49 protein-coding genes, 3 tRNA genes, 2 pseudogenes and 1 CRISPR repeat array are annotated in these 57,554 nt (G+C 50.5%); of the genes and pseudogenes, 24 read left to right on the forward strand and 30 right to left on the reverse strand.

The window, feature by feature from the left end:
• Window positions 1-214: pseudogene (locus tag IQ268_RS23105) on the reverse strand (photosystem II q(b) protein); the annotation flags it as partial.
• Between the two features lie 361 nt (window positions 215-575).
• On the opposite strand from IQ268_RS23105, the gene IQ268_RS23110 reads away from it, so the two are divergent.
• Window positions 576-1,268 carry a response regulator transcription factor gene (locus tag IQ268_RS23110; RefSeq protein WP_193884158.1) on the forward strand — a complete coding sequence of 231 codons (693 nt, stop codon included), beginning with the start codon at window positions 576-578 and terminating at the stop codon, window positions 1,266-1,268.
• A 519-nt stretch (window positions 1,269-1,787) separates the two neighbouring features.
• Here IQ268_RS23110 and IQ268_RS23115 read toward each other — a convergent pair.
• The 3 genes from IQ268_RS23115 to IQ268_RS23125 all read right to left on the reverse strand — a co-directional run bounded on the left by IQ268_RS23115 (window position 1,788) and on the right by IQ268_RS23125 (window position 3,866).
• Complete coding sequence (locus IQ268_RS23115) at window positions 1,788-2,498, reverse strand: PHP domain-containing protein (RefSeq protein WP_193884159.1); 711 nt, start codon at window positions 2,496-2,498, stop codon at window positions 1,788-1,790.
• A 117-nt stretch (window positions 2,499-2,615) separates the two neighbouring features.
• Window positions 2,616-3,098 (reverse strand): 2-C-methyl-D-erythritol 2,4-cyclodiphosphate synthase, encoded by a 483-nt coding sequence (ispF, locus tag IQ268_RS23120; RefSeq protein WP_193884160.1) that lies wholly within the window; start codon window positions 3,096-3,098, stop codon window positions 2,616-2,618.
• An 87-nt stretch (window positions 3,099-3,185) separates the two neighbouring features.
• Window positions 3,186-3,866 (reverse strand): DUF421 domain-containing protein, encoded by a 681-nt coding sequence (locus IQ268_RS23125; RefSeq protein WP_228035651.1) that lies wholly within the window; start codon window positions 3,864-3,866, stop codon window positions 3,186-3,188.
• A 101-nt stretch (window positions 3,867-3,967) separates the two neighbouring features.
• Here IQ268_RS23125 and IQ268_RS23130 point away from each other — a divergent pair, with 101 nt between their 5' ends.
• Genes IQ268_RS23130 through IQ268_RS23140 form a run of 3 tightly spaced genes read left to right on the forward strand, consistent with a single transcriptional unit; the run spans window position 3,968 to window position 7,358 of the window.
• Window positions 3,968-4,879 (forward strand): putative selenate ABC transporter substrate-binding protein, encoded by a 912-nt coding sequence (locus IQ268_RS23130; RefSeq protein ID WP_193884161.1) that lies wholly within the window; start codon window positions 3,968-3,970, stop codon window positions 4,877-4,879.
• A complete protein-coding gene (locus tag IQ268_RS23135) occupies window positions 4,876-5,637 on the forward strand; it encodes a phosphonate ABC transporter ATP-binding protein (protein WP_193884162.1) in 762 nt (253 codons plus the stop codon). The genes IQ268_RS23130 and IQ268_RS23135 overlap by 4 nt, the downstream gene beginning before the upstream one ends.
• On the forward strand, window positions 5,634-7,358 hold the full coding sequence (locus IQ268_RS23140; RefSeq protein WP_193884163.1) for an ABC transporter permease: 1,725 nt from the start codon (window positions 5,634-5,636) through the stop codon (window positions 7,356-7,358). The genes IQ268_RS23135 and IQ268_RS23140 overlap by 4 nt, the downstream gene beginning before the upstream one ends.
• A 9-nt stretch (window positions 7,359-7,367) precedes the next feature.
• Here the strand turns inward: IQ268_RS23140 and IQ268_RS23145 are convergent, their stop codons facing one another.
• Window positions 7,368-8,564: a sugar MFS transporter gene (locus IQ268_RS23145; RefSeq protein ID WP_193884164.1), complete on the reverse strand. Its 1,197-nt coding sequence runs from the start codon at window positions 8,562-8,564 to the stop codon at window positions 7,368-7,370.
• Between the two features lie 40 nt (window positions 8,565-8,604).
• On the opposite strand from IQ268_RS23145, the gene IQ268_RS33050 reads away from it, so the two are divergent.
• Window positions 8,605-8,730 (forward strand): hypothetical protein, encoded by a 126-nt coding sequence (locus IQ268_RS33050; protein WP_255527253.1) that lies wholly within the window; start codon window positions 8,605-8,607, stop codon window positions 8,728-8,730.
• A gap of 205 nt (window positions 8,731-8,935) precedes the next feature.
• Here the strand turns inward: IQ268_RS33050 and IQ268_RS23150 are convergent, their stop codons facing one another.
• Both IQ268_RS23150 and IQ268_RS23155 read right to left on the reverse strand, forming a co-directional pair.
• Window positions 8,936-9,709, reverse strand: coding sequence for an intradiol ring-cleavage dioxygenase (locus IQ268_RS23150; RefSeq protein ID WP_370584693.1), 774 nt, complete (start codon window positions 9,707-9,709; stop codon window positions 8,936-8,938).
• Between the two features lie 158 nt (window positions 9,710-9,867).
• A complete protein-coding gene (locus IQ268_RS23155; RefSeq protein WP_193884165.1) occupies window positions 9,868-10,227 on the reverse strand; it encodes a hypothetical protein in 360 nt (119 codons plus the stop codon).
• Window positions 10,228-10,605: 378 nt separating this feature from the next.
• On the opposite strand from IQ268_RS23155, the gene IQ268_RS23160 reads away from it, so the two are divergent.
• From IQ268_RS23160 to IQ268_RS23175, 4 genes are all read left to right on the forward strand, one after another.
• Window positions 10,606-11,058, forward strand: coding sequence for a DNA-binding protein (locus tag IQ268_RS23160; RefSeq protein WP_193884166.1), 453 nt, complete (start codon window positions 10,606-10,608; stop codon window positions 11,056-11,058).
• A gap of 143 nt (window positions 11,059-11,201) precedes the next feature.
• The gene (locus IQ268_RS23165; RefSeq protein ID WP_193884168.1) at window positions 11,202-12,065 is read left to right on the forward strand and encodes a radical SAM protein; all 864 of its coding nucleotides are present in this window, start codon (window positions 11,202-11,204) and stop codon (window positions 12,063-12,065) included.
• On the forward strand, window positions 12,025-12,651 hold the full coding sequence (locus IQ268_RS23170; protein ID WP_193884170.1) for a 4Fe-4S single cluster domain-containing protein: 627 nt from the start codon (window positions 12,025-12,027) through the stop codon (window positions 12,649-12,651). The genes IQ268_RS23165 and IQ268_RS23170 overlap by 41 nt, the downstream gene beginning before the upstream one ends.
• Window positions 12,652-12,787: 136 nt before the next feature.
• Window positions 12,788-13,333: an NUDIX hydrolase gene (locus IQ268_RS23175; RefSeq protein ID WP_193884172.1), complete on the forward strand. Its 546-nt coding sequence runs from the start codon at window positions 12,788-12,790 to the stop codon at window positions 13,331-13,333.
• Between the two features lie 98 nt (window positions 13,334-13,431).
• On the opposite strand, the gene psbA is transcribed toward IQ268_RS23175, so the two are convergent.
• Window positions 13,432-14,514: a photosystem II q(b) protein gene (gene psbA / locus IQ268_RS23180; RefSeq protein WP_193884174.1), complete on the reverse strand. Its 1,083-nt coding sequence runs from the start codon at window positions 14,512-14,514 to the stop codon at window positions 13,432-13,434.
• A gap of 613 nt (window positions 14,515-15,127) precedes the next feature.
• Here psbA and IQ268_RS23185 point away from each other — a divergent pair.
• From IQ268_RS23185 to IQ268_RS23195, 3 genes are all read left to right on the forward strand, one after another.
• Complete coding sequence (locus tag IQ268_RS23185) at window positions 15,128-16,426, forward strand: DNA cytosine methyltransferase (RefSeq protein WP_193884176.1); 1,299 nt, start codon at window positions 15,128-15,130, stop codon at window positions 16,424-16,426.
• 1 nt (window position 16,427) lies between these two features.
• Window positions 16,428-17,594 carry an HNH endonuclease gene (locus IQ268_RS23190; RefSeq protein ID WP_193884178.1) on the forward strand — a complete coding sequence of 389 codons (1,167 nt, stop codon included), beginning with the start codon at window positions 16,428-16,430 and terminating at the stop codon, window positions 17,592-17,594.
• 356 nt (window positions 17,595-17,950) lie between these two features.
• A complete protein-coding gene (locus IQ268_RS23195) occupies window positions 17,951-18,136 on the forward strand; it encodes a hypothetical protein (protein ID WP_193884180.1) in 186 nt (61 codons plus the stop codon).
• 286 nt (window positions 18,137-18,422) lie between these two features.
• On the opposite strand, the gene IQ268_RS23200 is transcribed toward IQ268_RS23195, so the two are convergent.
• The 4 genes and pseudogenes from IQ268_RS23200 to IQ268_RS23215 form a co-directional block, all read right to left on the reverse strand.
• Entirely contained in the window at window positions 18,423-19,517 is a 1,095-nt protein-coding gene (locus IQ268_RS23200; RefSeq protein ID WP_193884182.1) for a nitronate monooxygenase family protein, read from the reverse strand.
• Between the two features lie 208 nt (window positions 19,518-19,725).
• Window positions 19,726-20,052 (reverse strand): annotated as a pseudogene (locus IQ268_RS23205) (ArsR/SmtB family transcription factor); the annotation flags it as partial.
• Window positions 20,053-20,163: 111 nt separating this feature from the next.
• A CRISPR array of direct repeats spans window positions 20,164-20,715; the repeat unit is 37 nt; unit sequence GTTTCAGTCCCGTTGCCGGGATTCATTGGGCTGCAAG.
• A gap of 269 nt (window positions 20,716-20,984) precedes the next feature.
• Window positions 20,985-21,137, reverse strand: coding sequence for a hypothetical protein (locus IQ268_RS23210; RefSeq protein WP_193884187.1), 153 nt, complete (start codon window positions 21,135-21,137; stop codon window positions 20,985-20,987).
• Window positions 21,138-21,228: 91 nt separating this feature from the next.
• On the reverse strand, window positions 21,229-21,438 hold the full coding sequence (locus IQ268_RS23215) for a hypothetical protein (protein WP_193884189.1): 210 nt from the start codon (window positions 21,436-21,438) through the stop codon (window positions 21,229-21,231).
• 144 nt (window positions 21,439-21,582) lie between these two features.
• Here IQ268_RS23215 and IQ268_RS23220 point away from each other — a divergent pair, with 144 nt between their 5' ends.
• Window positions 21,583-21,858: a hypothetical protein gene (locus IQ268_RS23220; RefSeq protein WP_193884191.1), complete on the forward strand. Its 276-nt coding sequence runs from the start codon at window positions 21,583-21,585 to the stop codon at window positions 21,856-21,858.
• Between the two features lie 646 nt (window positions 21,859-22,504).
• Here IQ268_RS23220 and IQ268_RS23225 read toward each other — a convergent pair.
• The 4 genes from IQ268_RS23225 to IQ268_RS23240 form a co-directional block, all read right to left on the reverse strand.
• Window positions 22,505-24,109, reverse strand: coding sequence for a TROVE domain-containing protein (locus IQ268_RS23225; RefSeq protein WP_193884193.1), 1,605 nt, complete (start codon window positions 24,107-24,109; stop codon window positions 22,505-22,507).
• Between the two features lie 35 nt (window positions 24,110-24,144).
• Window positions 24,145-24,267, reverse strand: a tRNA-OTHER gene (locus IQ268_RS23230).
• A 5-nt stretch (window positions 24,268-24,272) separates the two neighbouring features.
• Window positions 24,273-24,400, reverse strand: a tRNA-OTHER gene (locus tag IQ268_RS23235).
• A gap of 199 nt (window positions 24,401-24,599) precedes the next feature.
• Window positions 24,600-25,781 (reverse strand): RtcB family protein, encoded by a 1,182-nt coding sequence (locus IQ268_RS23240; protein ID WP_193884195.1) that lies wholly within the window; start codon window positions 25,779-25,781, stop codon window positions 24,600-24,602.
• A gap of 234 nt (window positions 25,782-26,015) precedes the next feature.
• Here IQ268_RS23240 and IQ268_RS23245 point away from each other — a divergent pair, with 234 nt between their 5' ends.
• The 4 genes from IQ268_RS23245 (at window position 26,016) to IQ268_RS33535 (ending at window position 35,988) form a co-directional block, all read left to right on the forward strand.
• The gene (locus tag IQ268_RS23245; RefSeq protein ID WP_193884197.1) at window positions 26,016-28,886 is read left to right on the forward strand and encodes an NACHT domain-containing NTPase; all 2,871 of its coding nucleotides are present in this window, start codon (window positions 26,016-26,018) and stop codon (window positions 28,884-28,886) included.
• 748 nt (window positions 28,887-29,634) lie between these two features.
• Window positions 29,635-35,529, forward strand: coding sequence for an AAA family ATPase (locus tag IQ268_RS23250; RefSeq protein WP_193884199.1), 5,895 nt, complete (start codon window positions 29,635-29,637; stop codon window positions 35,527-35,529).
• A gap of 157 nt (window positions 35,530-35,686) precedes the next feature.
• Entirely contained in the window at window positions 35,687-35,911 is a 225-nt protein-coding gene (locus IQ268_RS23255; protein ID WP_193884201.1) for a DUF4277 domain-containing protein, read from the forward strand.
• Window positions 35,912-35,922: 11 nt separating this feature from the next.
• Complete coding sequence (locus IQ268_RS33535) at window positions 35,923-35,988, forward strand: hypothetical protein (RefSeq protein WP_370584694.1); 66 nt, start codon at window positions 35,923-35,925, stop codon at window positions 35,986-35,988.
• Between the two features lie 149 nt (window positions 35,989-36,137).
• Here the strand turns inward: IQ268_RS33535 and IQ268_RS23265 are convergent, their stop codons facing one another.
• The 8 genes from IQ268_RS23265 to IQ268_RS23300 form a co-directional block, all read right to left on the reverse strand.
• Window positions 36,138-36,278, reverse strand: a complete 141-nt coding sequence (locus tag IQ268_RS23265; RefSeq protein ID WP_193884203.1) for a hypothetical protein — start codon at window positions 36,276-36,278, stop codon at window positions 36,138-36,140.
• Between the two features lie 141 nt (window positions 36,279-36,419).
• A tRNA-Met gene (locus IQ268_RS23270) sits at window positions 36,420-36,492 on the reverse strand.
• A gap of 189 nt (window positions 36,493-36,681) precedes the next feature.
• Entirely contained in the window at window positions 36,682-39,273 is a 2,592-nt protein-coding gene (locus tag IQ268_RS23275) for a LysM peptidoglycan-binding domain-containing protein (RefSeq protein WP_193884205.1), read from the reverse strand.
• Window positions 39,274-40,117: 844 nt separating this feature from the next.
• The gene (locus tag IQ268_RS23280; RefSeq protein WP_193884207.1) at window positions 40,118-40,579 is read right to left on the reverse strand and encodes a tRNA (cytidine(34)-2'-O)-methyltransferase; all 462 of its coding nucleotides are present in this window, start codon (window positions 40,577-40,579) and stop codon (window positions 40,118-40,120) included.
• Window positions 40,580-40,750: 171 nt separating this feature from the next.
• On the reverse strand, window positions 40,751-41,899 hold the full coding sequence (gshA, locus tag IQ268_RS23285) for a glutamate--cysteine ligase (protein WP_339383514.1): 1,149 nt from the start codon (window positions 41,897-41,899) through the stop codon (window positions 40,751-40,753).
• A gap of 84 nt (window positions 41,900-41,983) precedes the next feature.
• Entirely contained in the window at window positions 41,984-42,688 is a 705-nt protein-coding gene (locus IQ268_RS23290; protein WP_193884209.1) for an HAD family phosphatase, read from the reverse strand.
• A 211-nt stretch (window positions 42,689-42,899) separates the two neighbouring features.
• On the reverse strand, window positions 42,900-43,250 hold the full coding sequence (locus tag IQ268_RS23295; protein WP_193884211.1) for a phenylpyruvate tautomerase MIF-related protein: 351 nt from the start codon (window positions 43,248-43,250) through the stop codon (window positions 42,900-42,902).
• A 140-nt stretch (window positions 43,251-43,390) separates the two neighbouring features.
• Complete coding sequence (locus IQ268_RS23300) at window positions 43,391-43,870, reverse strand: flavin reductase family protein (RefSeq protein WP_193884238.1); 480 nt, start codon at window positions 43,868-43,870, stop codon at window positions 43,391-43,393.
• Here IQ268_RS23300 and IQ268_RS23305 point away from each other — a divergent pair.
• From IQ268_RS23305 to IQ268_RS23315, 3 genes are all read left to right on the forward strand, one after another.
• Window positions 43,842-44,036, forward strand: a complete 195-nt coding sequence (locus IQ268_RS23305) for a hypothetical protein (RefSeq protein WP_193884241.1) — start codon at window positions 43,842-43,844, stop codon at window positions 44,034-44,036. The genes IQ268_RS23300 and IQ268_RS23305 overlap by 29 nt on opposite strands.
• A gap of 126 nt (window positions 44,037-44,162) precedes the next feature.
• Window positions 44,163-44,498 (forward strand): hypothetical protein, encoded by a 336-nt coding sequence (locus tag IQ268_RS23310; protein WP_193884239.1) that lies wholly within the window; start codon window positions 44,163-44,165, stop codon window positions 44,496-44,498.
• Window positions 44,499-44,590: 92 nt separating this feature from the next.
• The gene (locus IQ268_RS23315; protein WP_193884213.1) at window positions 44,591-45,130 is read left to right on the forward strand and encodes a GIY-YIG nuclease family protein; all 540 of its coding nucleotides are present in this window, start codon (window positions 44,591-44,593) and stop codon (window positions 45,128-45,130) included.
• Window positions 45,131-45,132: 2 nt separating this feature from the next.
• On the opposite strand, the gene IQ268_RS23320 is transcribed toward IQ268_RS23315, so the two are convergent.
• The 3 genes from IQ268_RS23320 to IQ268_RS23330 all read right to left on the reverse strand — a co-directional run bounded on the left by IQ268_RS23320 (window position 45,133) and on the right by IQ268_RS23330 (window position 48,571).
• Window positions 45,133-45,825 (reverse strand): hypothetical protein, encoded by a 693-nt coding sequence (locus IQ268_RS23320; protein WP_193884215.1) that lies wholly within the window; start codon window positions 45,823-45,825, stop codon window positions 45,133-45,135.
• 282 nt (window positions 45,826-46,107) lie between these two features.
• On the reverse strand, window positions 46,108-47,334 hold the full coding sequence (locus tag IQ268_RS23325) for a DUF790 family protein (protein ID WP_193884217.1): 1,227 nt from the start codon (window positions 47,332-47,334) through the stop codon (window positions 46,108-46,110).
• 46 nt (window positions 47,335-47,380) lie between these two features.
• Window positions 47,381-48,571, reverse strand: a complete 1,191-nt coding sequence (locus tag IQ268_RS23330; protein ID WP_193884219.1) for a glycosyltransferase family 4 protein — start codon at window positions 48,569-48,571, stop codon at window positions 47,381-47,383.
• A 374-nt stretch (window positions 48,572-48,945) separates the two neighbouring features.
• Here IQ268_RS23330 and IQ268_RS23335 point away from each other — a divergent pair, with 374 nt between their 5' ends.
• Window positions 48,946-49,899: a universal stress protein gene (locus IQ268_RS23335; protein ID WP_193884221.1), complete on the forward strand. Its 954-nt coding sequence runs from the start codon at window positions 48,946-48,948 to the stop codon at window positions 49,897-49,899.
• A 59-nt stretch (window positions 49,900-49,958) separates the two neighbouring features.
• Window positions 49,959-51,131, forward strand: coding sequence for a histidine kinase (locus tag IQ268_RS23340; RefSeq protein WP_193884223.1), 1,173 nt, complete (start codon window positions 49,959-49,961; stop codon window positions 51,129-51,131).
• A 14-nt stretch (window positions 51,132-51,145) separates the two neighbouring features.
• On the opposite strand, the gene IQ268_RS23345 is transcribed toward IQ268_RS23340, so the two are convergent.
• Window positions 51,146-51,490 carry a resolvase gene (locus IQ268_RS23345; protein WP_193884225.1) on the reverse strand — a complete coding sequence of 115 codons (345 nt, stop codon included), beginning with the start codon at window positions 51,488-51,490 and terminating at the stop codon, window positions 51,146-51,148.
• A gap of 204 nt (window positions 51,491-51,694) precedes the next feature.
• On the opposite strand from IQ268_RS23345, the gene IQ268_RS23350 reads away from it, so the two are divergent.
• Window positions 51,695-52,468: a pentapeptide repeat-containing protein gene (locus tag IQ268_RS23350; protein ID WP_193884227.1), complete on the forward strand. Its 774-nt coding sequence runs from the start codon at window positions 51,695-51,697 to the stop codon at window positions 52,466-52,468.
• 32 nt (window positions 52,469-52,500) lie between these two features.
• On the opposite strand, the gene IQ268_RS23355 is transcribed toward IQ268_RS23350, so the two are convergent.
• Both IQ268_RS23355 and IQ268_RS23360 read right to left on the reverse strand, forming a co-directional pair.
• Entirely contained in the window at window positions 52,501-53,094 is a 594-nt protein-coding gene (locus tag IQ268_RS23355) for an SRPBCC family protein (protein ID WP_339383516.1), read from the reverse strand.
• Window positions 53,095-53,195: 101 nt separating this feature from the next.
• On the reverse strand, window positions 53,196-55,262 hold the full coding sequence (locus IQ268_RS23360; protein ID WP_193884230.1) for an ATP-binding protein: 2,067 nt from the start codon (window positions 55,260-55,262) through the stop codon (window positions 53,196-53,198).
• Window positions 55,263-55,845: 583 nt separating this feature from the next.
• Between IQ268_RS23360 and IQ268_RS23365 the strand changes: the two genes are divergently transcribed.
• Window positions 55,846-57,543 carry an ATP-binding protein gene (locus IQ268_RS23365; RefSeq protein WP_193884232.1) on the forward strand — a complete coding sequence of 566 codons (1,698 nt, stop codon included), beginning with the start codon at window positions 55,846-55,848 and terminating at the stop codon, window positions 57,541-57,543.
• Window positions 57,544-57,554: the final 11 nt, after the last annotated feature.

Here is a 57,554-nt window from a genome sequence, read left to right on the forward strand (position 1 = left end):
TCAAGGAACCAGCGACTGGTTCACGGATGCCGTCAATGTCCACTGGAGGAGCGGCGATGAAGGCGATGATGAAGCAGGTGGTGGCGGTGAGCAGGGTGGGGATCATCAGAACGCCGAACCAGCCTACATACAGGCGGTTATCGGTGCTGGTGACCCACTCGCAAAACCGATCCCACAGGTTGGCGCTTTCGCGCTGTTGAATCGTTGTTGTCATGATCTTATGAGTGCTTTACGAATGAACGAACGGTCGATTGAGTTATGTATTGACTAGGTATGATTTCCTAGCTCTCCTACATCATATTTACATTTGTTGATTTTCGCAAGGTGTTTTGCAAACTTTTGTAAATCTATTTTTATAGAAGAGAAGGCGATCGCCCGCTTGAACAGCGTACAATCCCTGGCACAGAAGAATTGTAGCGATCGCATCCCTCTCACCAGCAAGATGAGATTTTAGACTTTCTTTAGAAGGCTCAGATCGACAAGTATTGCCTTAAGGCAGATCAGCAAACGCTGTCGATGGCGTACCCTCAAGTTGCTAGATTGAAATGGTTAAAGAAACGAGGAGATGAAAAGGGATGGCAGGACGCTTGTTGCTAGTAGACGATGAACCAGGACTGCGGCAGGCGGTGCAAGCCTACTTAGAAGACAGTGGCTTCGAGGTTGAGGTTGCCAGCAACGCTAAGGAGGGCTGGGACTTGCTACAGCAGCACACGCCAGACCTGGTCATTTCCGATATCATGATGCCCCAGGTCGATGGATATCAGTTTTTAAAGCAACTGCGTGAAGATCCCCGGTTTCAGGTAATGCCAGTCGTGTTTTTGACGGCTCGCGGCATGACGACCGATCGCATCCAGGGGTATCAAGCTGGAGTCGACGCCTATCTCTCGAAACCGTTTGATCCAGACGAATTGGTGGCGATCGTCGAAAACCTGCTGGAGCGCCGCTCAGCGACTCAGGCCAGCAGCAGCGATACTGAAAATCCTGACATTGCAGATATGGCACGTCAAATTGCCGAGATTCGAGCCATTTTGACGCAGCGAGGCTCAATTCCTCAATCCCCGGCTCCGATTCGGCTCGACTTTACGCCCAGGGAACAAAGCGTATTAGAACTGGTTGCCGAAGGATTAATGAACAAAGAAATTGCGAGACGGCTTGAGACCAGCGTTCGCAATGTCGAGAAATACGTCAGCCGCTTGTTTAGCAAGACGGGAACAAACAGCCGTACAGAGTTAGTTCGTTATGCCCTGGAACATGGCCTGACCAAATAATGGTGTGACACGGTCATTTGCATACCGCTCTGCCCAACATCCGTGTGACTTGCTATGGAAGCAGCTACTACTGCGAACATTAAGTTACGTTACGGTCTTTTAAGTTTATTTCACTTTTACGTCCCTCATACGAACTGCTGCTATTCTCAGTAAATACTCGGAAATCTGAGAAAAGCACATTAATTAAAGGGAAAAACTTATGAAAACTTCAAGACATTTAGGCCAATCGGTTTCCTTAGCAGCACTGTTAATGCTGACCTGTGTTGGCGTATTTAGTCTGATGATGATTCAGAGCGGTTCATTATAAGTTGGCATCCGTCAGCATTCGTCAGCCCGACTGACTCGTCCGTGCCGCTACCACAACAAACTATGACAACGCCGTTCTGATTGTTTCTCAGAATGATGTTTATCCAGGAACCATTAAAGCCTCTGTCGTGAGTAGACAGGGGCTATTGTTTGTTAATGATTTGTTTCCACAGTGACCCACAGGCAGCAAGCTTTGGTGCCGCGATGTCGGGTTTATAGTCGTTGCAACAAGCTCAGGCCGTGGGTATCGGTGCCGCAGGTGTTTAACAAACCGTAAGCTTCACTTAATTCCAACACCTCTTCTGTTTGCCGAGGGCTTGGCTGCCACGGGGTAGGGTTGTTGTAGGCGTAATAGGCTTCGACTCCGTCAATGCCCAGTTGTACGATCGCCGGGATCAGTTCCGCAGGCGATCGCTTATAGCGAGCCGGGTGCGCTAAAACCGCTATGCCACCTGCCTGACGAATCGCTGTAATAATTTGGCTGGCCTGGTAGGCTTGCCCGGTGGTTGTTCTTCCCTGTAAGTAGGGCTGAATAGCGTCGTGTTCTGGGTCAAATGCATACGCCAGAATATGCACTTCACCTCCTAAGAGGTTGGCGTTAATCTCTATCCCGGTCCAGAGGAACGGCGCTTTATCAGCATCACCCGGTGCAGACGAGGCCAGCCAGTTCGTTAACCACTGCTGCGCCCGACGATAGCCGCTGACGCTGTGGTGATCGGTAATAGCAAGACCTTGTAGACCGATGCTAACGGCCTGCTCCATTAGCTGCTCAGGTTGTAGCTTGCCATCAGAGTGAACGGTATGCATGTGGAAGTTGAACAAGCGAGGACAACTTTCGGCGTGAATTGCCCCAAACACCTGTCGTAATGCCGATGCATTTTGTGCCGCTACTAATGTGGAAGCCTGAGCCAGATTGACAGTCATAACTCCCCGTTTAAAATGCTTAATGTTTCGTTCCACTCTATTCTGACCCAAAGTATCGGAATCGGGGTGGGGGGTTGACGGTTGCGGCAATCAGGCACAAGCGGGCAGCAATTCAGCTCAACCTCGGTTAATTAATAGGGTGACAGCATAGGCAGCAATGCCTTCTTCTCGACCAACTGGGCCTAGCTTTTCGTTGGTGGTGGCTTTGATGCCAATTTGATCCGGGGCGAGTTTGAGGACGGCGGCAAGGCGATCGCGCATGGCCTGGATATGCGGCTTGAGTTTGGGACGTTCGGCCACGATCACCGTATCCACATTGCTGATGTACCAGCCTTTCGCCTGAATTAACTGATTGACCTGTTCCAGCAGCAGCAGGCTATCGGCTCCAGCCCATTGCGGGTCGCTGGGGGGGAAATAGTGACCAATATCGCCCAAGCTCAACGCGCCGAGCATGGCATCCATAATGGCATGGGTCAACACATCAGCATCGCTGTGCCCCAACAACCCCAGTTCATGATCGATGTGGATGCCGCCGAGAATGAGGGGGCGATCGCTCACCAGACGGTGAATGTCGTAGCCGTTGCCAATGCGGATGTTCATTGTTCCCAGTTCACGTTGTCACTCAACCACTCTACGCCAAAATCGACAGTGCTTTGACTGAGGTAATTGTCGGCTTAGGGGCATGAATTAATCTGGGTTACGGATGGCTGGTTCAGTGTCGATCGCCACTGTCTCTTCATCCTCCAGGTCATCCACAAAGATGCTGATGCGGCCATCTCCTTCGATGTAGGCTTTCTTAACGCCGTTGAGGCTGGGGATACCTTGTTGGCGAATTTGGCTCATCAACTCTCGTTTGCTGATCAGCCCACGCTCCAAATTGTCTTGAATGATTTGACCATCCTTAACGAGCAGCAGCGGTGGTGGGGTAATAAAGCGTTGAAACCGGGGAAACTTGTAGCCTGCCCAATTAAACAAATAGTTCCAACAGACGATCGTGGCCAGCAGAACTAAGCCATCGGTGATCGACGAATAGGTGCCCACCATCGCGTTTTGAACGGCATTAGCAAACAATAGAATCACCAGTACATCCGAAACGCCGACTCCGCCCACTTGCCGTCTGGGAATCAGGCGCAGGATAGCAAGAAGGGCTACATAGACGAGCGAACCGCGCAGCACAAGTTCAAGGATAGAGGTATCTGGAACAAAGAGATGGTGCCAATCAACTTGAAATAGCGTGTTCATGAATGGTTGGGCGCGAAATCTGAAGGTAAACAACTTGATTGGTGATGTGTCAAGGTTAGCGGCGATCGCGTCACCATTGGCAAATCTAATTCGAGGCAGATGGGTGCCCCCATCTACCAGGCGCAAACTGTAGACTAATCAATTAGGCAGAGGTCAGAGAAAGACTGAATGATGTTTTGTTGCTCTGCTGTTGATTGTGGTTTTTCTAGCCGTTGCATTGTTGGATCATGAAAAGAGTCGTTCTGTCTACCCTACTATCGCTATTGCTGCCGCTGGCGGCCTGTACGCCTGATTCCTCATCGTCGTCAAACGAGGATGCAGCCACACAACCGTTGGTCACCAGCGCCATTCCAGACCAAGATCCAGAAAAGCTACAACGGCTCTACAGTAAGCTTGCCGACTATTTGGAAACGGAGTTGGGGGTGCCCGTTGAATATAAGCCAGTCACCGATTATGCCGCTGCGGTAACCGCCTTCCGAGTGGGTGATTTAGACATGGTGTGGTTTGGCGGTTTAACTGGAGTGCAGGCTCGCTTGCAGGTTCCAGGCGCAGAGGCGATCGCCCAACGCGACATTGATGCCGATTTTCACAGCGTGTTTATTGCCAACACAAATAGCGGTCTTACCCCCATTGATGATATCGCTCAACTGGCAACGCTCAAGGGACGTAGCCTCACGTTTGGCAGTGAATCGTCTACATCAGGTCGGTTAATGCCGCAATACTTCCTGGAGCAAGCAGATGTTAACCTGGACGACTTTAAGGGGGAGGTTGGGTTTTCTCAATCGCACGATGCCACGATTCAACTGGTGGAAGCAGGAACGTATGAAGTGGGCGCTTTAAATGAGCAGGTCTGGAACAGTCGGGTGCAGGAAGGTGCCGTTGACCTGGATCAGGTGCAGGTGATTTGGCGCACGCCTGCTTATTATGACTATCACTGGGTTGTGAATCCGGATGTGAAAGAGCGCTATGGGGAAGAGTTTGTGGGGCGCGTGCAGGCGGCGTTAATGGCGCTAGACCCCAGTGTGCCAGAGGAAAAAGAAATTCTGGATTTGTTTGGCGCGAACCAGTTCATTGAAACTGAGAATTCCAATTACTCCCAAATTGAAGACATAGGACGGGCGATCGGCAAAATTCAATGACGTTACCCGCACCGCTGTTTGAACTCCGACAGGTAACTCAGCAGTTCGATCGCAGTCTGGCACTGAGAAACATTACGCTCCAAATTTTTCCGGGAGAGCGAGTTGCCCTGGTTGGGTCAAGCGGTACTGGAAAAAGCACCCTGATCCAGTTGCTGAATGGCACGCTGTTACCGAGCCAGGGAGAGGTGTGGGCGTTAGGACATTCCTTAAGCCAGGGTTCGTCGCGGCAGCGGCGGCAGGTGCAACGGCAGATTGGCACCATTTATCAGCAGTTTCATCTGGTCGATACGTTGCCGGTGATTCACAACGTCAATGCTGGACGGTTAGGGCAATGGTCGTTTTTCAAAGCTGCCGTCTCATTGCTTTATCCGCTAGAGGTTGAAGCAGCGGCCAAAGCCTTGCACCGGGTTGGCATTCCCGAAAAGCTGTATGCCCGTACCGACCAGCTTTCGGGAGGGCAACAGCAGCGCGTGGCGATCGCCCGTGTCTTGCGTCAAGATCCGGTAGCTATTCTGGCGGATGAGCCTGTCTCTAGCCTTGACCCTGAACTGAGCCGCGAGGTCATGGCTCTGTTGCGAGAGTTGGTGCAGGAGATGGGCAAAACGCTGGTGATTAGTCTGCATTCCATTGAGCTGGCGCAGCAGTATTGCGATCGCATCATTGGTTTGCGGGACGGAACGATTCTGTTTGATATACCGTCCTTCGCGCTGTCTGCCGAGAGGATCAGAGATTTGTATCGCTTGCGAGAGCCAGGATGACCCGCCCTGCTGTTGATCGCCCTTCCTGGCTAACTCCCCGATCGCGGTGGGGGCTGATTGTGCTGGCCGCGATCGCCTTTTCGCTCTGGCAGGCCAGGGTATTTGAACCCAATCGGTTCAATGTGGGCGGCATTCCGCAACTGCTGCGGTTTGTGCAAGCGAGTGTTCAGCCTGATCTAAGCCTCGACTTTTTACAGTTAACGCTGGATGCTGCGATCGTTACCTTTGCCTATGCGGTGTGCGGCACTTTCTTTAGCATCGTCTTTGGCTGCGTGGGCGGCATTTTGGCCTCGGAGGTGTGGTGGGTGTCGGTCTTGCCACGCCACGCCACGCGTCCCATCTGGTTGGGAATTCGAGCCACGCTGGCGGTGCCCCGTGCCATCCATGAGCTAATTTGGGGGCTATTTTTCGTTAATTTATTTGGGTTAGATCCGCTGGTGGCAATTGTGGCGATCGCCGTTCCCTACGGGGCGATCGTAGCAAAGGTGTTTTCAGAAATTTTGGATGAAACGCCGCGCCAGCCGCTTATTGCCCTGCTCAACAGCGGCGTGGCTCCGTTTACGGCCTTTCTGTATACCCTGTTGCCGCAAGCGTTTCTAGATTTGCTGTCTTATACGTTTTACCGCTTCGAGTGTTCGGTGCGATCGGCGGCAGTGCTGGGCATCATTGGCGCGGGTGGATTGGGCTATCAAATCTTGTTGAGTCTGCAATCGCTGCGGTACGAGCAGCTTTGGACGCTGTTTTATGCCCTGTTTCTGCTGAATGGGGCGATCGACTTTTTTAGCGCCTGGTTACGGCGACGGTTGGGTTCTCCCAGCCGTTTAGATTTGAATCTGCGGAAACAGGCTCGAAGCCGTGGGTCTGGTGGTTCTTTGCCAGATGCACACCCCGCCCGCCAACCACCCGAGCGCGATCGATGGTTAGTTGCCGTTGGCTTAGGGGGCTTGCTGCTGCTGCCGTTTTCGTTTTGGTATGTGGGGGCAGATTTCAGCAAGCTCTGGTCAGCCCGAACCCTGGAACTGTTGGGCGATGTGGCACAGACGGCATTTCCCCCCAACCTGGATCAATCGCAGTGGCAACTGGGGATGGTGGCCGTGCAAACCGTTGCCATGTCTATTCTGGCGATCGCGATCGCGGGCTGTGGCGGTATTCTGCTGTCGTTTCCGGCGGCTCATACGTTCTTTTTGCCCGGAGGATTGTTCACCCCAGCCCAACCGAGCTGGCGCGATCGAGTTCTGGCCTGGACAGGCGTATTGGGAACCCGAGCCGCATTGCTAATCGCCCGTGCTGTTCCTGCCCCCATTTGGGCACTGGTGGCGCTGTTTGTTTTGTTTCCAGGTATTTTGCCAGGAGCGATCGCCCTTGCCCTGCACAACATGGGCATCCTGGGTCGCCTGATGGCTGAATCAAACGAAAATCTCGATCCGCGTCCGCTGGTGGCGCTCAAGGCTCAAGGTACGCCTGCCGCACTCGTTTTTCTTTACGGCGTTTTGCCCATGACTCTGACGCGATCGATCGCCTATATTCTGTACCGCTGGGAAGTGTGTTTGCGAGAAACGGTAATTGTTGGCCTGGTGGGAGCCGGGGGCTTGGGTCGCTTACTCACTGAGCAGTTAAGCAGCTTCGATTACCGCCGTGTCGTGGTAACGCTGGGTTGGTTTGTTATTCTCACCTTTGGGGTCGATTGGGTCAGTGGTGCGATGCGGCGATCGCTGCGCTAACGCTCCCCTTCATGCTCTGGAATCGAGTGGGGCATGACGTACCAACCAGCGATGCAGAATAACCATCACCCCGGTCAGGGGCAGCAGCACGACTGGAATAATTCCTAAATTGAGCTGATTAGCCAACCAACCAACCACAGTGGGCACCGTTGCAGCTCCCAAACTGGCGGTGCTGGTAAGAAACCCGATCGCGGCTGGCACCAAAGCCGGGGGCACTCGCCTTGGCGTGAGCAAGATAGTAGTGGGAAAAATTGCGCCCAGCGCCACCCCAATTAACGGCAAACTCCACAACTGGTCTGGTAACAGCACCCACGCCGCCAACCCCAGAGCCAATAGCCCCATTGAACCATCCAACGTGCGAATTGCACCCAAACGAGCGATCGCCACCCCCATGCCCAACCGTCCCAGGGTTAACCCCAGCCAGTAAGCGCTGATGCTGTATCCAGCCACCATTTCTGGTGTGTTGCGACTAATCACCTGCACACTGTACGCCCAGTTGCCAACCGATGCCTCTGTGCCCACATAAATCAGCAGCAGTAAGCCCGACATCAGCACAATGGGAGTGTTGAGCGCCAGCCGCAGATTGGCAACGGCATCCATGTCAGAGGTTTCAACGCGCACGGTCAAAGGCTTGTAGTCAAACACGATCGCCCACATCATACCTGCGATCGTTAGCCCCACCACGGACGCAATCACCAGATAAACCGATCGCCAGTTCAACCCCACTGACAGCAGCGTGGTAGCGACTGCCGGCCCCAACAGGGCACCCACCCCATAGAACGCGTGCAGCAACCCCAGCAATTTTGCATTACGTTCATCGTTGGCAAAGTAGGTGTTGATGCCTGCGTCAATTAAACCAATGCCCAATCCCAGCAACACTCCAGTGACCACCATGACTGACCACAGCGGCGTGAGGGCGTAGATCAGCAGGGAAAGGGTCAACATCCCAGAGGCTAGCAACAGCATCCAGGCCAGCCCAATTCGGCTAACCAGCAGGCTACTCGCTAATGCGGCTACTATGTATCCCGCTACCTGGCTCAAAAATAACAGGGTTACGGTTGCAGGGCTTAAGTCAAAGGCATTCAGAATAGACGGGATGAGAACGCCCAATCCGCCTTCGGCAATGCCGATCGCAATGAAAGCATAGAATCCGAGGGCGGCACCTACCCAGGCAACATTGCGAACATTTGAATTTGAGGATGGCATGATCTGTGGTTAGGTCGTCAGAGAACGATGCAAAGGTGTGATGCTCGATCGAGTGAACGGTGCTGGCTATGAGAGTTGGGGAGCGATCGCGCTCCATCCGGTTCATTCAAGCACCATGACAAACAAGCACCATGACAAATCGGTTGAACAGCGTCTTCCAATGTAATCCACAGCATACGTGCTGACGACCTTGCGCGGCTTCAAACATCCGAATGCCACTATCAAGTGCCACTATCAAGTGCCACTATCAAGTGCCACTTCAAACTGCCCCAATCCTATGATGGATTTAGCTAATACAGAGTCAACACAGAACTAACAACGATTTATCCCAGGCCGCCACGCCGAGCGTTGTACCACGGTTCAAGCCATCCTTACCCCATTTGCAGCCCAACATCAAACGTGGCGGCGTACCCCCGGTTCGCTTCGCGGAGGGTGAGCAACAACTGGTTTCCACCTTCTCTAAAAATTCCGTCGCGATCGTTCCTTACAGTGCGCTGTCCTTTGCTGGCGTAGGGTGCCTGAGTATGCACTTGATCGGTAATTGAATCATCAAAGTATAGCTGCGAGGTAAACTCATGACTGGAGCCAGACGCGGCACTGGTGCGAATTTTGAAATGGATGTGAACCGTTCTACCTGGATACCAACCGGGATAAATAGAGGTGAACTGAACGAGTCCATTCCGATCGGTCACCTGATATCCACGCAGGAAGGTTTGGCCAACGGTATTGAACGGTCGGTCGGTCACGTTTGAATACATCCCCACTGCGTCACAGTGCCAAATATCAACGATCGCCCCTGCCAGGGGTGTACAGCCAGTGCCACCCATTTGAGAGACGCGAAACGTTAACTGAAGCGGCACGCCCTCTTTCGTTACTCCGGTCGAGGTGTCGGAGCGAACATCGGAGCGATCGAGCGTTTCATCTACAAAATAGGGGCCTTCGGTTTGCGCTGGACGAACAACACAACCCGGTAACGGTGCCGAATCGACGGTGGATGCAGTTGAAGCCGATGCACTCGGTTTCAACTGCACAGAGTTAGAGTGTCTGGGCATACAGCCAACCAGCATAGCCGCTCCGGTTGCCCTAAATAAAGCCAGTGCTGCTCTTCGACTCACCATTCGACCTAAGAGGCGATCGTGGTTTATCACGTTCTCTGTCTCCAGAATGTCTACTCTTCTAATTCAATTTGGCTCAAATGACATTCTGCTTATCCTCTAAATTACAGTTTTGTCATCTTGATTGGAACCAGAACTAAATTAAAAGTCCCCCAGAACTGAGGGATCTGGAGGATGTTCTGAAATGATTAGCGGTTGAGGGTGCTGTCACGTTCGCTGTCGAACCGCTCTGTTAACCGATTTAGACCCCGATTGAACTCATCCTGGTGGCGATCGGTCAGCCCTACATCAGTCGCAATTTTCTCATCCGCTATCATGCTTTTGTTCAGGTTGTCACGATAGGAATCATTGAAGCGATCGGTCAACCGATACAGCCCTTCATTGAACGAGTCTTGATGACGGTCGCTCAAGCTTACATCCGTGGCTAAACCTTTGTTGAGCGTATTGCGGTATGAATCGTTGAAGCGTTCAGTTAAGGCTGAGGCAGGAGCGCTAGCGATCGCAGACAACGCAACAACAGATAGACCAGTCAGAATTAGACGTTTCATAATTTTGCTTCCTCTGGGTTGCTAGTTGGTGCAAGGTGGTCTTGCTTAATTACTAGAGTGCGCCTCAAGCCTGAATCTCGTTTGAGTCGTAGATGAGTAAGGATTAAGGGTTAGCTGAGAAAACTGAGAAGGGCGATCGCTCAATGATATGCCTTTGGTTTCAGTTGAGGAAAAGGTGAAGACAGAACAGCGTTCAACCATCGCACACAGAAGCATCTCAGAAAGGCTGGGTGCCATGACATCCTCACAAGTTCCTCAACTTTACCAGTTAGTTTTTAAGTAGCTCCATATTCAAAGCCCATAGAGGTTATGTGAGCCTGGTTAGGCATGGTCAGGACAATCAATGACTCGGGCTATATCTTGTTAGGGAGGGTGGTTATGAAAAGAATTACGGCTTTAGTAACAACCATTTCGGTGCTGGGTCTACTGTTTACTGGTTCTGCCACTGCCCAACCGCATATAGAGCATGAAAGCAGTGGATGCGGAAGAATGGGCGCACCAGCATCCCGGATGCATGACCTCAGTACAGTCGAAACCATTACAGGAGAGGTGATTGCTGTAGATACCGTGTCCCGTAGGGGTGGCAGGTCGGATGGTGTGCATTTAAGAGTAGCCGCTCAGAGTGGTGAGGTTTCGGTTCATTTAGGGCCAGCCTGGTATCTTGATCAGCAGGGAATACAAATTGAATCGGGAGATCAAGTTGAGGTAATAGGTTCCCGAATCACCATGACAAACGCCTCTACTATCATCGCCAGACAAATTCGTCAGGGCGATCGGGTTTTAACGCTGCGAGATGAAAACGGGTTTCCAGAATGGCGACGACAGCGATAGTGTATCGGTTGAAGAGAAAGGGTTTCATCCTCAACAGCGCAAGGACTCACACATCCATTCAGCCCTGTCTAATCCTTAACGTTACCTGGACAACCTGAATCAAGGAGATCTGAATCAAGGAGATCATTAAGGAGATCTGAGTGATGCGATCGATCCAACCTCAACCCTTTTCTTCAGTGTATGGGCCTGTACAATCATGGCGCTTCGGGCGATCGCTCGGTATTGACCCGATTGGCCTGGTATCTACCTGCTCGTTTAATTGTGTGTACTGTCAACTGGGTAAAATTGAGTGTCAATGCAGCGATCGCCAGATTTTTGTTTCCACTCAACACATCCAACAAAACTTACAACCCTTTGCACCATGGGATGTGGATGTTATCACCGTCAGCGGCAGTGGTGAGCCAACATTAGCATTAAATTTAGGCACCATTCTCACAATGCTGAAAACGGTGGCCAACAAACCGATAGGCGTATTGACCAATGGTAGTTTGTTGACTGATGCAACGGTGCGATCTGAATTAGCGATCGCCGATCAGGTAGCCGTTAAAGTAGATGCCGTCGTGGATAATCAATTTCGACGGCTCAACCGCTCCCTTACCAACTGCAATCTGACGCAATTTTGGTCAGGTTTACAGCAATTTCGTCAATGCTATCAAGGCAAATTGGCGATTCAGACCATGATGCTGTCTCCCTGGAGCGATCGAGACCAAGCCATTTATATTGCCCTGATGTACGCCTTGCAACCCGATGAAATTCAACTCAACACACCCACACGCCCAAAACCGCTGAATCATCAACTAGAGGCACGGGGCAATCATCATCCTTCTGCATTACCCTATCTGGCACGCTGCCTCAAACCAGTCAGTGTTGATGTGTTGAAGACCTTCGCCGATCGCATTCAAGCAACCACCAGTATTCCAGTTCATTATCCCCACCTGCTTTACAACGAGCTAAAGGACGTACAGCATGACACACACAAAACACAATCCTTATCTAGAACTGATTGAAATTCCGGCTGGCTATCTCAATATCATGGGCTATGTTGATGAGTCAGAGGTCAATGGGCCTGGCTGCCGTGCTGTGGTTTGGGTGCAGGGATGTTCACGGGAATGTTCGGAGTGCTTTAATCCTGCATCCTGGTCGTTTGAGATGAATCAACTCATATCAATCGATACATTAGCTCAGAAAATTTTGAGTAACCCTCGTCATGAAGGCGTTACCTTTTCGGGAGGAGAACCTTTCTGGCAAGCACCAGCTCTGGCAGACCTGGCTATTCAGATAAAAGCGGCTGGATTAAACGTAATGTCGTTTACAGGGTTCACGCTAGAGCAACTGCGATCGCCTTACGCCCCGGCGGGTGCTGAAGATTTATTAGACCAACTCGACCTTTTAATTGATGGGCCTTATGTCGAATCGCTGGCGATTCATCGTCCTGACTCGCTGGTATCTTCTAGCAATCAGCGAGTACATGTCTTGAACCCGGCCTTGCGCGATCGCCTCACATGGGCAAGTGACCAAATCGAAATTCACGTGCTCAAAGATGGTAGCCGTATTGTTACGGGATATCGGGGGCAGTTGAACTTGTCCGAATAACGTTATAGACAGTAAGTTGGCAAACGTCACTTGCGTTTTTGATGCCGTTGGCGATCGCCCTGCCCATTGCTTATGTTGAATATTAAAGTTGAGAAGAGATTGTGGCACCCTTCTCGTTCGTGCGGTGTTGATCATCATGCAAGCTCCATCTGAACACCATTGGCTCGTTCGAGATCGCTTCCTGGAACTGCGCTCTCGTTGGATGACCCTGATCGGCGAACATCTACAACCGCCTCAAGGGCAAGAACTAGACTATTGGCGCATTGAAAAAGCAGACTCCATGGTAGTTCTGCCAATTCAAGACCAGCAGATTCTGCTGCCGTCTCCCAGCTATCGCCCCGGCCTTGGACAGGTTACACTGGATTTTCCAGGTGGGCGGGTTGCAACAGGACAAAGCCCTACTGAAGCGGCGATCGCTACATTACAACGAGAGCTAGAAATAGGGGCAACAAGCATCACCGCACTGCTGCCCTTAAATACCTACGGGTGGGCTATCAACAGTTCCTTTTCCAATCAAAACCTTTATGGGTTTGTCGCTCAGATTCAAAACACACCCTTGTTACCTGAAGGGGTTGCAAGCACCTATCCTGCCAGCGCAGATGGAGTGCAGCAATTGTTGCAGGAAATGAGTTGCTTACAATGCCGTGCGGTGCTGTTGGAGTGGTGGTTACAGCAATATTGACGCAATATCATGTCAGCCTTTTTCTATTCAGCAACGCACTACAAAGAAAGCGCCCTTGAGCGGGCGCTACACGAGACACGAAGCAGAGATAGCAAACCTTAGCTGGAAATGGCGGGAGCTATGAGGGCGATCGGTTGCGCCTCAGCAAAGGCCAGGTCAAGCGGGAAGTTGTGGGCATTGCGCTCATGCATTACCTCAATTCCCAGGTTGGCTCGGTTCAGGACATCGGCCCATGTGGGAACGGTGCGTCCTTGATGATCGAGAATGGAACTGTTGAAATTCAATCCATTCAAGTTAAATGACATTGTGCTGATCCCTAACGCGGCAAACCAAATGCCCACAACAGGCCAAGCACCGAGGAAGAAGTGCAGCGCACGGCTATTGTTGAAAGAGGCATACTGGAAGATCAATCGTCCAAAGTAACCGTGAGCCGCCACAATGTTGTAGGTTTCTTCTTCCTGCCCAAATCTATATCCCTGGTTTTGTGATTCCGTTTCGCTCGTTTCACGTACCAGAGAGGATGTCACCAATGAACCGTGCATCGCGGAGAACAGTGCCCCACCAAACACACCAGCAACGCCTAACATGTGAAAGGGATGCATCAAGATGTTGTGTTCGGGCGAAAACACAATCATGAAGTTGAACGTACCAGAAATGCCCAACATCATCCCATCTGAAAAGCTACCTTGACCAATCGGATAAATTAACAGCACAGCCGTTGCCGCCGCCGCCGGGGCGGAAAACGCAACCGGAATCCAGGGACGCATCCCCAGGCGATAGCTCAATTCCCATTGCCGTCCCATGTAGGCATATACAGCAATCAGGAAATGCAGCACTATCAGTTGATAGGGGCCACCGTTATACAACCATTCATCCATAGAAGCCGCTTCCCAAATGGGATAAAGGTGCAACCCAATGGCGGCTGAAGTGGGGACAACAGTGGCAGAGATGATGTTGTTGCCATAGAGCAGTGAGCCTGAAACTGGTTCTCGGATGCCGTCTACATCCACTGGAGGAGCGGCAACCATAGCCAGAATAAAGACGATCGCGGCAGTTAAAGCGGTGGGAATTAACAGAACGCCAAACCAACCTACATACAGCCGATTCTCGGTACTGGTGATCCAATCACAAAACCGATCCCATAAACCAGCGCTGCTGCGCCGTTGTAGAAGTGTTGTCATAATTTAATGAGTGCTAATTGAGTACAAATGATGGTGTGAGGTATTGATCGACAGGAAAATCCTGCTTTATTAATTTAATAACTCTATAGTTATATACTTGTCAATAGGTGAAAGGTAAAATGCGTCGTTCCTAACCAGGCTAATGAGGGAACGTTGTCAAAAAGTTATCAGGGCAGGCAGCATGGCGATCGCCTTTCCAGGCGAGATTTTGGCTGGCATCAGCGTCGCTCTACAACCTGTCGTCCATTCCTGATCGTTATCTATAGCTAAATCGCCACAACAATTGCAGGGCAGATGTTTTACGTCATTTACAGTTTCTACAACGTGCCACCAAATTTGTTTATATTTATAAAGGCATTTGGCTAGACCTCTGGCATAATACAATTGAACTATTTGCAGTCTCAGCCTGCTTGTTCAATCAAGAAAGCATTTCTAGTCATCCTAAGATGCTTTTAGATAATAGATCTGCCCCTGTGCTGCTCCATGTATAGTGTTAAAGCGTCAAGAAAAGGAGTTTGTAGCACTAAATGCTACACTCCTTGAATAAAGTTGACAAACACCTACTGCCTATTGAGATTTTTCCAAGTCTTAACAAGAGTGCTTTTTAGAAGAAATGATCGCTAAGAAGACAATTAAATCTGAAAAGATTTCAAGTGCTTCCTTCTTTACTGGCATAGGGGGATTTGATCTCGGCTTTGAAAGGGCTGGTATTGAATCTGCTTTCCAATGTGAGATCGATGAGTTTTGTGGAAGCGTCTTAGATTGGCACTGGCCTAATCTTAAAAGGTTTAACGATATCCGAGACGTTGACTCTTCATCCATACCAGAGACTCAGATCTGGAGTGGCGGATTTCCCTGTCAAGATGTTTCTGTGGCAAGAGGCTGGTTGGGCAGAGAGGGCTTAAAGGGCCAAAACTCTGGGCTTTTTTATCCCTTCGCAAATCTAATTAGAGAAAGGCTCCCAAAAGTTGTAGTGATGGAAAATGTCACGGGCCTTCTCAATTCGCATAATGGACAGGATTTTGCCATTCTGCTTCATACCTTAGAAAAACTGGGCTATGGAGTTGCTTGGAGAACACTCAACACGCGTTATTTTGGAGCACCTCAATCACGTCCACGAGTTTTTATATGCGCTTGGGCTAACTCCACCTCATCCGCTTATCACGTCCTTTTCGAAGGAGGTCAAAGCTATCTACCCGAAAAACCTCGACTTGGTTTTTTAAGGGAATCGCGATGTGATGTCACTGGTGCTAGGGTTCCAGAAATTGCATTTTGTTTGGCTGCAACTTCTGGTAGACACACAGGGACGGACTGGAGTCGTTCTTATGTCTCCTACGAGTCTGAAGTCAGGAGGTTGACACCAAGGGAATGCGAAAGAATTCAAGGTTTTCCCACCAACTGGACGTTGCCAAACGAAGATTACCCGCTAGAAGGGGTAGACCTTGACAGTCGTAGATACAAGGCAACAGGAAACGCAGTGTCCGTTCCTGTTGTTCAATGGATTGGCGAGCGGATAGTAAAGGAATTGCGACAATCAAGTCCGGATCTGTTTGAATTTAGTCTGTTTGATGGCATAGACAGGTTTGGTAGCCACACTCCTGAACTCTCAGGAAAGAGAGCTCAAAAAGTAAGCCTTCCTTCAATTTCTGGTCACGACGACGCTCCCAAAATCAAATGGGGCAATGGGGGGGTTGTGGAAAAAGGCGTTTGCCTAATGGGTGCCACCACACAATATCCTCTTAAACCAGTTTCTTCACGCTTGATTGATGTTCTTGATAAGTTTCGGCCAGACGATCGATATTTTCTAACTTCGAATGCCGCTGAGGGAATACTAAGACGGGTGAACAGCCAAGGTAGAGAGCTTTTTGCGCCCCTTGCTACCGCCTTAAGTCGTTTACAAAGTTCAGCCTAATATGAGAATTGCTTTAAGACCCAGCGGTGGCCGAGGAGATTACGAACTTGCTGGTTCCGATAATGGAGTAAACGCTTCCGAGCTACTTGAAAAAGATTTTTATTTTCAAATAACTCCAGGCTTGGAAATTGACGGAAAAGCAAAAGCCCACAGGCTGTCTGGGAAGCCGAGAATTCGTCCAGGGTTAGATGGCAAGCATCCATATGCAGTGATTTACTCAATCTTGCTTCTACCAGAGCCACGGAGAGAGCTAATTAAGACACCTAAGTTTGCCTTAACAAGTCTTTCCCACAAGAATTACATTCTTTATGGGATTGATGTTGACTTGGTTGAAACTGATGCAACAAAAGTTGTTTTTGCCCCGACCAGTGTCTGGGCAAAAAGCCAGGGAGGGGTTCTTAAAGTCGATTTTGCCGAGCGAATGGCAATTATCAACATGCTATGGACAATATCAAGTCAACAGTCGTCCGAATTGAGTAATTTAATCCAAGCACATGAGGCCGCAGTAACCACCTCCGACCATTTGGGCATTAAACAAACTGCGGAAAAAATTCAAAAAAGATTTTTGCTTAACACTGATGTACTACCGCAAATTCTCAATAAATTTAACTTACCAGATTACTCAAGTTCTGATTACACAGGTATTACGGACGAGATAACGGGTTATGAGTCTGAAGATAGCGATATTTCCCCCCTAGATTCGCAGCGTAACCGAGTAAGGAAGTGGCGTAGGCAAGCCGACAGAGGCCCAGACGCACGGAGATTCAGCAAGGATGTTCGTGACGCTTATGGTCATCGGTGTCTTTTTTCAGGGGAACGTTTGCCAAGATTAAAAGGTTTTGACTCTCCTGGCGTCGATGCAGCCCATATTTTACCGTGGTCTACGTATGATCTAAACTCGGTGAGGAATGGAATATGCTTGTGCAAGCAATGCCACTGGGGGTTTGACAACGGGTTGCTTAAATTGGATTTTGACAGTTCGTCGAGCAACTACTTGCTGTCAATTCCTAATAGTATTAAGGATATAGCCATTAAAGAAAACTTTGACTTATCAAGTTTTCAAAAAAATGTCGGAGTGATAGATGAATCCAGGCTTCCCGTTAATCAAAAGCAATGGCCGTCTCCTCAATACATCGAAGCGTACAATTCTGAATCGAAGCTGGGTTAATCTCCATTAACATCAAAGTTGCCATAATGTAGGCTACAGATATGTGGTGATGAGAGCGTGTCACCTTCTGAGTAGAAAAATCAGAATGGAGGAATACTCAATCACTGGATGATGGATCATGACACCTGAAGAAGAACAAGCCGTTGCGTATCATGTCCGCGAACTTGCCAAATTGCTGTACAAGGATGCTGATGCTAGTCAAATGCCCATGACCAACCTGGGAAAAGTTGAAGCAACGGTGCGTGAGCAGGTTCAGAAGCATGTGACACCTGAGATGGACATTTTTTATCGAAACAGTTACGGGCATAACCGAAGGGTACCCGCGACAGCTAAAGAGCATTTTAGGACCATTGCAGTTGACCAGCGAACAAGCCAATCAATTGGGGGTCGGCAAAGGGAGCCAGTTGAGTCCCTATCTGGAGATGTGTTGTCTGAGAATCAGTGCGAATGTGTCCTATGCTCATGCCACAGAAGATGTGGCCCTTTTAACCGGAGTCCGGGTCAGTCCAAAAACTCAGCAACGCCTGGTGCAACTCGCTTGACCTCGGGTTGGCTGGGTTGCTGGAGGTCTCAACGTTTGCCTTGAAGCCTTTGGATGGAAGAAGGCTAGAATTTTTTGATGTTTTCTTCGGTTTCTTCTGCCTAGGTTGCAGTCCTTGAACCAGTTCCCGCAATTTAACCAACTCCTCCCATAACCCCACAATCAGGGTGTCCTTCTCTTCGTTGCTCAATTGCTTGAGATCGGGGAGTTCCTTCATTCCTCTAGCTTACCATCCCACTCGAACTCCGGGTAGTTGAGTAATTACCTGCATCCTTAGAGAAGTGCTATTAAGCAATGACAGCGTCTCGTACTCCCGTTAACTCGGCCATCACCTCAGCGACGGACAAAATTTGCTCTGCTCGTCCGACATTGGCTCCAGAGAAAACCAGCCCATTCTCGACATCGCCACAGGCTGCCTTTGCGAGTGCCTGAAGGATGCAATACGATTGACGATGGTCGCGGCACAGACAGTTTTCCAGACAGTTGGCAATACAGCGACGCTCTAAATCGGGGGAGGCGGCGATCGCTTTTTCTGCAAAGGCATTGCGTAACGCCCGGGCGGGTTTACCAACTGGACTGGGTACCACTACCACGTCGCCTGAACTGGCGTTGAGATGAAACTCTTTGTAGCGGCGATCGGCATCACATTCTTCGGTTGTAATGAACCGGGTGCCAACTTGTACTCCGCTGGCTCCTAGCGCCAACATGCGATCGACATCGGCTCGCTCCCAGATTCCTCCGGCAGCAATTAGCGGAATAGTAACCTGTAGCTGATTTTGAAGATAATTCTGAATGTGGGGAAGCACGTTTTCAATCTGGCTGTTGAACTCTTCACAGGTGGTGCCAATGTGCCCTCCAGCGGCTTTAGAGTTTTCGACAATGAACGCATCGGGTAAGCGATCGTACTGTTGCTGCCAGGTTTGACAAATGGTTTGCACGGCTTCTAACCCGCACACCATTGGCACCAGAGCTACTTCTGGATAGCTGGCGGTGTAAGCGGGGAGGTGTAGGGGCAACCCGGCTGCGGTGATGATTAAATTAGCGCCATTTGCGGCGGCTGTCCGTGCGACAACGGAGTAGTCTTTGGTGGCAACCAGGATGTTCACCCCAATCATGCCATCAGGGCTGAGGGCACGCGCTTTTTGTAGTTCGTCAACTAAGGCCAGTTGGTTGGCAATGAAAAAGGTGCCTTGTCTGAGGCGAGTGCCGAAATAGGGAGAGTTCAGCCCCAGTCCTAGCGATGAGATGACACCCACACCCCCCGCGTTGGCAACGGCTCCCGCTAAACTGGCACCGGAGACGCGAACGGCCATTGCCCCTTGAACAATTGGATAATGAGCGGTGTGCTGACCTATGCGGAGAGGAGGAAGCGATCGCAGCATACAGGTATTTGAGTTAATAACTAAATAGCAATTTAACGATAATACTATCTCAAATACCGAAACTCAACTAATTTCTGATGTGGGAAGTTGGAGCTGGCGCTTTTTCTCTCGTTTTTTGGGACGGTGTTTTTTGGGATGTTGTTTTTTGGGATTGGGTGGTTTTATTGGCGGTACGGTCGTTGGGTGGGAAGGGGGCGGCTTGCAGAAATGTTTTGGCCTGTTGCTGGAGGCGATCGCCAATTTGCCCACAGGCCAGTTCACAAAACTCGAATACCAAGGGATCGGCAATGTTGTAATAGGCGCTGGTTCCTCTGGCTTGCCGGGTGAGAATTCCGGCTTGCGTCATCACCTTTAGATGTTTGGAAAGATTGGCCTGCCCTAATCCGGTTGCTTCACACAGTTCCATCACGTTCATTGAACCTGAGCGCAAAGATTGCAAAATCTGCAATCGGCTCGTCTCTGAAAGAATTTTGAAGTAATCCGCAACGGCTTCGAGAACAGCCACAGGGACGAACGGTTTGGCAGGTTTCGACATCGTTTTGGTGAAATACAATAACGATTAAATAACTATATAGTAGTTTAGTTTATTTGGGGCGATCGCAGCTATCTCATTGCGATGTTGGTGCTTCGCTCTGGCAAGCCATCTGTTTCAGTACCGTTGCCGGGATTCATTGGGCTGCAAGCCCTGGAACGCAATGAGTCCAGAACAGCGAATTACAAGGGTTTCAGTCCCGTTGCCGGGATTCATTGGGCTGCAAGCGGAGTCGTTGTTCGAGCAACGGCACGCACTAAGATCGTTTCAGTCCCGTTGCCGGGATTCATTGGGCTGCAAGCCTCCAGCCTGGATTCATTACTTTCTATGGCTTCAATGTTTCAGTCCCGTTGCCGGGATTCATTGGGCTGCAAGATTAAGCAGCAATTGCTGTTGCAATTCTTCCCTGAAAGCTTCAGTCCCGTTGCCGGGATTCATTGGGCTGCAAGCTGTTTAGAGTTCCGCATGAACACCGCTTTGATAAGTTTCAGTCCCGTTGCCGGGATTCATTGGGCTGCAAGTGGAGCGGAGATGGCTAGCCCTAAGAATCCGACAAGTTTCAGTCCCGTTGCCGGGATTCATTGGGCTGCAAGAACGCCACCCTGGTAGTGTACAAGAGCCAGACGATGGTTTCAGTCCCGTTGCCGGGATTCATTGGGCTGCAAGAGCGCAGCCTGAGATGCCCTCCTGGTAACGCTTCTGGGAAGGATTTTGGCAGACCTCCAAAAAAGCGCCCATTCCAGCCCTTCAGCGTCGCTGATTTTCAATTCCTTTGACGAAATGAAAATCCAAACATATTGATTTTTCAAGGTTCTGGCGATTTTGGCGAAACCCCCAGGGTTTTGACCCCCGCTTCGATCTGCCAAATTTAGCGTACCCCCATCATAAGACGATCGCCTGCTCCTGTCGAGGCCAACATCTCACCCGATGGTGGGTTAGAAGATCGTCTCAAATCGTGAGATTAGATCTTCAGCCGATCGCATCATAACGGAATAAGGCGATCGCCCCACCAGCACCACACACATCACCATCATGATCAATGCCGCTGTTTGAACCGTACCGAATGGTTCCATGTCAGGACATAGCATTCGGCATCTCCCTTGCCAAGGCCGACCCCAACGCTATGCCCCAACAGAGAGCCACAAACCAAACCGCTCAAACCTCCGGATCAGGACGGAGTTACATCATGATCCGGCTGAGAACACACATCACCTTATCAGGACAGTTGGGCACCGGAATCGGCTTACTCCATGCCCCTGCTTCGGCAAGGCCAAGGGTGTGTTGGCGCAAGATATGCGCCTTTACATTATCTTTCGTGCCAATCACCAGCGTAGTGAGGATACGCGGGTCGGGATTAATCGCTTGCATTGGGGCACAATGATCAGTCATAGCAGTTTTCACTCCACTAATGGAACGGGGTTGATGAGATACCCAAAACCAAAGCCACCCTGCTGCTTTTATTGCCATAGCAAAGTCAGGGTGGCTAGTGGAGTGATAAACTGCCCTCTAGCCCTCCGAACTGTTCACGCAGTTTTGAGGGTTAGTCGCCTGGGGCTGTTGGCGCAGCTTCCAGGTGACGCTTCGATTGCGGATATTTTGTTACTGAGAAACAACCGTACTGGAGAATTAGACTTTTTGCAAGTCTGTCTTGATACAGGTTTACACGATGGGCGTGCGGAGATGGCACCAAACCATTGCAGGGAAGCCAATACATCGACCTCCCTTAACGCTACAGGTGAACCGCCCAAAACTATGGCACAACTCGCACACTACTGGCACAGTTCTCCAGAGCTTGAGGCCATTATCTAGAAGGCTTTCAGAGTGTGTACCTCTTTTACCCCAACCGTTCGGCAGGGGTATCTTCACCAGCCTGATCCAGATCGCCCAAGACCAGTTCTGCGGCTCCAACCAATACATTCAGTTACCATGCTCAACCCCTCGATCGACCAGCAAGGTAATCGGAGTGTGAATCAGGTAAGGGGTTTGCAGGAAAATAACACACCCACTGATCGGGCTTCGACTGCGCTCAGCCCTCATCTCCCTTTGGCTCATGGGTACATGATTATTTTGCAGATCCCTAAGACCCGTTTGGCGCACTCAGGCACCCTCCGATACTGCTATTAACCTGGCAGCCATTGTTCCCAGGGCAAACCGTATTTGAACTCCGCTCACCACTCGCTCCCGTATGGAGTGTTTGGACTCCGCTCACCACTCGCTCCCGTGTGGGGTGTTTGGACTCCGCTCACCACTCACTCCCATGTGGAGTGATTACACTCCGCTCACCACTCACTCCCTTTGGACTCCGCTCACCACTCGCTCCCATGTGGGGTGAGCGGAGCCGAACCCCAATTCCTTATGCCAAATCTTTTATTGCCGGGTTAATAAACGGGGAGAGATTTGATCCACACCATAATGAGGAGCATCCTCAAAGATGCCCCCCATTGAGTTCAGCAAACTACAGTTCACCTGCCGCAATCATCTGGATCAACCGGGGTGTTCCCGGATCGAACCCAGCAATATCCCACGACATTGAATCCTGTGGATCAACCAGCGAGATATTGTAGGGAGCCAGGGTGACATAGACCGCTTTTGCCCCAGGATTTACCTTACGGCGATACTCGGCTAACGCCTGACTCGGATGCTTGCGCCCTGCCCAGCTTTCGCAGTCCGTCCAGAAGCAGAACACGTCTGCCTTAAACTTGTGCTTAATTGCCCAGTCATACGCTACCGATGCATCCGTTCCCCCAAAGTTCTGGTTGCTGGCTTTGGCGATCGCCCCCCCAAACGAATCCCGTGCTGTAATCTTCAAATCACGGAAATCCGTAGCAAATCCGCGAATGACATAGTGCGGTTCGGCCTTTGCCGTTGCCAGAGCCATTGTGGTGGCAATCTCACAGCAAGTTAACCCAATCGAACTGACGCTGGAATAGGACATGGAACCGGAGATATCGATCGCGTGCAGAAACACCTTACCCGTTGGTTGCAACACCTCAAAGGAAAGTTCCAGCGCTTGCTCCAGAATATCCACAATGCGGGGAACAGGCTGCCAGGTTTTCTGGCTGCGTCCCAACTGCCCACCCGATTGATAGGTCTTGAGCGCTTTCAAAACATCGATCGGGTGAATGCGTCCTTTCCGCAGATGCTCCGCACTGTTGAGGACTTTCGCAACCCGCTTCAGGTTGTCGCGGTTGTCAGCCGTCAACACACCCAGTTGAGTTAACGATCCCAAATTTCGCAGCAACGCTCCGATCGGCATATCCTTGAACAGCAGTTGCCATGCCTGCTTGTCCATCTTGCCCACGGGTGCTGCCATTTCATGCGTTAACCGACCTTTGGCGATCGCCTCATGGGTCTTTTCAGGATTACGCTTCAGCCACTCGTACCACCAGAGTTGAGCCAGCGCATCCGAAGGGATTTTCTGTGGCAGGTTGTCCCAGCCTTGAATCACCCACTGAAATAGCTGGTTGTGATCTTCCGTCAACGGTTTAACGTGAAACAGCCGCAGCGCATCCCGGTGCGAGAACCCCTGACGCTGCTGATATTTCAGCAGTTGATAGGCCAGCCCTTTCACATCCGGGTTGGATAACCAGGAATGACCCGCTTCACGAATAATCTTGCCAAATCCACGCATGGCTTTGGTGTAGCTCAACCACTCGTAGAAATGGCTTCCGGTTCGTACCACCTGGGGAAAGATCGACTGAAACGCGTGCTTGGCTTCCACCGTCTCACCCATCGACAGCAACACTAACGCCAATAGTGGCGCACTGTTATTGATTGCCCGTCCGTCGCTGGCATACAGGATTTCCGAGGCAACGCGATCGGGGTTGAGGGCGATCGCCCGTTTCAACACTTCGACAAATTCCCCTGTCAACTCTTGCTTGCCCGCGTAGTAAGCCCCTTGAGCCGTTCCAATTAACAGACAGCGACGCAGCACACTCCAGATATCGGCCTTGAACATCCAGCCACCGGAACGCCCCTGAATCATGTCTGCTTCCCGCCCAGGAATCACCTGGTTCTGCGGTGTTTGCGTTTTGTTCTGTACAAAAAACTTGTACGTCATTACAACCTCCAGCCCGTCAGGGCAATGTCTGGAAATTGGCAGGGTGGGAGTTGCACCCACATCACCCGCTTAGAAGGCGATAACCCTCATTCGTCGTCCCTTTCGGGCAAGGTATGAACAAGGATGTTTTAGGCGTTCTACTGTTAAACTACCTGCCAGCGTTTGGTGTAGCGGCGCGGGGGTTGCACCCGCATCTCCGGCGATTAAGGGGGGAGTCGTCCAAAGCGATAACCCTCAATCTGCGTCCCTTTCGGGCAATGGTTGGCGCTCTACTGTTGAGCTAGCCGCCACATGGTTGAAAATTGGGGGGTAGGAGGTGAGAAGCGTTCTCTCGTCTCCCTTCCCTTTGATGAATCCAGAATAGGCGGTTCATCTTCCCCCAGGCGAATTGAGTATGAATTGTTGGAGAGCCTGCAATGACTGGAGTTTGGGAGCTAGGGGAGGTTCAAGACCTGGGGGATGCCCCTGGCTTTGTAACGGCCATCCCTCCCTAACCCTTCACACAAACAAGCTGCTTCAAGGTTGCCACCACCTCCACCAGGTCGGACTGGTTTGCCATCACCTGGTCGATCGGTTTGTAGGCTCCGGGAATTTCATCCAGCACCCCTGTATCCTTACGGCACTCAACTCCCTTTGTTTGCTGGATCAGATCCTCCAGCGTGAAGTTGAGCTTTGCCTTATTGCGAGACATCAACCGTCCCGCCCCGTGAGAGCAAGAGCAGTAGCTTGCCGCATCCCCCTTTCCCTTCACAATGTAGGACTTGGCTCCCATCGAACCGGGAATGATGCCGTAGTCATCTGCCTGTGCCCGGACTGCACCCTTACGAGTCACATACACTTCCTCGCCGAAATGCACTTCTCGCTCGGCATAGTTGTGGTGGCAGTTGACATTCAGGCAGGGGGTGAAGGGCTGACCATTTGCCAGATGCTTTTCCAGCACTCGCTGCGATCGCGCCATCATCACCTCGCGGTTCACACGGGCATAGTTCTGTGCCCACTGCAAATCGCGCCAGTACGCCTCAAACTCTGGAGTTCCCTGCACAAAATGTGCCAGGTCAGGATCAGGCAATTTTTCACCCGCCAGCTTTGCCAACTCCTTCGCCGTTTCGATATGACGCTGTGCCAGCACGTTGCCAATATGACGGGAACCCGAATGCAGCATTATCCACACCTGATGTTGCTCATCCACACAGACTTCAATAAAGTGGTTGCCGCCACCCAACGATCCCATCTGCTTTACAGCCTTGGCTTCTAGATGCTGTGCGCCAGCGTGCAGATGCTTGAAGTCTTGCCAGCCCTGCCAGTTCAGCACTTGTGCGTCCGCTGCATCATTTTCGTTAAAGCCAACCGGAATTAAGGCTTCAATGTCTTGCCGAATTTGTTGCAGTTTGCCGTCCAGTTGGTCAGCCACAAACGGCGTTTTAATCGCGCACATACCGCACCCAATATCAACACCCACCGCCGCCGGGACGATCGCCGCTTTCGTTGCCACCACCGAACCGACCAAAGCCCCTTTCCCTAAATGGACATCGGGCATCAAGGCAACATGTTTGAAGACAAAGGGCAGGGATGCCACATTCTTTGCCATTTTGGTTTCATCCTGACCGAGTTTGTGGTTTGCCCAGGAGAGAACAGGTTTAGGGGTAGAGAGGTTTAACGTTTCGTAAGGCATGGTTTCGTGTCCTTCTTTTCCATTTGTTTGATGTCTCAAGAATAGGAAAGATAAGCTCCCCCAGGCGAATTGGCACAAAAATGGCTAAAAGCGTTACTCCACAACCATCCTGACGTTAGGGGAATGATTGAACCGGGGGAATTCCCCTGGCTTCTGGGGGAAAATGTGAGTTAGAACCGTGAAGCATTCTCAATTTGTCTCGAAATCCCTTGTACAGCATCGATTTCTTTACCGATGGCACGCCCCAGTTACGGCCCTGAAGCGAAAAAGCGATCGCTCCACCTGTTCACCACCCTGCTCGACTACGCGAATGACGAGTTGGACTGTGATGAGGTGGCTCTGGATGGGCTGCGATCGCACATTCAGACTCACTGGCAGACCGAGCAACGGTTGGTGGTGCGAACGAAAGTTCGATTCTTAGAGGCTCTAACCAAACTGGCGGAGTCTGCCCTCAGTGGCGAACAGATCAAGGAGGCATTGCGGCGGTTTGAGGATTTTCTGGAGATCCTGGACGACAATCGCCCCAACAAAGGCGGATCGGAGGTGTGGCACTTTACCCTCAACCTGTGGCACAGGCGGAGCGATCGCCCAGCAAACCTGCACCAATTCAAGCAGGAATGGGAGAAACGCCGCCCCCAGAAATCGAAACAGGTGACAGGCGAGGAATCAGCAGAGCCAAACGATCCGGGAATGGATGGGCAAGACTTCTGGTGGCAACTTTGCCGCGACAGCCTGGAAGTACAGCAACACGAGCGGCTGACGATCAATCCATTGACGGTCAGCGATGGCATGGCGTTCAACCTGCATGAACTCTATTTGCCATTGGGCTTGATCGAACGCAAGCAGCGGCATCGCGAAGCCAGTGGTTTATCGACTCTTGGTCTACAAGTTGAGGAAGGGGAAGAATCAGAAAATACCCTTTTATTAGACGAATTGTTTGATCGTTTGCGATCGCCCCAAAAACAACGAGTGGCGATCGTGGGTGAAGCAGGTGCAGGTAAAACAACCCTGCTCCAAAAGATCGCCTTCTGGCTTTTGGAACAACAGGCACTCCCCATCTGGATTTCGCTGGCCGATTTGCAGGGAGCAACACTGGAGAACTATCTCTTACAGGACTGGCTGAAGCAGGCAACCCAGAAGATTAGTGTGCCATCAGAACTTCAGGAAGCGTTTGCCCAACAGTTCGAGCAGGGGCGGGTTTGGCTATTGCTGGATGCGATCGATGAAATGGCAATGGATGGGGCAACAGCACTCACCAGTCTTGCCCGTCAACTGCGAGGGTGGCTTGCGAATGCCCATGTGGTGCTGACCTGTCGCCCCAATGTTTGGGACAGTGGCAAAAATGCTCTTGATGGGTTTACGGTCTACTGCAACCGCAGCTTCAATGATGGAAGTGGAAGCGATGGAGATCAGGTGGGGCAGTTCATCGATCGCTGGTTTCAGCACACCCCCCCATTAGGCGATCGCTTGCGACAGGAATTGAACAACCCCCAGCGAAAGCGGATCAGGGATGCCATCAAAAATCCGCTGCGGTTAGCTTTGCTTTGCCGCTCCTGGTCACTGGCACAGGGAGCATTACCTCAGACAAAATCCTTACTCTATCGGCAGTTTGTCGAAACCATCTACGAATGGAAGCAGGATCGCTTTCCCACCGCGATCGCCCAACGGCAACAGTTAAACGAAACATTAGGGCAGGTCGCACTGCGGGCACTGTTGCAAGAAAAAATGCGGTTTCGGCTGTCCCACTCCTTTGCTCAGGCAGCGTTCGCCCAATCATTGAACTTAATGACCCTGGCATTGCAGTTGGGTTGGCTCAATCAGGTTGGAATTTCAGCGACCACAGGCGAGAAGATTTACGCCTTTTACCACCCCACGTTCCAGGAATATTTTGCCGCACAAGCCATTTCAGATTGGCAGTTCTTCTTTGATCCGGCTCACGATTTTCCAGTGTTTAATTCCTCCTGGCGAGAGGTGATTCTGCTCTGGTTGGGGAGAACGGGTATTGCTGTTGCCGAGAAGGAGGCATTCATTACAGCACTCATGACGTTTGACGATCGCTGTGGCGGGTTCTACTCGCACCGGGCATACTGCTTGGCGGCGGCAGGGTTGGCGGAGTTTCCTCAATCCACTCACGCCCACACGATCCTGGCTCAACTCCTCCAATGGCGATTTGGGGTATTTCCTGCTTCCCTCTGTGAAGGAGCCAGAGTCGCGTTGCTGCAAACCGATCGCCAGTTGTCGATCGCGGCTCTGGAGGAGTTTGTCCAGACAGCGGAGAATCCCTTTGCTCGCTGGCAGGCCGCTTACACCCTGGGTAAGACGCTTGATCGGGGTAATCCAATGGCGATCGCTACCTTAGTTCAACTCATTGACACACTACAGAGTGAAGCTCTGAAATTGCAGGTCATTGAAAGCTTAGGCAGAATTGATCCTGGTCATCCGATTGTGGTTCGTTCCCTGGAAGAGATTCTGGAGTCAACCCAGGAGGACAATATTCGTCGTAGAGCCGCCTACAGCCTGGGAAAAATCAATCCTGGTCATGGGAGAGCGATCGCCACCCTGGAGCAGATTATTGACTCAACCGAAAATGCTACATTGCGATTGCGAACCGCAGAGAACTTAATCACCCTTGATCCACAAAACGGTGTTGCAAGTGCTGTACTCCAGTCCATGAAAAAAATCGAGAGAACAAGTCAAAAACATCAAACCAAAACAACCAATCAGCAAGATCTCAATCAACTCATCAATACATTAGAACAACGGTTATTCACGGCAAAAGATTGGGCAAATCAACGGCGAATTGCCTATCGACTGGCAACCCTCCAACCTGGACATCCAAAAGCGATCGACTGCTTATTGCACCTTCTTTTGAACGAGAAGATCTCACTTCACCGCAAACGAGTTGTCGAAGATTTGAAAGAAGTCATGTTAGACAACCAATTAAGCCATGTTGTCTATCAATTAAGCCTATTGTTTACAGACGTAGATCTTTCCATGTCCAATCAAGCTACAGTGCAACTGCATGAGTGCCACAAATTATTGTCATACTGCGCTCAACAGATGCCTTATGCCGAATTCTCAAACGCCTGGTGCAAGGGAGTTTGAAAATACAACGACTACTCGACTACAGAGCGAAGAAATAGGGATGAATGTCACCATCGCTTTTTACCTCAAAGCTCTACAGAGCAGAACTTTGAGGTCTTTTAGTCACCAACTTTTAGAGAAAACGCCACCGAAGAATGACTGTCGTTTCGTAAGGCCACCGAAGGAATAAATGACTTGTCGCTCCTGCAATGAGTACAAATCTAACTGAACCGAAGCTCAAGATCCGCTCACCGGAGAAACCGTTATCCCTGATAAAATTGAGCAGGAATGGAGTCAATGGTACGGCGATCGGCAATTACAGCCATTTTCATTTGCATTCACCACATTCCACACCCTACACTCCACACCCTACATTCCACACCCTACATTCCACACCCTACATTCCACACCCTACATTCCACACCCTACATTCCACACCCTACATTCCACACCCTACATTCCACACCCATCTTGGCGAGACTGTGGCTGACTCAATTGAGAACTGCTGTAACAATATGAAGCGGCCAGCATGACTGCGGTAACGTCTAAACGCTTCAGTTCATTTCAGCCTGCTTTTTGCCTTGGTACTTTTACTTCCTCCTCTAGTTGTATGGGGTCTACAAAGAGGGAACAGGCTGCACATAAAGTCTCCTCTACTGGCCTGACAGGTACCTTATCGGGTCAGGACTTGATGGTGAGATCGCTCGAACATAGGGAACTCTGTGATGAGGATTTAACCCCGATTTAGCGACCTCGCTCTCTGTGATCTATGGTCTCTCCAGCAAGCACCTCTTCTAACGCTTTGGTTACGATTTCTGGCTATACCACTGTCGAGCAACTTTATCTGGGATCTCGAACAGCAGTATATCGAGCGCTACAAAACTCAACGCAGCAGCCAGTGGTCATCAAGGTACTGCGGCGAGAATATCCCAGTTTTAGCGAATTGGTTCAGTTTCGCAATCAATACAGCGTTGCCAAACACCTGTCCAGTCCTGGCATTATCCAGCCTCTGGGTTTGGAGCCGATGGGGAAGGGCTTTGCCTTGGTCATGGAAGATTGGGGTGGAATTGATCTGGGGCGCTACATTCAGCAGCATCCTCTAGAACTGGCAGAGGTACTAGCGATCGCCATACAACTGGCGGATATTCTGCACGACTTAGTACAGCATCGGGTTGTACATAAAGATATCAAACCTGCCAATATCGTCATTCATCCAGAGACAAAACAAGTCAAGCTAATCGACTTCAGCATTGCCTCGTTATTGCCAAAGGAAACCCAGGAAATCCAAAGCCCCAACGCATTAGAAGGAACCTTATCCTATTTAGCTCCAGAGCAGACTGGACGCATGAATCGGGGTGTTGACTATCGAACCGATTTTTATGCCCTGGGTGTGACCCTCTACCAGCTCCTGGCCGGAACGTTGCCCTTTACCGCAGACGATGCGCTGGAGTTAGTGCATTGTCATATCGCCAGACTGCCCAAACCCGTAGAGCATGTGAATACTGCCGTGCCTGCAATGGTGGGGGCAATCGTCGCAAAACTGATGGCAAAAAACGCAGAAGATCGGTATCAAAATGCTCTGGGACTAAAGCATGATTTACAGCAGTGTTTGGCTCAATGGCAAGAAACCGGAGCGATCGCTCCCTTTGCGCTGGGTCAACGGGACTTGAGCGATCGCTTCATCATTCCTGAAAAGCTCTATGGGCGGACGGCTGAAGTTCAAACACTCCTGGCAGCCTTCGATCGTGTGACTCAGGGAACATCAGAACTCATTCTGGTCGCAGGGTTTTCTGGCATTGGCAAAACGGCAGTAGTCAATGAAGTCCACAAACCGATTACCCGTCAGCAGGGCTACTTCATCAAAGGCAAATACGACCAGTTCAACCGCAATATTCCGTTTTCTGCCTTCGTTCAGGCATTCCGCGACCTGATGAGACATCTGCTGAGCGAAAGCGACGAGCAGCTAGTCCAGTGGCGACACCGCATTTTATCTGCGGTTGGCGACAATGGGCAAGTACTCGTTGAAGTGATTCCAGAACTGGAGCAAATTATTGGCAAACAGCCGCCTACGGCTGAAATTTCAGGCAGCTCAGCTCAAAACCGCTTCAATTTGTTATTCCAAAAGTTTATTGCTGTATTTGCCACTCAGCAGCATCCCCTGGTGATGTTCCTTGATGACTTACAGTGGGCAGATTCTGCCTCGCTCAACCTGATGCAAGTGCTGCTTGTTGGGCAAAAAACAGGGCATCTGCTGATGATTGGAGCCTATCGAGATAACGAGGTCTTCTCAGCTCATCCCCTCATGCTGACCCTGGATGAGATTGCCAAAGCAGGGGCAACCCTCAACACCTTGACCCTGGCTCCCTTGAGCCAATCAGATATCAGTCATTTAATTGCTGAGACACTCAGTTGTGAACTGGCACAAGCGTTACCGCTCAGCAAGTTAGCCTATCAAAAGACCCAGGGCAACCCCTTCTTCACCACACAATTTCTCAAAACCCTGCATCAGGAAGGGTTCATTACGTTTGATCCAGACGATGGATGCTGGCAATCGGATCTAGCTGGTGTGGAAACCTCAACCATGACCGATGATGTGGTCGAGTTCATGGCACGTCAGCTTCAAAAATTGCCTCCAGAAACTCAGCAGATGTTGAAGCTGGCAGCTTGTGTGGGAGCGCAGTTTGATTTAGAGACCCTGGCAATTGTCTCCCAGCAACCCGCTGCTCAGGTGGCAGTGGAGTTGTGGCAGGCATTGCAAGAAGGGCTAATTTTGCCTAACACTGAAGTGTACAAGTTTTATCATCTCTCCCCAGAGGAGTGGGCATCTGAGGTGGGCTCTCAAAGCCTTGACCTGAAGCAGGCGTTAAACTGCACCTACCGCTTCCTGCACGATCGCGTTCAACAAGCCGCCCATTCTCTTATTCCTGATAATCAGAAACAGGCAACCCACCTTAAGATTGGTCGCTTACTCTTAAATAACGCATCTGAAACAGAAAAAGACGACAAGCTCTTCGATATTGTTAATCATTTAAACGCAGGGCTTGATCTGATTACATCGCCAGAAGAACGGAACCAATTAGCTCAACTTAATCTCCTGGCTGGACAGAAAGCCTGCTCATCTACAGCCTATGCCGCAGCGACCCAGCATTTTGGTATCGGCATTCGTTTACTAGAAACAGAGAGTTGGCAAAATCAATATCACTTGACGTTGTCGCTTTATGAAGCTGCGGTTGAAGCCGAATATTTGAATATTAACTTTGCGAAGGCACAAACGTTAGCCAATGTGGTTCTACAACACACCACTAATTTGTGCGATCGCGTCAAGATCTATGAACTGCAAATTCAAATGTACATGGCTCAGGCAGAAATGCCCAAAGCTCTTGAAGCAGGAATGTCAGCGCTGGATCTTGTGGGTGTTGATTTAACTCAGGCTCCTTCACTTTTAGAGATCCAACTGCCGACCATGGCAGAGATAGAATCGATGCCGATCATGAAGGAGCCGAATCAGCTTGCGATCCAGCGCATTTTAATGGCACTCTTTCCATCTGCCTACACCACGCAGCCAGAACTGCTGCCGCCTATGGTGACCACAATGATTGCTTTGAGCCTGGAACACGGTCAAGCTTCGGTCACTGCGATCGGTTATATCTATTACGGTCTATTGCTGGGTGGGCTGGAAGAACACCTGCTGGATACAGGCTATTACTCTGGACTGCTAGCCCTCAAGATCGTAGAGAAGTTTTCTGCAAAAGAACTGGAATGCCGAGTCAACAATCTCTTCAACAGCTTTATTAAACCCTGGAAACAGGCAATCCGAGACACCATTGAGCCACTAGCAAGAGCCAGCCAAATTGGTTTTGAAACCGGAGATATTGAATATGCCAGCTATGCTACGGCTCACGGTTGTACACACTATTTCCTGACAGGAGAACCATTAGAAGAAGTCCAGAAGAAACAGGCTCTTGCGCTGGATATTCTTCTAAAGACCAATCAGGAGCATGCGCTTTATAATACTAAAGTTTGGCAGCAATTAGTATCTAATTTACTGGGTGAGGCAACGACGCTCTTGCAGCTAACGGGCAAGTATTTTGACGAAGTTGAGCTTCTACCCGTTTTTTGTGCAGGAAATGACCGGACGCTGCCGTTTGCAACCTACATAGCAAAGAGCATCCTCAATTATTTATTTGAAGACCATTCAGCCGCTGCCCTTTACGCAGCTCAAGCCACGGATTATTTAGGAGCTGTCCCTGGCTTTATCACGGTTAGTATTCATAACTTCTATTATTCGTTGGCGTTGCTGGCTCAATGTAGTGAGTCGCTTCGAGTAGAAAACAGTGATGACGAAGCTTCCCAGGCAAAGATCGCAAGTGCTCTCCAGCAAGTTGAGGTTAACCAAACCCATATGAAGGTTTGGTTGACTGATGCACCTGCCAATTTTGAGCACAAGTACAACTTAGTAGAAGCAGAAAAGGCAAAGCTGCTGAAGGATTGGTCTCTAGCGATTCACCTTTACGATCAGGCCATCGCTGGAGCTAAAGCCAATGCATTTACGCAAGAAGAAGCTCTTGCTAATGAACTGGCCGCAAAATTCTATCTGGAATGGGGAAAAGTCCGCATTGCACAGGAATATATGGCTCAAGCCTACTATGGCTATGCCCGTTGGGATGCCAAAGCCAAAGTTGAGGATTTGGAACGCTGCTATCCAGACTTGCTGGCTCCTATTCTCCAGCAAACCCACCCCTCTCTTTCCATTTTCGAAACAGTCTTCGCGACGGGAAAAGCTACGTTTACCAGTTCTGCTTCCAGTGTTTCCAGTGCTCTCGTTTCGCTTGATCTAGCAACTATTCTCAAAGCGTCTCAGACACTCTCCAGCGAAATTGAACTGGAAAAACTACTGGCATCCTTGCTCTCTATTGTTCTCGAAAATGCTGGGGCAGACAAATGTGTGTTGATGCTTCTGCGGGACGATCGCTTGCTGATTAAAGGGTCAATCATAGCAGGGTCAAAGCCTGTTGTCTTCCAGCGTATTCCCGTTGAAGAGAGTCAGGATATTCCTCTGAAGGTCATTTACAAAGTTAAGCATGAGGGGCAAACCGTCGTCCTACTGAACGCCAATGCCGATGTAGTTCTAGCTAGCGATCCATATATTATGCATCGGCAGCCTAAGAGTCTATTGTGCAGCCCAATTTTGCATCAAGGGAAGTTGTTGGGTATTTTGTATTTGGAAAATAGCTTAGTCCCAGGTGCATTCACAGCCGATCGCGTTGAACTGCTCAACTTACTGTGTGCTCAAGCAGCTATCTCCCTGGAAAATGCTCAACTGTACGAGCGATCGCAACAACATTCTCAACAGCTAGAGCGATCGCTACGGGAGTTGAGCATTGCAGAATCTAGCTTACGAGCTTCTCAACAACGCCTCCAGTTATTAGTGCAACAAACTCCCTTAGCCATTATTGAGTGGGATACTAATCAACAAATTACGAGTTGGAACCCAGCCGCAGAAAGAATATTTGGCTACACCCAGGAAGAAGTTTTGGATCGTCACAGCCAATTTCTAATGTCTGAGATTCAAGCCCAAATTGAAAACAACAGTTCCGGGCTTTTATTGCACCAAGACAGTACTTTCAATGTAAATGAAAATATCACGAAAGATGGCAAGTCTATTTTTTGTGCCTGGTACAACAGCCCACTTGTGAATGAGATCGGTGAATTCATCGGAGTTACATCGCTAGTGGATGACATCACCGATCGCAAAATGGCCGAACTCAAACTTCGACAGCAGGCAGAGGAACTAGAGGCTGCGTTGAAAAACCTGAAGCAGGCTCAATTGCAAATGGTTCAAAATGAAAAAATGGCAACCTTAGGCAACCTGGTTGCAGGCGTAGCCCATGAAGTCAACAATCCTGTTGGCTTCCTCAACGGCAGCATCAACAACGCCAAAGACTACGCACAGGCTTTGTTTGAACACCTCGAAGTTTATCAGAAACACCTGCCTCCAACTCAACCTGTGCAAGACCATGCTGAAGAGATTGATCTAGAATTTCTACTGAAGGATTTGCCCAAGTTGCTGGATTCAATGACGGGAGCAACGAACCGAATCCAAAGTATTAGCACTAGCTTACGCACCTTTTCTCGTGCCGATACTGAATACAAAGTTCGTGCGAATCTACACGAAGGAATTGATAGCACGATCTTGATCCTGAAGTATCGGCTCAAAGCCGATGAGTTCCGTCCTGCAATTGAAGTGGTAAAAGAATATGGCAATCTACCTTTGATCACCTGTTTCCCTGGACAGCTCAATCAGGTGTTTATGAATATCTTAGCCAATGCCATTGATATCTTTGATGAAGCGGTACAAAAGACTACCGTTCAAGATCTAGGCCATACTCCACAACAAATTACAATTCAAACGGTATCTTTACCTGAACAAAATGCAGTTGAAGTTCACATTTGTGATAACGGTAGAGGTATGAGTGAAGAAGTGAGCGCGCGCGTTTTTGATCATCTTTTCACGACGAAAGATGTAGGAAAAGGAACAGGATTAGGACTGGCGATCGCTCGTCAAATTGTAGTAGAAAAACATGGTGGTCGTTTAGAAGTGCAGTCGAAACTTGGTCAAGGCACTGAGTTCTGCATCTGGTTACCAACGTCGGTTGTGTCGTAAACACTGGTCAGTGGAAGAGTGGCGATGGCATCCGACCAGCGTTTGAAATCCTCCTGGTCTTCAAAACCTACATTCCGCCCTTTGAAGTGTCACATTGAGGATTGAGCGGCATAATCTTCTCAAGGTTGACGCCAAGGGGTGCGATATTAACAGCGAGTTGATAGTTCAGAACCCCGACCATTTGGGCATCGTTGCCGGTTTGGTAGACGAGCTAGAGATCGTTGAGCCGGTGAATCAACACCTGGGTGAGGATGCCCGAGAACAGATTAGTCCTGGAGTAGCGGTGAAAGCCGTGATTCTTCAATGGACTAGGACTGGTTTCTGCCCCGTTGTACCTGTTGGAACCGTTTTTCGTGGCGAAGGCGACGGAACCATCTACTAGGAGCAGGGGTACTGCCGGAGCATCTCAATGACAACCGCTTAGGACGAGTTCTCGACGGTTTGTACTTGGCAGGATGAAGCCAACGGTTTGTTGCCATTAGTATGGTAGCGGTTGGCAAGGTTGGGATTGACCCCAAAAGTGCTCATTTCGACTCCACCTCGCTGTCGGTAGAGGGAGCGTACTTACCGGAGTCTCGGGTTGCAGAGGCACCTGCCCCGGTTCCGATTCACAGCCCCCTTGCGAGTAGCCTCAGGTCGAGGGGGAAGCGTTGCGCGAAGATAGGCCGATTGCCGATCGCCTCGATGCTGCATCCTACCTTTGCAGCTTTCAAACGTCCGTTAGCTTGAGCAAGTTTTCCTTCAATCATTTCCCTTGCCTAAATCTTGCCTAAAAAGTGATGGGTTATTAGGGATGTTCAGGGAGTTATTAGGGATGATTAGAAAAAAATTAAACAACCCGTATCCCTATTGAAATGATGGATAGGGGCTGTTTAGTTTTATGCGAAAAATGGCTCAGGCGGGATTTGAACCTGCGACCTTGGGCTTATGAGTCCCCTGCTCTAACCACTGAGCTACTGAGCCAGACACGTCTGCCAAACAACAGCCTTCAACCAGAAAGGGCTGTTATTTGGCAGCTTTTTTAAACTAGCATATTGCGAAGCCGATCGCTATCCCCATCCACTGCTTTTGTCAGCTTCACCCCCAAATCATATAGAGACGTTCGTTAAACGCCTCTATATGAAGGGAATGAACCAAACTATCACAGCCGACTTAGCGAGGCAAATACGCCATTGGGTTAACCGTACCCTGGCTGGGCAGATGAACCTCAAAATGTAAGTGAGGGCCAGTGCTGTAACCCGTGCTTCCCACTAAAGCAATTTGCTCACCTTGTTGGATTTGTTGACCCGCACGAACCAGGTTGCGGCTATGGTGAGCATAACGAGTCATGCTGCCGTCAGAATGACGAATCTCAACCATGTTGCCGTAGCCACCAGAGTTCCAGCCGGAAAATTCAACAACGCCATCCGCTGCCGCAAACACCGGAGTTCCTGTTGGCGCACCGATGTCAATTCCCCGGTGCATCCGTCCCCAGCGCCAACCATAGCCGGAGGTTAAAGTACCTCGGGCTGGCCAGATATAGCCATCAAATGCAGCAGCGCCATCGGGAAGATAGGCCGTCGCATCAGATAAAGGAGGCAACTCAGGAGAAACGAGCCGCCCCGTGATTGACTCCGTTAACGGTGCATAGTTCTCAGCACCCAGTGGTGCGGCTGCAACCAGTTCTCGCTCAGGGACTCTTGGAGTTGAAGGAGCCACATCAGCGACGGTTGCTTCCGCTTCCGACTCAGCGTTCGCTTCAGCCGGAGCCGCCTCGATCGCCTCAGTGGGCTTAAACTCTGGATTAACAGCGCTAGAGCCAGCATCTAAGGGCGTTGGCACATCTGTAGTGGCCGCTGCCGCAATCACCGTTTCCGATGGGTTACCATCTAACTCGGCAAGGCGATCGCTCTGATACCGATTGCGTAGCGTCATAATTTCAGACACCAGGTTCTCCACATAGGGATTGTTGGGTCTAAATTCTGAACCTCGTTCCACAGAAGAACTGGGCAAGCCGGTCACAGGCGGCGCAATTCGAGCAGGGATCGCTGCCGTCACTTGCTGAGGTTGTTCAATCGCCCCACCTGTATTAGGCGGCAACGGATACGCTTGAGCCTGAAGCGTTGAAGGCACTACAACACCCGCAGCCGTTGCTGCTGGGACAGTTGGAATAGACACCGCAACGGGTGTCGCCGATTCTGTTGCTTCTGCATCAGGAACGACCGGAACCGCTTCAGGAACAAACGGCACCGTTACCGTAGCATTTGCTGTAATCGGACTGGCCTCATCTGAGATCAAACTCGGCACCGTATCCACTGGCTTCACCAATGGAATCTGAATCTCTTGACCCACCACAATTAAATTAGGGTTCGTCAGGCCGTTAGCATTCACCAACAGCGCTCGAGAGATATTGTAGGTTCGAGCAATTTCGGCGATCGTATCACCCGCATTCACTCGATACACAACCGACTCAGTTGGAGCGATAGCCTCAGTTGGAGCAACCGCATCAGGCTGAATCACAGTAGGCTGCGATACTCCAAGGCGAGAAGGCATAGGTGCCGTTACCGCCGCGATCGGGCTAGACGGGTTGAATTCTGGAGCGCTAACCTGTGACTCAGAATCAACGGAAACCGCCTGGGGAATAATCAGAGATTGATTTGCTCGGATGTGGTTCGCATCAGCCAGGTGGTTCGCCGCAACCAACTCTTGCCGAGAAACACTGTGGACACGAGCAATGCTAGAAAGCGTATCTCCAGGCTGTACCTGATAGGTCGTCAGACTGGAAGAACCCGCTTCCTGAGCAACAGAACCTTGCGCTGAAGAAATAGTTTGCGGTACGACGACTGTATCAACCGGTGCTGAATGGTCAGTCTGAGAATAGGAGCTGGCTGGAATCGTAACATCAGGTGATGTAGCGATCGATTCTGAATCATCTCTGTCACCCAGTTCAGATCCACTCAGCTCAGATGCAACCGGCTCAGTTTCACCAGGATCAGCCAGTGCTGAAGTTTCTACCTGCACTTCAGGCGATTCCACAGCAATCCGTTCCGACTCCTCACTCCTCAACTCCGCCAAACTGCTGCTTAACTTATCTCGCTCTTGTCTGAGGCGACTGAGCGCATTATCTCGTTCTGCTTTCAGTGAACTAGTCGTTTCACTGATGGCATCCGGTTCCGACGCTGCTGGCAACTGACTCAGGTCAGTAAAAGCAACGTGAGATAGCCTCACCGGACTGATATTGGCAGCCTCAAGATTAGATACCCTGGCGGCTACTTGCCTCACTTCTGGTACGCTCTGGCTGGCTGCCGGAACTTTAATCGTCTGCCCAACTTGGAGGACAGAGCTTGAAGTCAAACCGTTGGCATTGGCTAAAACTTCAACACTCACCTGGTATTGGTGAGCGATTTGCCAGAGTGTTTGGCCTTCCCGCACCACATGGTTAGTTAAGGTGGTTTTTGGCGCGGACATCACAGCAGCGGATTCAACCTCAATGGCTGAAGGAAGAGCCGCAACTCTTAGATTTGCAGTACCTGCTGCAAGAGCAGAATCAGTCGGTTTAGATTCTGCGGCTGCTGCTCCGTCATCTTGACGAGGTAGCAACAGGCTAGATGCTCCCATTGAGAGCGCCAACCCAATCATGGCAGCAGAAGTGCGAGCCTTGCGATGAACTCCTAAAGGAGTTTGCCTGGATGGTTCCACCGTATCATCACTACCAAATTGGTGGCAGGAAACAGGCTTAACCTTCTGCGGAAATGCTCGTTTCAAAGAACGACCTCCTAATGAGCAGCGTTTAACTGTCCTCGAGTCACTCAATCTGTCACCAGTCAATGATGTAGATCACATCGAAACAGGGACAAAAATCACCGACGGTGTCGTATGACTAGGTAAGATTACCCTGCTTTTTTGACTTAGACAAGCTTACACCACTTAACAAAAAATTCAATACCGAACGTCCAGGGAAAATAGAATCTGTAAGAAGTTGATGTGAATGAGTACTGGATTACCCTGAATGATCGATGGACAACGGCTTAGTTTACACCACTCTTTTGGGAATGGCAGCTAGTAATACTAACTAAAATATTTCTTGACCGAAACAAAAAGGAATTACATAGTCAACCTTGCCAAACCAGATTTGTTTAGTAGTGCCCCAAATCTTTATCCAGTAACACTTTGGCATGAAGTAACTTCTATCAACAACCATTAAATCGCGGTTGCTAACTTGTCCCTAATTCTCTGAGTAAAGGCTGAAGTTGTTGCCTGTAGCAGTCGCTAGAGCAGACGATTTACGGTTGACGGTGTTCCTCTAGCTTTTCCGAACTAGCTACCAAGATCCGGAAATCGTCTGCGTTGAACTACTGACTAGGACAGGCGTTTTTCAATATGAATTTCTTATACAACCAACCCTGATTCAGTAGTTTAGAAGACTGAATCACCTTACGTTTGTAAGGACTGGAAGGTAATGAAGCAAGCCTATATCGTTAAGTGGCTGTCTATGGTACAAAAACGAGGCCGCAGATCGTTGGTACTGCCTTTCAATCTCGCTATATTTCCATGCAGCGATGAAGTCGGCAGCGATGAGTTGAGCCGATCGCCAAATTACTCATCCACATTAAGCCAGCAGGCCAAGCTGGCGACGAGCCTCAAACAGACCAATGGCAACGCTCACCGAAAGATTGAGGCTGCGAACATGGGGTTGTGCCATGGGAATGTAGACCGTTTCATCACAGGCGGCTAACACTTCAGTTCCTAATCCCTGGGTTTCTGAGCCAAACAGCAACCAATCAGTGACCTGGAAATCGAACTTAATATAGCTACACGCTCCTGAAGTGCTAAATCCGACCCAGCGCCCCGACTGGTGCTGGTGCTGCGCCTTGAAGTCTGTCAACGACTCATGATAGTGCAGATCAACATAGGGCCAGTAATCTAACCCGGCACGTTTTAGATGGCGATCGCTAATTTCAAACCCAAGCGGCCCAACGAGATGCAATGGCGTTCCGGTAGCAGCACAAGTTCGGGCAATATTTCCCGTATTAGGGGGAATCAGGGGATTAACCAGGACAACTTGTGGCATAGTGCCTCTTTCTACTGCTAACAAAGACTGAGCTAAGAATGCGCCCTCGCTAAAGCATCTACCCCAGGAGGGACGCACCCCATATATTTTTTTAATGAGATTTAACTCATCGCCCACGATTCAGATCTTTTTATCACTCAAAGTGATGAGTTCTTGATAAATGATGAAATTTTAGGCGACAAGGGGATGACAAAGTTCTTCGGACAAGGTTAATTCCTGGGTGGCGATCGCCTGAATCGCTTGCTGAATAATTTGGCGACTGTCTACCCCCTGGGCGTGCAGATTTAACCACTGTTGCGCCTCATTGCCCTCGCGCAGAATCTTTTTCAGGGGCAACAGAAAACAGCCAAACCCTTGTTTTTTGGCGATCGGTGCCACGTCCTGATAAAGCTGGTTAACCCAATCTCTCGCGGAAATCAGGCGGCCATCCTGCCAGTGCCGCAGTTCCGCGTCTAGGCCATGCCGTGCCACGGCGGCTTCGTTGGCATCGGTCATGGTCAACAACTCCTCTGAGCGGGTCATGGCGGCTAAGGTGCTGAGTTCCAGCGGGTCGAGGCTTGGGTCAGCGATGAGTTGCAGCAACCGGGCTTCCAGCAAAGCGGCGATCGCCAGCAACGCCACCGGATCGCTAACCAGATCACAAATTCGTAGTTCTAACCGATTGAGATTGTAAGGACGGCGATCGCCATTAGGCCGCACAGAAGACCACAGATGCCGCACATTTTGCATGGTGCCAGCAACAATCTGCTCCTCGGTCCACCGGATAAAGTGAGAGTGGCTTTCGAACAGCGGCACATGGGCTGGCGTTTTTGGAAACAGCCCCCACCGAGTGGAGTGATATCCCGTTACATCTCCATCCAAAAAAGGAGACGAAGCGCTCAGGGCAAGAAAGAGCGGCGCTTCTAACCGAACCAGGCGACAGGCTCGCATCAACACCTCTGGGTCGCTGATGCCCACATTGATATGGATGCTGGCAGTGACCACCTTGGTGTGGTACGTCTGCTCAATGTAGGTGTGGTAGGGGTTGGTCGGGTCAGACCGATAGAAGCGATCGCTGCCGCCCAATCCCAGGGTGCTGCCGGGAATGAGTGTGTAGTCTCCCAACTCTTTCAAATAAGCCCGTAACTGTGCCCGAGGCCGAACCAGCGCACACAATAGACGTTCGTAGCGGCAGAGCGGCGCAGTGGTGTATTCCACGTTGCGGCTGTCGGGTTCTCGCACAAACCCGTTTAAAGCGGCCACAATCTTGTCAGAAAGACCAACCACGTCTCCCTGAGGGGTGCCCGTGTACATTTCAACTTCAAACCCTTTTGTTAGCACTACTGTCTTCCATGCCGACACGTCCTCTATTTAGTATCGAGGAAAAGGCGAGTCATGCATCTGTCAGATGGTTTAAAGCCGTTTTCAACAGAAGGAGGATGCACCGTGGCTGGTGCTGTCTGGCGTGTTCTGGGTTGTGTCGCGCCGCAGCAGGTCTGCCAACTGGGGAGCCGTAAAATCTGCAACAACAAGGCTGGCACCCAAATCGTGCAGATCTTGCAACGCCTGAGTGGAAGCAATGCCAACGGTCAAAATTCCGGCACTCACGGCTGAACGGATGCCCGATGGCGAATCTTCAAAGGCGATCGCCTCCTCGGCTGGAACATGCAACTCGGCTAACGCCACCTGATAGGGCATTGGATCGGGTTTACCTTTAGGAAGTTCATCCCCCAGGACAACCGTTTCAAAGCGGTGCTCCAGTCCTAAAACCTGCAACAAAAATACAGCATTCTCCGCTGGAGCATTCGTCACTATTGCTTTTTTTAGTCCCTGCTCATCAGCCCACTGCATCACATCAAACAGCCCTGGCATAGGCTTGAGGGCATTCGTCGCCCGGTTACGAAACTCTGCTTCCTTAAAGCGACTCAACGCAGAGCCTTCTTCTAACGACAACTGAGGCAGCAAGTTTTTAACGATGTCAATATTGAGCCGTCCACTGAAGCGCGAATCGTAAAAGGGGCGATCGATCTCAATTCCGTAGGGTTTTAGAACGTCTTTCCAGGTTTGATAATGAATCGGGTCAGTATTCGCTAACGTCCCGTCCAAATCAAACAACAGCGCCTGCAACATGTGTTTGTCCCCCAACTGCTCTAGCCCAACTGTATAAGGTTACAAAGGAATGTAACAAAGTATAACGGGGGATACTGGGTTCACAATTTGCCGCTTAACGGGTTCGAGCAGCGAATCGTGAACCTGCTGCCTGATCAGCGTCCTCAACAGACGTTGAACCCTGCGTTCACTCCCATTCGCTTGCTGCTCAGTGCAAGGCTATGGGCATTGGTCAAAAGGTTGACCCGTTCCAACCCCACATGGCACCTTTGGCATCGGCAAATTCAATGTAAGTGCGGTTGGTTGGTACACCGATCGCTTCGTTAACCTGTTGGCAAAAATCCTGGCTCATCGCCTTGGTTTGAGCCGGATTCATCGTGCCAACGCTTTTAATTTCGATGTAACACACGGGTTCGGTAGTCCCGGCAAACGTCATGGGCACCTCTGGTTCAAAGGCGGTCATAACATAGTATTCTGGTTTGCCAAGGTGTTTCGCCAGACTGGCAGAAAGACGTTTCAGCATCGCCTCCACTTCAGTCTTTGCGGGAGCCGTAACGGATGTTTGAATTTTAATCAAAGGCATAGTGTATGGCTTTAACCCCCAGCTATAGGCCAGTTACAGGTCAATTATGGGTCAGGAAATCTGTGGAACGTTTTGGTCTGGCTTCAACGCTCTGTAATCGGCTCAACGTTCAATCGGCTCAACGTTCAATCGGCTCAACGTTATCCGCCGTATTGCCAACCTGTACTTTCTAACAGCAGCGGCTCGCCCTCGCGGTGAACTCCTGCCGCAATCACTTCGCCTACAAAAACGGTGTGATCGCCCTTTTCGACCGACTCCAGCACTTGACATTCAACGTAACCCAGTGAATCCGACAAAATCGGGCATCCTGTTTCACCCAGGTAAAATTCAATATCTTCAAACTTGTTGCCAACCCGACGTTGCGGCTTAAAAAACTTTTGAGCCACCTCTTTCTGGGTAGCTTCTAAAACAGTGAGGGCAAACACTTGGCTGGACTTGATCATGGCATGTGAGCCAGAGTCTTGCTTCACGCAAGCTACCACTAGCGGCGGCTCAAAGGATGCCTGCATGACCCAGCTCGCAGTAAAACCATTCACCTCATCGCCGTCTTTGACACCGCAGACATACAGTCCGTGGGGAATTTTTCGCAGCATGGTTTTCTTGGCTTGTGCGTCTAGCAAGGCGTTACCCATCCTTTCGTTGAACTACACCGTTAAGTTTAAGCGCAAATGTGGTGGCTCGATTCTCTCGCGAGGGGCATTTGAACCGGGGCGATCGCTCCAGCAACAGGGAAAATCAGCACTGAATGATCGGGCAATTTATCAATCGACTTATCAATCGACATAGAGAGATCGGTAGAAACCAGTATTGTGGTAACAGGGCATGAGGCGATCGCCCAACGCCCCAATCCGGCAAGCGCTGATTGTTCCGGGTGTTCCCAATCATCCAGTAGATAGCTTTTTGACGCTAACAATGGCAAAACTTAAAATTGTCGAGCAGTTTGATAGCCGTTTTAGCCTTGAACCAGAGGCACAGGCCACCCTGTTTAAACTGCTAACGAGTGACTCATTTTGTCAGCAGGTGAGCCAGCAGACCAAGTGCGACACGGTTGAATTCACTGAAATGCTGTTCCAACCCGTTCCCTATAGCTTAAACGCCACGAAGGGAATGCCGGTTGAGTACGAGCAATATCACCAGTCGCCCGATTATGCCATCATCAACGTGCCGCCCAACTTTATGTTTACGGCAAAAATCTTCCAACCCAGTCGGCTTTGCGCGATCTACCGCAAACTGACCCGCGAGACTTGAATTTTGACCGTCTCGCTCTGCCGTTCCCATCGGCCACCGATCTCCACAGATCTGTACAGAATTGCACAGCATTGCTGAAATCAACCATTGCCATGACTTCTGACACTAGTACCCCAACCCTGGCTGAACTGGACTATATTCCCTACCTGGATGAGCAGGGGCAATTGACCGACCAGTTTGACGGCAAGGTTGGCGTGTATGCCATTTTTGATCAAGCCGAACAGTTGCGCTACATTGGCTACTCACGCGATGTGTCGCTAAGCCTTAAACAACATCTGGTACGGCAGCCGCGGCATTGCCATTGGGTAAAGGTGCAGACGATCGCCCGTCCTAGCCGCACCCAGCTAGAAGCCATGCGAGATAGCTGGATTGCCGAGAATGGTTGCACTCCAGTGGGCAATGCTGCTGATGAACCGTTGTGGAATCAGGCGATCGACGCAAAAACAAAAATGACTGCCGCGGAACAGGCCGAATATGCAGCCAGCGACGACCTTGGAAAAATTAAAACCTTGAAACGGGTTGCTCGCCGAGTCGAAGCAGAGGTTCTGGCAGACCTGGAAGCCCGTGGGGTCACGATGCCAGTGCGCTTTGACCCAAAACTAAAAGAAGAAGGACTACTGAACTTGAAGTAGGTTCACGTTTTAGATTGGGTCAGTTCAGAATAAGCCGTTGCTGTATCTCGCATGTGCAGAAACTCTTCTTTGAGCCGTTTGTACTGCGCCTCATACTTGAGCCGATTGTCTCGAATCAGTGTGGGGTCATAATCAGCAATTTGAATGCCGATCAGCGCTTCTCGAATGAGATGCACATAAATACTTTGCAGCTCGGCTGCCTTTTTCAACAAGTTATCCAACTGGGCGATCGCCCGTTCGTAGGTATCGCTCTGGTTACTATAGATGCGAGATCTTGAAATCAAATTAGCAATGCGAGCGGCATCACTGTGCTGCACCTTAATCTGCGATAGCTCTGCTTCGATTTGCAGATGCTCTCGAATAATAGTAGACAGTTCGATCGCCGTTTCCAGCTTAGAATCGGGAGATGGAGGTCGCTTTGAACCAGGCTTCTTCACATCAGACAGGGCATGCCACGAGTAGATGTATTCCACGTCCCCCTCAGCCGTTAACCTGGGAAAAACCATTTCAACCCGGCTCACGTTTTTAACCCGGACAGGAATGCCGTAATTCTTCAACGGCAAATTGGGATAGCGCACATCTGCACCGTTCACATACACCGTATCACTTGCGCTAATCAGCCTTGCTTTTTGACGACGGTAGATCCAGATACCTGCTATTGCAGCAGCGATCATGAGCAGAGCAATTCTTAGCATGGTAATAGCGACAGTTGATAGACAGTCTAGAGGCGTTTCAACACCAGGCGGAGCGTCTAGGAATGGTATGAACGGTTGGTGCAGCTTGAAGCCCCGGCAGATCGTTCAACGGTGTGCTCCTGGGTTCGGCCCTCTATATTGTCTCTGATTCGCCAGTCTGCCGACAACGCCGAACAGAGGATTGCACCCACCGATCCCGCAACGCTCCATTATCCCGCAACGCTCCCTTAAAGAACGGCGGCTCAAAGTCCTTTAATGGAGCGCTGTCCTGCCTCGCCGTCGTTACTCATCCTGCTCCAAGGCAGCAAGAACAACTTTGGGAGCCAGCTTATCTTTAAACCAAACCACGCGAGCGGGAGTGTTGTTGACCTTCACACCCGCCTTCTCCAGGTTCAAGCGTTCTGAAACGGCAAGCACTAGATTGTCGCAACCCGATTGCCGCACCTGAGAAAACTTTTTACGCAGGTATTCTGGTCGCCAATATCCAACAATCTCCAGCAAAAAGGTGCGCCCGTCGGGATGTTTCAGCCGAAAGTCTGGAATCATAACGCTGCCCGGAATCGGAATAAGATCCACTTCTCGTTCCAACACCCAGTCTGTTTTCAATGTTTGCCAGCGCTCAGCAAATGAGGCTTCTAACATACTGTCGTAGGGCTTTCCGGGTGGATAATGGCTCACCAGGCCACACTGAGAGTCGATCGCAAAGCGGCGTGTTTTGGGTGTGTTGGAGTAGCTATCGCGCGTTTGCAGTTCAGCCGCCAGGCTCCACTTGGTGACATGCAGCAGCGCCGGAATGAGTTTAGCAATGTCCAATCCGTAGCGCGTGCTGGGTTTAAACAAACTGGTGGGGCCATCAATCGAAATTGTGAATCCGTGATCGGCATCGCCCTCAATATAGGTCATCAAGCCAAACAGCTTCAGGTACCGAAACAGCAGCTTATATTCTCCCGGATCGTTGCGATGGGCGTTAATGCGAATATGGCTGGCTTTATAGAAAATGCCTTGAACTTGGGACAGGTTGTAGCGATGCAACAATGCCTCTGGGGTAGGCGCTTCAAACTGGGTCAAAATCCGATTTTCGACCAGATCAGCATATAATCCGGCGCGGATCTGGTCGGGCAACACCTCTTGCTGAAGTTCCTCACTCAACCGAGTCGCCAGGGTATTAAGCGTAGCTGGTGCCGTTTGCGGTAAGGGAGCCGCTTGAGCCGAGAGGGCAAACACTTTCTGCCGCAGCAATTGCGGATCAAGTGGGCTGACAATCTCAAACTGGCTAAAGGCATCTGCTTTGAGCAAGTGCGCCAGTCCTCGTCTGATGCGGTAGTCGGTGTCTTCCCCCTCTAGCTCTTGCAGTTGGCGATTAAGCTCCCCTTGCGTTTTGCCAACGGCCTGCTGAAATAGCGTGATTAAATCGGTCGCGATCGCCCGATACTGACCCTCCATCGCTAACCGCTTAGGGGCGATCGACTCTCCATGCAGACGGTGCAGCAGTAAATCGGTCGGTAACATGGTTGAAATTCAAATCCAGGGGCGTGTTCAAACTCTAAGCGTAGCGTTACAGCCACTCCGTTTGACTGCGCTCGTGCAGCACTCGTCCGTAAACGGCTTCCGTTTGCTTGGCAAGCTTATCCCATCTAAACCGACGTTCTAAATCTTCATAGGCATTGTCGATCAGCCATTGAGCATAGCCGGGGTTTTTGAGAACCTCCAAAATTCCCCAGGAGACCGAGTCAACCTGACCCGCTTTGGTCACCAGCCCCGTTTTAGTGTGACGCACCACCTCTGGAAATCCACCCGCATCGGAAACCACCACTGGCACCCTGGCGGCAAAACTCTCTAGCGCAACAATACCAAACGGCTCATATAAGCTGGGAAACACGGCACAATCAGCCACCGTTTGAAATCGGTTCAAATCATCATCAGACATGAACCCGGTGAAATAGCACTTATCCCAGATGCCCAAATTCCAGGCTTGCTGCTGTAAATGATCCGTATTGCCGCCGCCAATAATAACAAACTTCACGGCATGGTTCATTTCCCAGAGCACAGTGGGAGCCGCATTAAGCAAAACACTCACCCCTTTTTCGTGGGTCATACGCCCCACGTAATACACAATCTGTTCGCTGTCGCTCGCAAACCGTCGCCGAAACGGCCAAAAATCGAAATCGTGAAGACGTTGCTTCTTTTCCGGGCGGATGCCATTGTAAACAACATCAATTTTGTCCCACGGGCTTTTGAGCGTACGTTCAACCTCATGCCGCATATAGTTGGTACACACAATCACCCGCCAGGCATTGTAAGCCAGATCGGTTTCTTTGCTGTTGATGTAATAGTGGGTGGTGGTGTACAAACCGTTATAACGACCATACTCCGTCGCATGTACGGTAGCGACCAGGGGCACTTTAAAAAGGTGTTTGAGGGCGATCGCCGCATCTGCTACCAGCCAGTCGTGGGCATGAACAATATCAAATGGGCCATCTTCCAGCATGAGCTTGCCGCCGTGCCGTCCCATGCTCTCATTCATGTTAGTCACCCAGCCAAAAAAATCGTAGCCGGGTGCAACAGAAACACGGTGAATGCGAACCCCGTCTACCACTTCATAGCGAGGCGCTTCGCCAAATTCGACGGTTAACAGGTGAATGTCATGCCCCAACTTCACCAACTCTGGATACAGTTCTGCAACATGACGGGCAATGCCGCCGATAATGCGAGGCGGAAATTCCCAAGCCAACACCAAAATCTTCATTCCCGCCCTCGCAGCTTTACACAGGTTCCGAAATCTTTACACGATGTAACTTCACTCATCAGCATATGCAATGCAGTCAGAAGTTGCCAAGGCTTAGAGCGGGTGCCAAAAGTTCTACCATTGGTGTCTGGTAATTTGTTGATCCCGATGGGTAGGCTGGATTAAGGAACGGGTATGCGGCAACGTAGCAGACCTTCGTAGCAGACCTGCATCAGTGTGCGATCGCAATCTATCCACACACTCCTGGCAGTAAAAACTTAGATCCCCGCTATATCTGAGCTGAATCTTCTGTTTCTAGTTTATTTAAGTTGTGACCCTTTCTGCGAATAGACAGCAGTTGCGGGTGTATACAAACCTATTACACGGTTAGAGCGATGAATCATAACGGTTTTGGTTTGCACCTACCCTTTTTGCTGATCACCGATGGCTCTCACAGAGATGAGGTCGCTCAACAGCTACTCACGCCAGTGGCACAGCTACTGCATTCGCCAGAAAATCAACCTGAATCGCCAGCCATACTAGATACACCGTCTCATACTATCCGATCGCTAATCAAGACTTTGCAATCCGCCCAACCCTCTCCACCTGGGTTAATTGCAATCGGTTGGCCGCCAGGAAATAAAGCCCAGCACCGGATGGCCAATGCCAAACTTCCGCTTGGGATGGGTTCCAGAGTGTTCGAAACCCTGCTGCGCCAGACCGCCTGTCCGTTACTGGTGATGCGTGTGCCAGAAACAGAAGGCTGGGAACCAAGCTGGAAGCGGGTGCTGCTGGTAGTCAATCGCTCAGATGCCACCAAACAGGCGATCGCCATCACTCAACAGTTAATCCCGGCAGGCGTGCAGCAAGTTACAATTCTTAATGTACAGCCTCCCCTATCCGCGCCCTATCCGCTGGGACCCTTTAGTCCGTTTGCCATGCCTATGCCCAGTTGGCAGTTAACGCATTCTCTCCAGCAAGTTCAAAAAGAACAGGGGGAACACCTGGTTAGCCGTGTTCAATCCGCCTTGAAGCAGTCAGCCATAGAGATTCAACTTTCTGCTCAGGTCGGAGAACCGGGTGCTACGATTTGCCGGATGGCAGAGCAAGCAGATGTCATTATCATGGGGTACAACTCAATCCAGTGGGTCGTGGCAGCTAATCGCACACCCGTTTTTCGGTACGCCCGACTGAGCGCCGTCAGCCACTACGTACTTCAACACGCTCCCTGTCCTGTGCTGTTTTGTCGAACATCTCACCTGACGCTGCCGCTCAAGCTCTTTTCCCAAGACAAGGCAAAACAGCAGGCTCAGACAGGTCAGGAACGCTCAGCACAAGATACTCTATAAATAGTAAAGAAAAACAAAAAATTCAGCGTCTCTCCAGATAGTTATACCAGTCAGGTCTCATGGAGGCATTGCCTAAATCGAACACTAGTTCAGAGGCGGTTTTACAGCTCTTGTTATTTGTAGACAAGCGCCCCAACTCGCTTGAGAAAACTCGCCAAATTCGCAACTACTTAAGCGAGCTGGAAGCCAGCCATCATTTTGAGCTACAGGTGGTTGATGTTGGAGAACAGCCCCATCTAGCAGAACACTTTAAATTGGTAGCCACTCCCTCTCTGATTAAGATTCATCCCGAACCCTTTCAGACTCTAGCAGGCAGTACCCTCATTCCTCAGCTCAAAGATTGGTGGCCGCGCTGGCAAAAAGCAGCAGAAGAGTTTGAAGCCAATCTGCATAAGGCTGACATCAACGGAGCCGCTTCACAATCTACAATTGGTTCGATCGCCCATTCGGCTGAATTGCTGAAGCTCTCGGATGAAATCTTTCGTCTTAAGCGCGAAACGGATGAACTAACCAATCATCTCAAGTTTAAAGACCGTTTAATTGACATCCTGGCTCATGATTTGCGTAACCCACTCACGGCGGTATCCATCGCCCTCGAAACGTTAGAAATGGGCAACGGATTGAAGGAAAATGGGCGCAACCACCGTTTAACGCCTGCCATGACGGCTCAATTGCTAAAACATGCCCGGACTCAAACCAAAGCCATTGATCGCATGATCACCCATATCCTGCAAGCCGCAAAGGGAACAGAGGTCGGCTTCCAGATTCGACCGCAACGGGTCAGCTTGGGAGACCTGTGCCTGGATGTGATCGAGCGGTTGCGCGAGCAATTCATCGCCAAGGCGCAGCGCATCTCAACCGATATTCCGTCAGATTTGCCCACTGTTTACGCCGATCCAGAGCGGGTCAAGCAAGTGCTGGTGAACCTGCTAGATAATGCCATCAAATATACGCCAGAAGGCGGCACCATCGAGCTAACCACCCTACACCGCACCACCCAAAAAGTGCAGGTTACCATTTGCGATAATGGCCCTGGCATTCCGGAGGAAAACCAGGAACATATCTTTGAAGATCGCTTCCGGCTAGAACGGGATCAAGGAAAAGAGGGTTATGGTATCGGGCTATCTCTCTGCCGTCGAGTAATTCAAGCCCATTATGGTCAAATTTGGGTCGATTCGGTGCCCAACCACGGCAGCAGTTTTAACTTTACGCTCCCAGTGTACCGCCTTTAGATTGTTCACCCGCTTCACCGCGACTCCAATAGCTGATGAATATGCTGAAGCTCGCTTAAGATAGCCTTGAGAAGTTCCTGTGTGGCGGTTTCAGTCGGCTCTTGAATCTTGATGGTGATTTGCTTGATGCCCAAGACCTCCTGTGCAAACCGAGCCACCTCGTTGGGATGAAACAGCAGAGGATCGTCCTTATTTAGCCGTAATTCAGGATTAAGGCGCTTAGGGTCATAGGGTGGGTTCAGTTCGTTGAGGTCTGTATTGGAATAACGATAGACGGAGGCACGAGACCGATTTAAGGCTTTTTGGACAGATTCGATCGGCATCAGTCCCTGCGAGTTAGTGGCGGCTTCAACATCCATGCGCTGATTCTTATGAGTGCTGGTTCTGACGAGGAAGTCTCATCGCAACATCCTAACATCTCTAGAATCTTGTGTCGGGACAACTCAATCTTAGTTTGAGAAAAGAAACCAAACTTGGGAAAACGGCTGTCAGATGAGTGTGATTTTGGGTACACTTTGGACAACTCACGTCCCCATTCCAGCCCTAGCTCAATGGATTGGTCTATGAAACTTAAGCTTCTCTTTGTTCTAACGCTGGCATCGGTTGGTTTAGTCACTCCAGCCCAAGCCGAAAACGTCCAACATACCCAACAGTTGATGAATTCGAGAGAGTGTCAGCGGTGTGACCTGAGGGAGGTGGGGTTGGTCTACGCCAATCTATCCGGCGCAAATTTACAAGAGGCCGATTTAAGCCTGGGGAACCTGGCTCAAATTGATTTGCGGAACGCCAACCTGCGTGGGGCTAACCTGGCAGGAGCCGTACTGTTTAGTGCTGACCTGCGCGGTGCCGATTTAACAGGAGCCGATCTGCGCGGTGCCGATTTACGGGGAGCGCAGATGGGTGGCGTCGTGCTAGAAGCGGCCAATCTGGAGGGAGCTAACTTAGTTGGTGCCTTTGATATTCCGTCCCAAATTTTGACGGCTGAAGATCTATACATGTGGGGCTTGGCCGAAGCCCAGCGAGGCAATTTTAGGGGAGCGATCGCCTATTACAACCAGTCTATTGGCCTCAAACCTGAATTTCCCCACGCTTACCTGGCTCGCGGCATTTCCCGGTTTCGCTTAAGTGATGAACCCGGCGCACTACAAGATGCTGAACGCGCAGAGCAGCTTTACCTGGCTCAACAAAACGAACAGGGTCAGTTAGCGGCTACCCGGTTTTCTGAAGGGCTACAAGCGTTGCAAGAAGCAGAAGCAAGGGGCAGTCGCGGCAGAGGCGGAAATTTCTTGAACTTCCTTGGTTCGTTGAGTACCGTTCTGTTGCGCTTCCTGTTCTAAATTAGCTTGCAGGAGGAGCAGGGAGGGCAGCTTCAGCCAAACAGCACATCTGCCCGTTGCCGAATTGCAGTCAGGTTGAGGACTAATCCCTGCCCCAGCCGACGCTCAATTAAACCCACGGGCATAGCGAGATGGGGAACGACGAGTACGGTGTAGCATAAATCGGTAATGGGCTGCTCGGACGATCGCACCGATTGAATCTGCCAACTCCCCGAAAATTCTCTAAAATCACCCTCCACCATCCGAAAGTCAATTTGGTGGGGGAAGGTTTCAATCATATCCAACACCACACGAGCACAAAACTTCAGCTTGAGAAAAGACTGAGCCCCAATCTGCTCCAGGCGAACACCACCCTGAGGATGATCGATGCGTCGGCTCTTCGCCAGACTGGGAATAAAATCGGCTAAATGGTCGTAATCGGTGAGAATCTGCCAAAGTTGCTCTACCGAATAAGGAACCTGAAGGTTGGCAGAGATCCGCCGCTTTCGTCCTTCTAGCTTTTCGGTACGAACATCTACCCCTTGCGCTGAGGCATTCTCAAGCGGCAACTCCATGTCTAACTCTGCTGCGCCGTTTGCAACATCAGACAGATTGGATGTGAAGTCAAACTTGTTTGCTTCTGCCACAAACTCCTCCTCGCACAATTCGGTCAACACAACACGCAAATTCAGGATGGCAACTTCTATAGTTAACCGTGATTTAATGTTTCATTCAGGACGAAACTCTGTCAAGCGCTCGTAGGTATAAATCCCTCAGGGAACTGGGGTAATGTCAGTGTAAAGCACGTTTCCCATACCTCACTGCCATTAGAGGGTTGGCTCGAGGCTACGATCGCGCCATTGAGATGTTCTGCCAATCCCTTTACCAATGCTAATCCTAAGCCCGTTCCCTGGATCGCTCGTTGGGTTACGCCACGCCCACGGCGAAACTTTTCAAAAATGTACGGCAGTTCTTCTGGTGTAATTCCAGAGCCGTTATTCGTGACTGTCATCACCACCTGGCTAACAGACTGTTCGACCTCTTGCGATATCTTCAGTTGCACCAGGCTACCAGGTGCCGCATATTTTCTAGCATTGGTTAACAGTTCTACCAAAATGCGATTCAGGCTGTCTACGTCGGTGTAAAGCGGCAGTAGACGAGTCGGTAGATCGACCTCCAGGGTTAAACCGCTGTCTGTAAAGCGCTCAGTAAAGGACTCTACCAAATCACGCACGAGAAACTTGAGATCAATTTTTTGCAACTGAACGGAACTATTGCTGGTTTCTAACCGCTGTAGTGCTAGCAGGTCGTTGATAAGACTGGTTTCCTGGAGGCACTGCTGTTCCAGGATATCAAGATATTTCGCCTGCCGCTCGGGAGAGAGTGCCGCTTGACGCAGCATCCGAATTGCTAATGTCATGCTGGTTAGAGGAGTTAACAGTTCGTGGCTCATGGTGCTGAGAAACTCTTCATGAATCGCATTGAGCCGCCGCAGTTGACCGATTTGTTGCCGCGTCTTTTCGTAGAGTTTTGCTTGAACATCAAGGCTGCGACGCAGTTGAGCCGTTCGTTCATCTACTAATGCCTGCACCTGACGCAGCGTCCGGTTTTGAATAATTGCCGTACTGAGTTGAGCCGCAACCAGTTGGATAAACGCCACCTCTTCTGCATTCCAGAACCGCGCATGGGTGTGCTGGAGCACAAGACAGCCCAAAATAGTGCCCTGATTCTCTAACGGTACCAGCAAGGTCGATGGCATCGTTTCTGGATTAAAGATGGGAGCCACGCCAGTGTCGCTGTCTGAATCGTCTGAGCTAAGTTGAGCGAACTCATGACCAGGGGCTGGAATAGCAATCGGTTCAATTCCGTTTGTGAAAATGGATTGACAAATTCGACAGTCAGCCAAACTAAACGACTGGCTAATCCACGTTCCTGTCTCTTCGTGAATTTCATCCGGGTAGACCGGGCTGGCGAGCCTTACCGCAGGCCGTTCACAGGCAGATGGAAACTCGCAGACGACAATGGCGCGTCCTCCCGGAACTCGCTCGCTCGCTCGGTTTTTGTGGAGCGGATCGGTGTATTTCATCAGGAGTACAAGCCCACGGCTCACTTGCAGAGCCGACACAGATCCTTCCACGGCGAGTTGAAACACCTGGTCGAGGTTCCAGTCGTTGCGAATGGCTCGTGTGAGTTGATCCACCAGGGTTTGATACTGAATCTGCTGCTGCACCTGCTGTTCGAGCTGCGCTTGTGAGATGGCGATCGCCACTTGTTTGGAGACTGCTTTAAGTAACTGCACTTCTAACTCCGTCCAACCATCCGGGCATGAGCGTGTAAGGATGATGACTCCATTGACTTGCCCTTGAAATAAGGTTCTGGTGACCAGAACCGCTCTTGGTTGTGAACCCTGAGGCGAACCTGCCGCAGTGGACGGGCGTTCGACGACAGGAGACCATGCCTGTAAATCTGCAATAGCGATGGGATGAGCATTCGACATCCAGTCCTGGAAGGCTGGGTGATGTAACACCTCTGAACACTGGAGCGATTCGCCAGAGATGATATCCCGAAAGCGACAGTAGGAAACAGGTACAGATTCAGGACTGAATGCTTTGATTGCAATCGTGCAGCGATCCGCATGCAATGACTGTTCAAGGGTTTCCGTCAGCCGTTTTAGAGCAAGTTGCGTGCTGTCACTCGTTAACATGATGTCAGTCAGGCGATGCTCTAAGTTGTGAATGATGGGAAGCCAACTCTGCCGAATAGGCAGTTCCTTAGAAGCGGAATGGCACGGAGACGGGGAAACCTCGTTTACCATGGCTGACACTGCCCACTTTGTTGAAGCTTCAGGCTCTATAACTGAACTAGGACATTCCTGAAAATCCATCGTTACTGGCTCCTGTGGGGCGTTGCAAAGATGAACAGCCTTGGAAGTCTGCAAGGCTCTGTTGCAGATCTACCCGTTAAGACCAGGCAATTACAGATGACGGAATTAAAGCAGTAGGGCAGTTGAACCAATGTGGGAACATTCACGACGAACACCGATACACAGTAGAGCTAGACCCATCAGCGCTGGGAACTTGACTTCACGTTTACTCAATCCTTTCGTCCGCAGGGTCTAAGGAACTATGATGTTTCCACCAGACTCAGGCCTAAATTCAGGTTGTCGCCTGAAGGCACTACCGAGACGGTCAGCAGCACCATCCTTGATGTTGGTTGAATCCATTAACGAATAAACTGATCCGCTGGCTTTAAACTACACGGTCTAGAGTGGAACGGTATCCGTGATTTCCCTGTCATTGGTTGGCGGTACCCCAGGGATATCCAGCGCTGTAGACAGTATTAATACCAAGCCTTCCTTTGTCTGAATTTAACGATCTGTTGTATCAAGCCTCGAATCTATGAGTGCAGCACCTGCTTCTTTTTCGTCTTCGCATACGATTGGCACAGTGAAAGGGCCTGGAGAGAATGGCAATCAATACGTGTTCATCACTGCCGACAATCGCTACGTCAAAATTGGTGAGTTTGTTTATTACGAAGTGCAGGCGGCTGAAAATTCGCAAGCGCCCGTTTTACAAATTCTCGGCAAAATCTCGGCGCGGTGTTTGATCGATCATTTGCCCGATCGCATCTTTGCCGATACAGAAATTAGCCCGGAGGCGATCGCAGCACTGGTGGGTTTTGCTCATCCCAACCCGGAAATTTATGAAGTGACGGTTGATGTCATCGGTCACTTTCATCCGGCGCTGGGGTTTATGAACCCCCGGAAAGCGCCCGATCCGGGAACCAAGGTGTGCTTAGCCAGCGACCAGGGGTTGCGGCAGGTGTTGAGCAAAAAGCAGCCCAACGAAGTGGGAGCAGCCTATATTGGGTCGTTGCTGCTGCGCGATATGGATGCGGTGCCGATCGCACTGGATGTGAAAGAACTGGTCAGCACGCACATGGCCATTTTAGCCGGAACAGGGTCGGGGAAATCCTACACGGCTGGTGTGCTGGTGGAAGAACTGCTGTCGCCGCATAACCGGGCAGCGGTGCTGATTTTTGATCCCCACGGCGAGTATGGTACGCTTTCCCAGATGCGGGGACATCCTGCCTTTGCCGCTGAAGATGGCTATGCCCCCAACGTGAAAGTGTTATCGCCTGAGCATGTCAAGATTCGGATCTCGTCGTTAGATTATTACGATATTTTGACGTTGCTGCCGGAGATGAGCGATCGCCAGCAGTCTATTCTCAACAAAGCCTTCACCATTCTCAAAAAGCATAAGTATGGGGACTACCGCTGGGGTGTGAACGATCTGATTGCTGCCGTATTTGAGGCAGATCGCACCCAGGACGAAGAGGGCAATGAAAAGGTTGGCTCGTCGGCTCCGGCAATTGAGTGGAAGTTGGAACGGTTGGCGCGATCGTCCTACTTTCACTCGTTTGACCACCTTGCCCCGCGCGACCTGTTTGAACCGGGGCAGGTGACCGTGCTGCAAATGAATGAAATTAGCCAGGAAGAACAGCAGGTGATCTGTGCAGCGGTGCTGCGGCAGGCTAATCAGGCGAGGATGAATACGCAAAAGGGAAATATTAACCCGGATGACGAGAATTACCTGCCCTATCCAGTCTTCATTTTGATTGAGGAAGCGCATCGCTTTGCCCCCTCTCATGAACCGTCGCGTTGCAAAATGATTTTGCGAACGATTTTAAGTGAAGGCCGTAAATTTGGCTTGGGCGTGGGGTTGATTACTCAGCGTCCGGGCAAACTCGATTCGGATGTGCTGTCTCAGTGTATGAGCCAGTTCATTATGCGAATTGTCAACCCAGTTGACCAGGATAGCCTCAAATACGGGGTCGAAGCGGCTGGACGCGACTTGCTCAAGGAGTTGCCTGCACTTACCAAAGGGCAGGTGATTATTTCCGGATCGTGCGTCAACACACCCGTACTGTGTCAGGTGCGGAAACGGATTACAGACCACGGTGGCGAGACTTTGAATGCACCAGAAATGTGGCAGCAGCATTTTCAAGCCCATCAGGTGCGCTCCCGCGAGATCGAACAAGCACCTGTGGTGGGGCGATCGCGAGCCAAAACTTTTCGGGGAGTGAGTATTGAGTAGGGGGTATGGGG

The organism is Oculatella sp. LEGE 06141, from assembly GCF_015207605.1.
GTDB lineage: Bacteria > Cyanobacteriota > Cyanobacteriia > Elainellales > Elainellaceae > Oculatella.

Bases quoted from the DNA above. Each gene is read 5' to 3' on its own strand.
- IQ268_RS23360 (WP_193884230.1), bottom strand. From the start codon at position 55,262: ATGGTAAACGAGGTTTCCCCGTCTCCGTGCCATTCCGCTTCTAAGGAA.
- IQ268_RS23200 (WP_193884182.1), bottom strand. From the start codon at position 19,517: ATGCTGCGATCGCTTCCTCCTCTCCGCATAGGTCAGCACACCGCTCAT.
- IQ268_RS23310 (WP_193884239.1), top strand. From the start codon at position 44,163: ATGGCAAAACTTAAAATTGTCGAGCAGTTTGATAGCCGTTTTAGCCTT.
- psbA (WP_193884174.1), bottom strand. From the start codon at position 14,514: ATGACAACACTTCTACAACGGCGCAGCAGCGCTGGTTTATGGGATCGG.
- IQ268_RS23295 (WP_193884211.1), bottom strand. From the start codon at position 43,250: ATGCCTTTGATTAAAATTCAAACATCCGTTACGGCTCCCGCAAAGACT.
- IQ268_RS23280 (WP_193884207.1), bottom strand. From the start codon at position 40,579: ATGCCACAAGTTGTCCTGGTTAATCCCCTGATTCCCCCTAATACGGGA.
- IQ268_RS23350 (WP_193884227.1), top strand. From the start codon at position 51,695: ATGAAACTTAAGCTTCTCTTTGTTCTAACGCTGGCATCGGTTGGTTTA.
- IQ268_RS23175 (WP_193884172.1), top strand. From the start codon at position 12,788: ATGCAAGCTCCATCTGAACACCATTGGCTCGTTCGAGATCGCTTCCTG.
- IQ268_RS23325 (WP_193884217.1), bottom strand. From the start codon at position 47,334: ATGTTACCGACCGATTTACTGCTGCACCGTCTGCATGGAGAGTCGATC.
- IQ268_RS23140 (WP_193884163.1), top strand. From the start codon at position 5,634: ATGACCCGCCCTGCTGTTGATCGCCCTTCCTGGCTAACTCCCCGATCG.
- IQ268_RS23165 (WP_193884168.1), top strand. From the start codon at position 11,202: ATGCGATCGATCCAACCTCAACCCTTTTCTTCAGTGTATGGGCCTGTA.
- IQ268_RS23320 (WP_193884215.1), bottom strand. From the start codon at position 45,825: ATGCTAAGAATTGCTCTGCTCATGATCGCTGCTGCAATAGCAGGTATC.
- IQ268_RS23305 (WP_193884241.1), top strand. From the start codon at position 43,842: ATGGTTTTCTTGGCTTGTGCGTCTAGCAAGGCGTTACCCATCCTTTCG.
- IQ268_RS23210 (WP_193884187.1), bottom strand. From the start codon at position 21,137: ATGCTATGTCCTGACATGGAACCATTCGGTACGGTTCAAACAGCGGCA.
- IQ268_RS23145 (WP_193884164.1), bottom strand. From the start codon at position 8,564: ATGCCATCCTCAAATTCAAATGTTCGCAATGTTGCCTGGGTAGGTGCC.
- ispF (WP_193884160.1), bottom strand. From the start codon at position 3,098: ATGAACATCCGCATTGGCAACGGCTACGACATTCACCGTCTGGTGAGC.
- IQ268_RS23315 (WP_193884213.1), top strand. From the start codon at position 44,591: ATGACTTCTGACACTAGTACCCCAACCCTGGCTGAACTGGACTATATT.
- IQ268_RS23155 (WP_193884165.1), bottom strand. From the start codon at position 10,227: ATGAAACGTCTAATTCTGACTGGTCTATCTGTTGTTGCGTTGTCTGCG.
- IQ268_RS23215 (WP_193884189.1), bottom strand. From the start codon at position 21,438: ATGACTGATCATTGTGCCCCAATGCAAGCGATTAATCCCGACCCGCGT.
- IQ268_RS23160 (WP_193884166.1), top strand. From the start codon at position 10,606: ATGAAAAGAATTACGGCTTTAGTAACAACCATTTCGGTGCTGGGTCTA.
- IQ268_RS23365 (WP_193884232.1), top strand. From the start codon at position 55,846: ATGAGTGCAGCACCTGCTTCTTTTTCGTCTTCGCATACGATTGGCACA.
- IQ268_RS23115 (WP_193884159.1), bottom strand. From the start codon at position 2,498: ATGACTGTCAATCTGGCTCAGGCTTCCACATTAGTAGCGGCACAAAAT.
- IQ268_RS23170 (WP_193884170.1), top strand. From the start codon at position 12,025: ATGACACACACAAAACACAATCCTTATCTAGAACTGATTGAAATTCCG.
- IQ268_RS23245 (WP_193884197.1), top strand. From the start codon at position 26,016: ATGGCACGCCCCAGTTACGGCCCTGAAGCGAAAAAGCGATCGCTCCAC.
- IQ268_RS23345 (WP_193884225.1), bottom strand. From the start codon at position 51,490: ATGGATGTTGAAGCCGCCACTAACTCGCAGGGACTGATGCCGATCGAA.
- IQ268_RS23130 (WP_193884161.1), top strand. From the start codon at position 3,968: ATGAAAAGAGTCGTTCTGTCTACCCTACTATCGCTATTGCTGCCGCTG.
- IQ268_RS33050 (WP_255527253.1), top strand. From the start codon at position 8,605: ATGCTCGATCGAGTGAACGGTGCTGGCTATGAGAGTTGGGGAGCGATC.
- IQ268_RS23250 (WP_193884199.1), top strand. From the start codon at position 29,635: ATGGTCTCTCCAGCAAGCACCTCTTCTAACGCTTTGGTTACGATTTCT.
- IQ268_RS23340 (WP_193884223.1), top strand. From the start codon at position 49,959: ATGGAGGCATTGCCTAAATCGAACACTAGTTCAGAGGCGGTTTTACAG.
- IQ268_RS23190 (WP_193884178.1), top strand. From the start codon at position 16,428: ATGAGAATTGCTTTAAGACCCAGCGGTGGCCGAGGAGATTACGAACTT.
- IQ268_RS23135 (WP_193884162.1), top strand. From the start codon at position 4,876: ATGACGTTACCCGCACCGCTGTTTGAACTCCGACAGGTAACTCAGCAG.
- IQ268_RS23330 (WP_193884219.1), bottom strand. From the start codon at position 48,571: ATGAAGATTTTGGTGTTGGCTTGGGAATTTCCGCCTCGCATTATCGGC.
- IQ268_RS23185 (WP_193884176.1), top strand. From the start codon at position 15,128: ATGATCGCTAAGAAGACAATTAAATCTGAAAAGATTTCAAGTGCTTCC.
- IQ268_RS23225 (WP_193884193.1), bottom strand. From the start codon at position 24,109: ATGACGTACAAGTTTTTTGTACAGAACAAAACGCAAACACCGCAGAAC.
- IQ268_RS23290 (WP_193884209.1), bottom strand. From the start codon at position 42,688: ATGTTGCAGGCGCTGTTGTTTGATTTGGACGGGACGTTAGCGAATACT.
- IQ268_RS23110 (WP_193884158.1), top strand. From the start codon at position 576: ATGGCAGGACGCTTGTTGCTAGTAGACGATGAACCAGGACTGCGGCAG.
- IQ268_RS23240 (WP_193884195.1), bottom strand. From the start codon at position 25,781: ATGCCTTACGAAACGTTAAACCTCTCTACCCCTAAACCTGTTCTCTCC.
- IQ268_RS23335 (WP_193884221.1), top strand. From the start codon at position 48,946: ATGAATCATAACGGTTTTGGTTTGCACCTACCCTTTTTGCTGATCACC.
- IQ268_RS23265 (WP_193884203.1), bottom strand. From the start codon at position 36,278: ATGATTGAAGGAAAACTTGCTCAAGCTAACGGACGTTTGAAAGCTGCA.